Origin of the sequence: Phocaeicola sp. RTP21359st1_B8_RTP21360_211022, assembly GCF_040911965.1 — a bacterium.
Lineage (GTDB): Bacteria > Bacteroidota > Bacteroidia > Bacteroidales > Bacteroidaceae > Phocaeicola > Phocaeicola vulgatus.
This window is the reverse complement of record NZ_JBDFXP010000036.1, coordinates 1-54,554: the sequence shown is the minus strand read 5'-3', so window position 1 is coordinate 54,554 and position 54,554 is coordinate 1. Positions and strand designations below refer to the sequence as shown.

The following is a 54,554-nucleotide window of genomic DNA, read 5'->3' as shown; positions in this document are numbered from 1 at the left end:
GCAGCTTAAAAAAATGAGTCGATTTTTATAGTCAATGAAAAAAAAGAAGGCGCATCGTGTATTACGACACACCTTCAATACATTATTTTATGCAAGAAAAATGCCTGCAGCCACCACTTTATCCACCTTGTTCCATGGTACAAGCCTGCCCTGTCCGGTGGACAAAGCAGGCTTGTGCAATAAACACGGTAAGCTTGTGCAGCCTCGAAACTGCGACTTTCCTTGCTAAAGTATTCAGAATCTTGATACAAGTTCTGTCGGATCTTGCAGCAAGTTCCACGAAATCCTGTACCAAGTTTTGCCGTCACATCCAGCATCCTTCCCTTTCGGAGGAGAAGGCTAAACCGGTAGAGCCGGAAAGACTTAAACTAAAGATTGAAAGATATAGATCTTTGGAATGAAACGTCTTGTTCTTTTTATCAGACGTCTTCATCTTTTTTGTAAACGTCCTTGTCTTTTCCGAAAAGAATAAAGACTTTCGGAACGATACGGAACAGTGACCGGAAACGGGTTTCTACACATACGTTTCCAAATGAACCTCCATTTACATCCGACAGATTCTTCATTTCGGCAAGAAAGGGTGGACAAGTTTCATCAAATTTCTGATGCCTCTCTATTCTTCTATTTTCCAGCAGTTCCTCAGCCTGTTCACAACTTAAAATATAAAGCCTAACCCTAACGACAAATTGGAAAGGGCCAATTTATCTTTCCCTTCATTCTTCTCGTCAGTAATATTAGCCGATTTCAAACCTTTTTGATAAGCGACATTCAAAAACAAGCGTTTCCAATAAATGCTGCCCTGTACGGCAATTCCCCAATCAAAACGGTTAATATTACCTTTAGGATCGTCCGCATCATCATTCTTGCCAAAGGAGGGACAATCATCTTTGGTTATGGTATGTTTATTTTCTCCATATTTATCGGGGGATACTGTCAAATATTTATCCGACTCATATTTAAACTTACCAAACAACCCATAAGAGAAGTAAGGCCCCACTCCCAACTGAACCCTAAACGATTCTGACAAAGGTAAAGCATAAGCAAATAAAATAGGAACGTCCAAATATCCCAGATTATGTTTTTGAGTGACACTAGTGCCGCGAGATTCCGTCACATCATATTTCTTATAAGAATCCAAATCGAGCCGATGCGACTTTTTAGTGGTAAATTTATCGTACTCATAAGTGATACCTTTCATAGAAAGTCCAACAGCAGGCTGAATACTGAAGTTTCCAATCACAGGAACATCTATAAAATAATGGATACTGTAACCCATATAGCTTTTATTATTATAATCTTGATCTGCCATAAGATCATTATACTTCCCTGTAGCACTGGTCATATTTAACCCCACACGAATACCGGAAGTAGTTTGTGCTTGTGCCGTGAATGCACATACGGACATAGCCATGATAAAAAACAGTTTCTTCATAATGCAGTATTTTTATTAAAATTTGTAATCTTGTTTCACTCCTTTCATAGTGAACAATAAAGAAGGACGGACAGACCAAGTTTCATCAATAACATACCCAGCTCCTATTCCTGCATAGAAACCTGGATGCATTTTAGATTCCTCTACGTTAGACATGCTGCTCATATTGAGTTCAGCCTTCGCAGTCCACATTAAACCCTGTGCATACGATGTTAACGAAATCAGCATTAAAAGTGCTGCAATAATTGTCTTTTCCATACTTCGTAACAATTGACTCTATAAGTTTACATTTGCAAATGTATTGCAACTTTTATATTCAAAAAACCATCATTTGTCAAGATTTACACTAAACACACTAAAGCAGATACCAAGCAGCTAAAATTAACGACTATATATACAATAAATAAATTATGCCAATAAGACAAGCTTGAAAATTTGTAAATTAAGCTTCACATTCCAGCTCTATATGATATGAAATTGGAAGAGCCATCAAAAAAACAGTTCTACTTTTCACACCTCTCCAAGCTGGCAGTATAGAACCATTTAAAACATAAACAAACAGGCGTTCATTTCCGAAGAATAAACGCCTGTTTGTTTTATGTTTCACTATTCAGCCATATCAACAAATCTTTTTGGCAAGTAACCTATTTTCACTTCTGTTGACGAAGCCGGCTAACTTAAACACTTATTTTATTTCACGAATCAACATTCCCGGATAAAAATCGCCACCCGATACTTTTCGGAAAGTGGTAAAACCAAAGTCCGAACCATAAGCCTGTTCCTCGGAAGCCATATAACGATTATCCCAAATCAGATTTTCCTTAGGCTGAATCACTCCTACACGCTTATAAGTCATTTTGCCTTCTTTGCTCAATTCAGCTTCCAGCACTTCAAATTTAGACTTTTCAGTGACTCCCTCTTTCAAGCCAATATAAGCTTTCAGGGGAGAAACACTGATTAAGGGAGTATTCACTTTGAACTGGTCAAAATTCTTTTGCAGACTCGCTATATTTTCATCAATGGCACGTTGGCATGCCTTTCGCACCATTTGCTGGGGCTCATCCAAGTTAATACCCAAAAAGGAAGTGTTACTTCCATCACTATGCTGGCTGCCCACATACTTCAACTTGAACATCTTACGGTTATTATTGAAAGCATTCACCTTCTCCTTATTATCCTTATCAGTATAATATTGAGTATAGAATTTTGTTGCGGTCTCTTCATCCCAAACCAGTTGATAGAGATAAGTATCAATATTTACTTTAAACCCCTTATAGGATGCAACCATATCTCCCGTAGAATTACCTAAATCCATATAGGATGTCTCACCGGTGTAAATAGCCGCTGCCGCACCCAGTCCTTTGACAATTCCTCCCCACACACTTGAACCTTTTGAACGGTCAATATAGCGAATGTCATTCACAATAAGAAAAGTATTTCCAATCAAGTCCTCACCGGCATCTTCCAGCAGAGCGTTTCCGCGTTGAGTCTTGGATGCCAGAGCCTTGTCCAGTTCGGAAGCGTTATACAGCCCTCGTTCTTTCACCAGTTCCACATCACAGATCCCTGTCATGTAATCACGGTTAAACCAGCGTCCTACCATACGGCTGGCAATACCATTGTTTCTGATAAATTCATCTATCTCCTCATGGTTTTTATCCAATTTCTTTTCAGAAGTATAGATTACTTTTACACTTAAATCATGGTTATTGTATTTATCAGGAACAGGAATTTTGAGAAAAACATCCTTTATTTCATCACCAAATTCTCTTCCTTCGTGATTGATCATCATGCTATAAAGAGAACTGCGGCGATATTTTATTTCGCCGTCTCCCTGGGCTTGAATTTGAGCGGCGAATACCACCGCCAACAGCTGTATTATAATGAATCTTTTCATTTTTCAAACATTCAATAATTAATAATCCCAATGTTTATCCGGAATGACAGAGGTTATCTTAAACATATTTGTATCCGGGTCAAAACGTGCAATCACTCGAAGAGCCTCTACTTCGGTCAAGTTCTTCTTGTCTTCCGCTAACATATATTGTTTGGCCAAGACCATATCCTCTTCTTTCTCGAACAAGCAAGGCACCAGTACCTTGCCATCCGGATCAATAATCCCCCACTTTCCATCAGACATCACATAAGCCATCTCATTATCAAAGTTGGACGCATTGGCAAATCCCTGCTTCAGACGAATAGACTTTTGCACCCCATCATAAAGATAATACAGGTTATCCTTTTTCACCCATATCAATTTCGGATCGACTATAGGAGCTACACCTTGCCACTCTAAAGGAACGACAACCCGGTTCTGCAAATCAATAGCCCCCCATAATTTGTTCAGGCATACGGATGCATACCCCTGATGAAAATTGCCTATACGGTCATACTTATCGGATACGATTTGTCCTTTCATATCCACATAAAACCAAGAAGCATTTTTTTGTACTCCCAAACGTCCATTGTTCACGCTGGTAAGCGAATTGGTATATTCAATAGGAATAACAACTGCCCCTGTAGAATCAATAGCGCCAAAAGCCGATCCCTTTTGTACCACCCGGTATCCTTCATTACTCAGGAAAGCCTTTGACAGGCCACCAATCACCTTGTTCCCCTTTTTATCTATGAAATACAACTCATCATCCAATGAAACCGGAGCTAAATTATGGCTGAAAGCTCCAAACTTTCCCTTTTCTGAAGAAGATATTCTGACCATCACTTCAGCATCCAAATCATAATAAGCTTTAGCTATTTGCTTCTTTTCCACTTTAGCAAGCCTAAGCATATTGTCTGAAGGAGGAAGAATAGCCTGATTGGCAGTTAAAGGAATAATAGTATTTCCATGGACATCTACCAACCCTTGGGATTTCTTATTAATGAAATAAAAATAATCGACCCTTGATGAAGGCAACTGGGACTCAGCAGCATGAGGTTTGGGAAGCAGCAAGCTCTGTATTTCCTGCTTGGTAGCCGGAAATGCAGACTGGTCTGCCTTGGTATAAAAGGCAGCCTCATCAAGCAAAGCTCCGGTTTTCTTATCTCGCAAAACAGGGAAGTTGCCCACATCTTCATACTTGGCAGGAATTATTTCCCGCCCATTTTCATTGATTAACCCGAATTTACCTTTAGACACCATGTTGTTCTTTTTATCGTATTTGCCACCGATATTAACCCAACAGATTCCTTGGTTATTGAAACTGCCAATAAAATTATAAGTAGGCTTCACTATGATATTGCCAGCTGAATCAATGAACCCGAACTTCTTGCCTTTCAAGACATATATCAGTTTCTTATTCAAATCTCCCATTGCTTCATAATCGGTTTTCAGGATTTCCTTACCTGTCTTATCAATCAACCCCCATTTTTCACCTGTATTGCTACTAGCTTTATTGCCTATGAGCCCACCCGTGGTTAGCATTACTCCTTTTTTAGTATTTCCACCTTCAGCGACGGGGCAAACCCCGTTATAAAATTCACCGATATATGTATATTTCCGTTTTGTAATGATTTCACCATCTTCATTAATCAGACTGTATTTTCCATCTTTTCCTATTTTAGCGATACCGTCTTTAAAGGGAGTAGCTTCATCATATTTATATTTTATCACTACCGTCCCGTCTTCCGTCATAAAGCCATAACGCCCCTTTTCATTCTGCACGGTCTTCAACCTCTGAGCTTGCACAGAGCCACTGACCAGCACCAGCAGACATAGAATTAGGATAACTTTTTTATTTCTCATATTCTCTTTATTTAAAATCATTTGAACTTGAATTAATGGAGCCAAGTAATATTAGTAGTAACCGGTTGCTGCCCATTACCAAATGCTACACCTATAGCTCTGGCAGCTTCTATCCTCTGCTTTTTCAGCCCCACTTCATCCTTATATTTCTCACGATTCTCAAAATTCCAATCACTGGTCACCTTTTGCTTTATTTCATTATACAAAACTTTAGCTTCACCTTCACAACTGCTTCCCGGTTCAATGAAAACCAACCAGTCAAAAGCCTTTGAAGCACCTTCCGCATCGGGTGACTTCGCCCATTCGGATCTGGCGTATTGCATAATCAATTGACAATTATAATTCACATATTGAGTATAATAAGTGTCTATCAGTTTACTAGCTTCCTCATAGCCGACACAACATTCAGGAATAGAGGTAACATAATACAATGCAGCATCATACTCATGCATAGAAGCACTTTTTTGCGCTTTTACCAATATTTGCCTGTAATTACTATTATACCAAGAGATAATTTTTTCTTTCCCTTCGCGTATAAATTCTTGTATTTTCACGTTATTGCCATTTATTGCACGGAAAGCATTGATATATGCCCGGTTAATATTAGTACCTACTCCTTTTGCATCCACAGTGAGAGTAGAAAATACTTTCTGCCCTACTGCATCGCCTATATACAAAGTCAATTGAACAGTAAGCGCTGTACTGACAGGAGGACCGGACAATGTTTCCTTATATAAAGTATTGGTCTTAGCTGTGATAAAGAATGGTGTAAAATTGGAATTGGCAACACTCCCCTGACCGGCCACTGCCGCAGCTAAACGATTTCCTAAAATCTCTTGTACCTGGGATGGAAGTTCCTCTTTCTGGGCAGCTTTAGCTATGGTAAGGCTTATCTCACAATCCTGTGCTGCCACAGACATGGCACAACATGCGCACCAAGCGGCAAATATCATATTCCTTATTTTCATATCTTTTCTATTTTTCTCCGATAACCAATTCAGCTTTACCTAACCCTTTCGTCATTACTTTGCAGGTAAGATTGGCTTTCTGATTGAGATATTTGCGCAAATCATTTGCAAAGCTTCTTGTATCTCTAGCCATTCCATTTTCACGATAAAGCGGAATGCGTACCTGCTCAAAAAGCATCATATTCTCAGTTGCATCAGTTAAACTAAAACGATGAGCCACCGTATGCTGCGCCACCCAATCTTCTATGATTTCCTGTAGTTCAGCCCCCCCAAATTCACTTTCCAAATTAACGCCGCTCCCATTATCAAACACACGGACTTCTAATGCCACTTCACGGCCATTAGCCATCAAATCATCAAAATGTTTCTGTAATTGACTTACGAAAGCATCCATCTTGTCTACTACCGCTTCTTCCAACAATACTGCCACTTCAGCAGCCATAGAAGGTTCTCCCGTACCTTGCGTCGCTGCGACCTGCTTATTAGTGTAGGCATCCAAGCCTCGCAAAGTATAAGTAACAGAACGTTTGGGACCCATTGTATTAATATTCCAAACTACTTCAATCAGAATATCAGCTTTAGCTCTATTCATTAACCGATCCAAAGGAGACTCTGCCAGTGAAGCTCCCGAAGTAGAACTGGTAGTCATCTCATGTTCCGCCGAACTCTGCTCTATGGAACGAATAGAAGATGCCATATCCTTCAACGGAAAATCTTTTTCAGCCATCAATTCACCTATTTTCGTTATGACATTCACCAAGTTCAAATCATTATCCAATGCCTTTTTATAATCCGGAATTTCAGTAATAGTGCCTTGATTGTTATATTTTTGTGTATAACCATTATGGGTACACCACACATTAGCGGGAACAACCATAATGGTGGGTTTTTTAGCCTGCCCATACACTCCGGTGTGTATAAGTGCTACAAGAAATAAAATAGCATATAATTTTTTCATGTTTTTCTGTCTTTATGGTTTTAAAATTTTATCTTCTATCAGTTTCTGCTGTAATTGAGAACGAAGCACACGCACCGTAGTGGAATAAGAAATTTGGGTTTTATTAGAAGCCTTCGTGTTAGAATTTGTTTTCTTATCTTCCATACTTACATACTTCAGATATTCCCCTCCGTCTCTAAAAAAGTCGTTAAAATAAGATGCATACCGTTCCTGTGCATTCACTTCTGTTATCAAAGGGCGCACACTACATTCACGACTACCGGCAACAACACCTTTGAACAAGACATCTCTTACTGCATTTTTCTTTGCCTGCTCTATAGCATCTGTACGATTTTTCCCTCTGCCCCAGGCGCGAAGTGTTTCCGACCCATCCAGTTCTACTCCCAAACATTCACTCTCAAAGGAATGATAGGAAGAAACACTTTTTTTGCTGCTGCATCCGGCAAGGATAAGTAAAAGCAGACATCCCAATTTCCACGTATAAAACAGATGTTTCATAATTTTTTCTTCTTTAAAATTCATAGTCTAATTTCAATGATACAAGTTACCTTTATTCAGATTAATCACATCACGAGCCTGCCGGGCAAAAGCAGACAATAATCCGTCAGCCAGTATCAGAAAAGTAACAATCAACCTCTTATACATAAGCTAAAATCCATTATTTAGTCCTTTAATAACTCCGGCTGATACCAGCTCTTGATAGAGGGCGTCTTTCGCAACGGAAACCACTGCTGAAATTCGATACTGCTTTCCCATCTTCACCACTGAAAGATTCTCTCCTACCATATTGGCAAAATTCATGTAAGAACCTCCTTTTTGGAAAAAGACATCAAAATAATCCTGATGTTGCTGTTCTACCACCATACTTCCTGCCAAAGGTTTCTGCCGGGTGCGTGAAGTCTGGCTGGAAAATCCTTTAAAAAGCACCCCATGAACTGCACACTTCTTGATCACATCGACATCCAATTTACTTTTCTTCTGGATTACTGTCACTTTTACCAAATAAATACCTTGTGCACCTACTCCTTCTCCCTCTATCTCATATTTTAAAGGGTCATCACCTGCGTGCGCTCCAATACAGATGAATACAAAAAGAACCGTCATAATGATTCTACCGACAAATTTCACATTCATTACTCTCATAATTCTATTCTTTAATTATATATTATTGTTCACACCCTTCTTTACCGGCAAACTGCAAATATTCATCCTTCACTTTCCGATAATACTCTCCCATCAATTCGCCCGTATTCTTCTGAATCTTTTCTTCAAGATCTTCTAACACATATTTCAAAAAACCACAATGATTACTACCTCCTGCTATAGCAGTAGCTGTAGACCCACCAAGGGCATCTACCTCATCCATAGAAACTCCCAGATTAATTCCGGATGAAGGCTTATTTTGATTTCTGCTTTCATCTTTAAAAGAATTAGAGTTTGTAGATTCCAAATCATTATGCACACTTGCAATGTAACCAATCGTATTCAACGTTCTTTTCTTCTTGTCCTTTTTGGCTTGCTTCAGCGCTAACGCTACTTCTCCATTATCCGGATCCAATTCTGCCGCTATCTTCAGATGCTCCATTCCTTTAGAATAAATGCCATCAGTCACTTGCCCTTTTCCCATATAATAGTGGGCCATGGCATAGTCCGGAATCAAATCTGTCAATAAATTAAACATACCCCAAGCACCTGCCACTCCCTTTTTTTCTTCTTTCAAAAAGGATTCTGTCACATCCTCTGCAAAGCCATCAGAGAGTTGTCCCTTCGTATCTATCCAACCGAGTACGGAATTCAGCCAAACAGGTGCTTTGCCATCCACAAAACTACCTATATAATCAATCCTTCCCGGTAGTAATAAAGCACCTTGACTATTATATAGCCCCATTGCAAGACTTTTGGCAATCCAGACCTTTGCCGATACATCATAATATACCCATTGATAAACACAAGGCAATATAGTACGCCCATATATATCCAAAGCCCCCCATTTATCCTGCTTGCAAGCAAGAACAAATCCATCTTCTGCTATTATAAGTTCCTCATATTCTGTAGGAATTACAGTTTGTCCTCCCACTACAAGGCCCATTTTACCATTATCTTCCCTTATTCTGAGAGAATCGGTTATAACTTCTGCTCCAGGATTATTAATTTTTTCATTGACCTCTCTGCTACATTCAGCGATTTTATCAAGCAAATCATCAAAATCACCGTTCCCTTTCGCATTTTTCACTTCTTCTTGTTTCTGGCGATATACCTTATTGGATATAGGAACGCTTATCATTGCTTCTTCTAGAATATATTTACATGGGACAACGATTTCTCCCCTTAAATTAATAGCCCCGAACTTACCATCTTGCTTGATTGTAGCCAACATGTTATCTCTAAAATTATCAGCGTAATCAAATTGAGGTTCAATGACAAATTCTCCTTTTTTATTTATAAAGCCAAACTTGCCATTCTTCTTTACCGCAGACAGTCCTAAATTAAATCCATGAATATCATCTGCATTTTCAAACTGCGGTTTAATTATAAAACGATTGTGTATGTCTATAAAACCTACTTTTCCTCCTAAAACTACTCCTGCCAACTTTTCTGTAAATCTCTTGGTCACCCCTTCATATTGTGGAGAAATCAACCAATTTATCTCATAATCCTGATTTACTAAAGCCGCATCCCATCCACCAAACATAGAATTACCCCTATATTTTGAATTTTCCCACCATCCTTTATTTTCGGTCTGCTCATATCCCCATTTCTTTGTTACAGCATTTTGGCGCGCCTTCTGTGCATAAAAACTAAAAGGTATAGCACAGCATAATAAAAACAATATTACTTTTTTTACTTCATTCATATACATGTCTTTTTTTAACCTTATGCGGCTTCAAAGAAAAACAATTAACGTCATTTTACAAATTCACAAAACCAAGAGAAAGTATCAAACAGCCTAACAAGCATACTATTCTATCTAAATTAACGACTATATAGCCTCATTTCCATATACCGCAAAGGGAAAATTAAGCACTAAAAACAAAAAAAGCAGCAATCTCACGACTCCTGCTTTTCCACTGTGACTTAAAATCACTTTCTATAAACTTGTATTTTCAACGTCATCAATAGATTCACTACAACAAATAAAACCTATCCTGCAATTCTTTTCTGAACTTCTTGGAAACCTGAAGTTCCGTAATATTCTCAAACGGGGGAAACATGACGCAGCGGTTCTCCTTAATCATCATCAGATAATTGATATTAATGATATACGACTGATGGATCTGGACGAAGCAGGAGTCATATCCCTTGATATGATCGGCCGTAGTATTTTTCTTCAGCAGCAAAGGCAGCTGGTTGTTCAGCACCACTTCCCACAGTTTCCGGTCGGAGTTATAACGGAAAAAACCGATGTCAATGGAGCGCAGAATGCGCAAGTCATTGATGGGTGTGGATATCATAAAAGTATGCTCGCCGGCCGAATACACACGCGGAGGGATAACCAAAGATGCGGCTGCCGACTCTTCCGCCTTTTTCATGAAGCGGTCAATGATCCCTTCCAGCTCCTTCTTATCTATAGGCTTCAGCAAGTAGTCGAAAGCTGCCCCACGAATAGCATAAATCATGTACTTATCATAAGCTGTATAGAACACAATCTGCATATTCCAAGTGATTGCCCCCCTTAGCTGTTCCAGCAGTTCCATGCCCTTCATGTCCGGCAATTCCACGTCCAGAAACAGCAAGTCCGGATGAACCTTTTCCAGCAGTTTCCGGCCATTCGCACCGTTACGTGCCATCCCGTCTATAGACAGCCTGTTATATTTCTTCAGCTCCAGACAAAGATTGTCCGCAGAGAACTCATCATCATCAATTATTACGACCCTGTATAGTTTATCCATAGTAAACAATCCTGCTTTAGTTATTAACGGAACAAAAGTATTAAAACATGTTTTAACGCACAAACCCGACACTCCGGTTATGGAACTATAGCGACCGTTTCGGACACTATCCTAGCAAAAATAATAACTAAACCATCTTTTTCAAATTATAATCATAGCCTTGGGGCAGGAAGACAGCAAACTCGCAACCGGTTTCTCCGTCTTCCAGCTGCACATTGGTTATGGATATGTCGATATGCTTTTTATTGTTGGCGTTCAACAACTGTATGGTTTGAAGAATCACTTTTATACCGGTGCCTGTACCATGGTTGGCACTGTTTATCCGGTAACCTCCCCCATTGTCACGCACCTTGACGCAGATTCCCTCCCCGGTCTTCTTGATATCAATCCACAGTCTTTTCATCCCCTCTTTGTCCTTCAGGGCATGCTTGATAGCATTTTCTATCGGAATCTGTATCATCATGGAAGGAAGTATTTCTTGGTCAAGATGGATGGCAGCATCTATGGATGTGGACAGTATAAAGCTATCTCCCAATGCTTCACGTTCCAGGTTGATAAACGTATTGACAAAGTCCAGTTCCTCGGCCATGGTAACGCACAGCTGTTCGGTCAGTTCCAGGTTGCGCCGCATCAGCTTTACCAACCCACGCATATTTCCGGCCTGCTCATCGGTGTAGTTTCCCATCTCACGGTTCAGAATGTTAAAAATGAAATGGGGGAAACCCGGTTACGGATATTCTCCATACGCAAAGTGGCAATCATATTCTGACTTTTCATTTGCAGCAGGAAACGCTGTCTCTTGTTGTACATGTAAACAAAAACAACGAGCCCCAAAATACAGATGCAGGCAAACATCCACAGGTAAAGCGTCTGATTCAGCGCCAGTACTTCATTCTCTTTTTGCTGGATAAAAATTTTCTGCTTCATCAGCGTGGTGTCCTGACTGTATTTCAGATCAATTTCAGCTGTACGCATTTTAATACGCTCATTACGTGTAGAATCATCAATACGCTGATTTTCCATTTGATAATAATAGGCTTGTTTGAAATCCCCCACCTCTTCAAAATAATGTTGCAGGTAACGGTTACGGATATGCTGCATATTCGGTTCCACATAATCAGGCTGTATAGCCTCAGACATACGTTTACGTGCTAAAGACAAGTTATTCTGCTTCAAGGCAAGTTCAATCAATTGGGTATCCAAATAATAGAGAGCCGTCTGATTTTCGATAGAACGAAAAAAATCACTGCAAAGGTTTAAATAGTATGCGGCAGAATCAACCTGATTCATCAATAGAAAAGTTTCTCCCAAATTCATTTCAGTCAGATGTTCCTCAAAAATCATATCCGGATAAGAACGAGCTAACAATAATGATTTTCTGAAAAATTCCAAAGCATTAGGATAATCAGCACGAAAATAATAAGAATTACCACGATTATTCAAATAAATATGTTTCTCAAATGGAAGCATCTTATCATATTGCCGGGCAGCCAGTTCATAGTAATGATCACAAGACGTAAAATCACGAAGTTCCATATAAACCTGTGCCAATCCGTAATAAACAGGAAAACGTTTTTCTTCAGGAATCTTCAATGAATCACAGTAAGACAAAGCTTTACGATACCACATCGCGCCTTTATCATAATGACCGGTACGGACAAAAGCATCAGCCAAATTAATAGAAATATCATGAAGCATATCTCTGTTACTACCCTTCAAACGATAATCAAATGCTTTTTGAAAACATACCACTGAAGAATCTGTCAACCCTTGACGAGCACATACATTACCCCGCATATTGTAAATCTCAGCATACAAATCATTAATTAACGATGACGGTTCAGCTCCATCGCAAAATACTTCCGCTCTATCCATGCTAAGTTTAGCCGAATCCATCTCGGATTTAAACATATATGCTTTTGCCAAAAGAACAAGATAATGGTAATACGCCACACTATCTGTGGCAACCGACATTTGCCTGGCAGTCCGGGTACATACATAACTAGGATTTTTTGACAATGAATCAATTATAAAATCATAATACTGCATATAGATATCCATTTGGGTCTTTTTATAAGTTCCGGAACTTGTACAAGATACTCCCCATATACAAAATAATACACTATACCATAAAAATTTAAATATCAAATGTATGTTCTCCATCTTATCCTCCTTCATAGCTTATTGACAAACATAAGCAAAAATAAACACAACCATATACTTTTATTAAAATTTATTTGACCCAAACAGCCTTTTAGATAAAATTTACACAAAGATGAAGATTCACTTTGTCATGTCATGAAACATCCCTACCTTTGAAAAAAGAATTTATAAACGAAGAAACATGGAAACACTATCTAATTCTATCCTGACTGTACAAATAGCCGAGCATGGCGCCGAGCTTCAAAGTATCAAAAAGGATGGCAAAGAATATCTTTGGCAGGGCGACGCTAAATTTTGGGGACGGCGTTCACCTGTCCTTTTCCCTATAGTAGGACGTGTGTGGAACAATAAATACCGTCATGCCGGAAACACTTATGAAATAGGACAACACGGTTTTGCACGTGATATGGACTTCAAACTAACCTATAAAGAAGACAAAGGAGCTGTATATTGGTTGGAAAGCACTCCTGATACATTGGGCAAGTTTCCTTTTCCCTTCCGCCTGCTGGTGGGATATTTATTGGAGGAAAATAAAATCACCGTAAAATGGCGTGTAGAAAATCTGGGAGCTATGGATATGTATTTCCAGATTGGAGCACACCCAGCTTTCTATTTCCCCGAGTTCGATGCTGCTACAAAGGATCGTGGCTTCTTTGTTTTTGACCGAAAGTCTGACTTAGAATATATCATGCCAACCGAAAAGGGGTGCGTATCACCAGAACGTCATGTACTAAAATTAAACAAAGAAGGGCTGATGCCAATTGATATTCATACTTTTGATTGTGACACTTATATTTTTGACAATAAACAACTGAAAAAAATAACCTTACTGGATAAAAAGAAAAAGCCCCATATCAGCTTGGAATTTAATTCTCCATTGGTAGCTTTGTGGTCTCCTACCAAGACACATCCCGATTGCCCATTTGTTTGCATTGAACCATGGTATGGACGTTGCGATTCTGTAGGGTATTCGGGCGAATTAAAGGACCGTGAATGGATACAGAAATTGGAACCAAAAGAAACGTTTGATGTAGAATATAAAATCATTATAGAGTAATAAAGAATAACGGGGTATGCACGATGAGTCACACCCCGTCTTTTTTGCTTACCGACTTCCCAAATACAAAAATATCATACCAATAAGTACCAGTGCCAAATCCACAGCCTTGCTTTTAAGATTCTTCTCACGGAATACCATTGCACCAAATAGAAAAGAAACAAGCACACTGCCACGCCTTACCATAGATACTATGGAAATCATTGCACCGTCCAAGCTTAAGGCATAGAAATAAACAAAATCAGCTGCCGACAGAAAAATAGATATCAGAATAATACACCAATGCCAATGAAACGGAGTGGTAGATTTGCGCTTCGGCCACCATAACAACATCAAAACACCTCCCATCATAAACAATTGATAGATATTATACCATGACTGTACAATCATTCTATCCAGTCCGATACCTCCTTGATCGACAGGCGCCATGAGATACTTGTCATAAAGCCCGCTGACCGCTCCCAACACAGCTGCCATTACCACATAATAAATCCATTTATTATGTTTGAAATCTATTCCCTCTTTCTTTCCGCTGCGGCTCAGCATAAAAAAAGAGAAGACAGCCATCAGCACACCAATCCATTGGTAAAAATTCAATCGCTCACCAAAGACCACTAAAGCTCCCACCAACACCATCACCGGACGAGTAGCGTTTATAGGTCCCACAATTGTGATAGGCAGATTCTTCATCCCAAAATATCCCAATATCCACGACGAAAGGACAATAACAGATTTCAACACCACATAGCGATGCACCTCCCACCCTGCAACAGGCACATAAAAAATAGAATCCTCCAATATTCCCGGCCTCCACACTGACAATACAATAAAAGGAAGAAATATCAAACTAGAGAACAACGTATTCAGAAATAATACCGGAATAACCGCATTGTCCTTCAACGACTGTTTCTTAAATACATCATAGAATCCCAGCAATGCAGCCGAGAGAAATGCCAAAAGTAACCACATCATATCTTTTACCTTATTTAAAACAGAAGGCAAAGTTACAACAAAAAATAAACAAAGAAGTGTAGATTTTGATATAAATGGCACGGAAATAAAAGAAAAGGGGGATAGAGAAATACATCTCCACCACCCCTTCTTTTATTTATGAATATTCTCTCAGACTTTCGCCCGATGCTTATACTCGATTAAATTCCCAGTGATTTTCTTACGGCTTCCACCTTTTCCTCAGCAGCTGCATTAGCAGCATCGAAACATTTGTGGCAACCCATTTCACCTTTTACTTCCACATAAAATTTGATTTTAGGTTCTGTTCCTGACGGGCGAACTGAAATCTTAGTTCCATCTTCCGTAAAATATTGCAATACGTTACTAGCCTCCGGCATATCTATTTCTGTTATATTCCCGTTACCATCTGTCACCTTCAAAGTTTTAAAGTCCTTGACAAGAACAACCTTAGAACCGCCTATTTCTCTCGGAGGATTAGAACGGAAGTTTTCCATCATTGCCTTAATCTCTTCTGCCCCGCTCTTTCCTGGTTTCACAACATTCACAGTAGTTTCTTTTGAGAAACCATACTCCACATAAATATCAAGCAAAACTTCGAACAAGGTCTTGCCCTGGTCTTTTGCCCAAGCACAAATCTCCGCCAACAATGTACAAGCAGAAACAGCATCTTTATCACGGACAAAGTCTTCGGCCAGGAATCCGTAGCTTTCTTCACCACCTCCGATGTATTGCTGTTTGCCTTCACGCAAACGGATTTCACGTGCAATCCACTTGAATCCGGTATAGCAATCCAACATTTCGATGTGATTCTTGTCTGCGACAGATTTAATCAGTTCCGTAGTAACGATAGTCTTCACAATGAAATCATCATCCTTCATCTTACCCATCGCAATACGGTTCTTTATTATATAATACAAGAACAGCAAACAGGTTTGGTTACCATTGATCAGCACCCATTCTCCTTTGTCATTTTTACAAGCCATACCTACGCGGTCAGCATCCGGATCGCTAGCCATTACAATGTCAGCGTCTATTTTCTTAGCCAAATCAATAGCCATAGACAAAGCCTCGGCATTTTCCGGATTCGGAGAGACAACAGTCGGAAAATCGCCACTCTTCACCATTTGTTCAGGCACGGTATGTACATTTTCAAATCCCCATTGCTTCAATGCACGCGGAATCAACATCATACCTGTACCATGAATCGGAGTATACACAATTTTCAAATCCTTCTGACGCTTGATCACTTCAGGATCAATAGAAATTGTTTTCACTTTATTCAAATAGACGCTGTCTACCTCTTCGCCCACAATCTGAATCAGATCCTTGTTACCTTCAAACTTGATGTCAGTAGCCGATGAAATCTTGTTCACCTCATCAATGATACCCTTATCGTGCGGAGCCAATACTTGTGCACCATCATCCCAATAAGCCTTGTAACCATTGTATTCTCTCGGATTATGAGAGGCAGTAATATTGATACCGCTCTGGCAACCGAAATGACGGATAGCAAATGACATTTCAGGAGTAGGACGCATATCTTCAAACAAATATACTTTAATACCGTTCGCAGAAAAGATATTGGCAGAAATTTCCGCAAACAAACGGCTGTTGTTACGGCAATCATGACCTACCACAACAGATATCTGATCGAGATCTTTAAAATTTTTATTTAGATAATTGGACAAACCTTGAGTAGCAGCACCTACCGTATAAATATTCATACGGTTACTGCCCACGCCCATAATACCACGCAAACCACCTGTCCCAAACTCCAAATCTTTATAAAATGCTTCAATCAAATCAGTCTTATCGGGATTCGCCAACATTTTCTTAATTTCAGCCTGTGTTTCGGCATCATAAGCAGGTGTTAACCATTTCTCTGCTTTCTCTGTCACTTGCTTTATCAATTCTTCATTTTCCATAATTTTTTGTTATTTATAAGGTTTATAATTACATCCGATTTTTACGTCTTGACAAATGTAAAAGAATTAAATTAAAAATCCTAGAAATTTGAAAGAAGAAAATTAGAGATATAAAGGATTATCCCCCTAAAATAATCTGTCATAAAAAAGCAGAAGACCATACAAGGTAAAAAAACACTACTATATAACAGTCAGAAAAGTTCCCAGGCATCCTGAATACAATCTAAAAAACTATCTTATTATGCACAGGAGCAGGATCATAACCTGCCCCTCCACTAATTAATCAGACTTTCAGAACATACAAAAATATATCCTATTTCATCTTATAGCGTTCACCGGTGGCCTTTACCAGTTCTTCCAAAAATTCTTTGGGATACCCCGGACGTACCAAAGGAGCGCAATGACCGGTTTCAGGACGAAGTATGGTTCCATCTTTTGCCATCTTTTTCACAGCACCGTCATTATACTTCACAATCAAAAATTCGCCCAATTTCTTCCAGCTGTCTATTGCCGATTCGGCTGTCATGCAACTATAGTTAGTCAAGAACTCTTTTGCCTTTACAGGATCTTTTTCATATAAGCTCATGGCAGAAGATTCAATGCCAGCCTGTGCATTCGCATAAGTATCTTCCAAATTATTTTGAACGGCACGCATATCATCAATCATCAGGCTATAACGTGGACGAATCATATCGGCCACCCAATTATAAATCCAAAATGCAGAGTCCCATGAAAAAGTTACACAGTCGGCTTCTTTACCGCTATAACAGTCAGGAATACGATCCGAACAACAATATACAGGAGCAAACACTGTCATATTAGCATCATCTGTTCCAAACCATAATACTCCCCCTATTGCATCGGGCAGGTTAGCACGCATCTGTGCCACAAAAGTGAAAGCCGTTTGCTGAGTCGAAATGGGACGTTCATTGAAATATTCCTGATCTCCTACTTTAAAACTCAAGGGAGACAGACGATAAGGAGTTTTAAACGGACCGGCACCGGGATCATTAGTTATATCCAGTGGAGTACCCTCATAGTGATCGCGCATAGCCGCTTGTACATCACGTACTGAAAGTTTACGGGAAGGCTTGATATAAAGAGGCATCGGTTCTTTGCTGTCCCCCTGAATATAAGGAAGATAGGTATCTCCCACCGACTTGTTGAACATATTATAGAAACTCCATACACGCGCTTCACAGAACCGTACACCACCAAAATCTAAAGGATTATATGCCGCCGAGAAACTGAAATCTTTATTCATACCGTCAAAATAACCTTTTTCACGAGCGAAAGAAATCACATCCGGAGAGTAAAGACAATTATCCTTGTCATTCATATTGAACTGATGAATCCGGCTCTGATTAGCATGTGCGGCAATACAATCATCCGGTATACGGACTGCTACCCATACAGCACCTTTCACACCGGGACCCTTACCGATCATCTCCAAAATCCAGACTTCATTGGGATCAGCGATACTGAATGATTCGCCACTGCTATAATAACCATATTCTTTTACTAAATCCGTCATTACCTGTATGGCTTCTTTAGCTGTACGAGAACGCTGGAGAGCTACATAAATCAAACTTCCATAATCCATAATACCGGTAGAATCAACCAATTCCTCCCGTCCACCAAAAGTAGTTTCACCTATGGTTACCTGAAATTCATTCATATTACCTATCACATTATAGGTTTGACGCGCTTCTTTTATTTGCCCTAAATATTTGCCCGAATCCCAATCATAGATATCACGCATGGTTCCTTTTTCATGCATACCGGCAGGATAGTGATACAACTCGCCAAACATTCCGTATGAATCAGCGGAATAAGAAACGATAACAGAACCATCAACCGAGGCTCCCTTACCTACAATCAGGTTAGTGCATGCCAAACTCTCTGTTATTGCCGCCAATAGAAAGGCAGCACCTAAAATCAGTTTATTCTTCATTAATATATAACTTTTTAATTGTGTATAATACTTATTTTACCATCAAAATTCATATTCCTCTTTTGTTTCGTTTCCACAATAATCTGTCACCACCAATTCCAATTTATGGGCGACTCCTTTTTTTAACCGTTCAGGATGCTTCATCCACAATTTCGCATTTTTGGAACTGAAACCGAATAAGGCAAATTCGCCGTCTATCTTCACCTTATAATCCTTAATACCCGTTTCCGCATCTCCTATTTTGAACTGAACCTTACCTGTCTTCCATTGTGCCTTATTTAATGGGGTCACTCGTGGAGACAAAGTATCTATAGCTACGGTATAGGTTCCCAGTTCACGGATGGAAGTCTTCATCCAACCATTTTCATAAATTCCTCCTGCTGAACCTTTCCTTTTTCCCCACTTACGGGCCACATAATATTTCGACGTATCCTCTACAGGAAGATGGCGTACCCCGATCATCAGCGTGCACCCAGCCTGCAAAGCTACTGGCTCATCGTGCAACTGGTACTCGTAAGATATTGCGGCTGTATCTTTAACCACATGACAGTTCAGTGCCACATCCTCATACAACATTCCTCGGGGGATAACCAGTTCCATACCCGGTTCCTGAACCACATTACCTTTATTCCATGCCAAATAATGTTTTACCTGCGGATGATATTCCTCTATCGGCTGCCTACGGCCACGCACAATGAAACGATAAGTCGACTTATTCCCGTATAAATCAGCTAATTCATAACGAAAATGATAATCACGTTCTTCATCAATCGTAACCACCCCTCCTTCATCATTGGCTTGCAACATGCGCAAACTATTTCCGGGAAGAATCTGTGAGCGCATCACCCAATTATGCCTCTTTACATTCTCCTCATAGTCTGTCCAGGCATTAATCATCCGGTTCTCTTCGGGCAAAACGCCATCCACCGTACTGCGAAAAACTTCTGTCGTATCCACATAGAGTACCACGGAACGCACACCATAATTATTATGTGTGCCATCCATATAGTCGTATGCCTTAATGCCAGCGGCTATTTTCCCCCAAGCAGAAACCGGTTGTCCCAAAGAAGCAACAGATATGGATTTTTTTCTTTGTGAGCCTTCCACAACTCCAGCGCCCCGCTGCGGATAAAGCATAATCATTGACGCACGTGGCGGAGTAGTGTCTTTAATTTTATCGGTATAGAACTGTAAGGGATCTATCAATTCACCAGTATCCGTACGGCGTATCTCCATATGCAGATGCGGTCCGAAAGAATACCCTTCATTACCGCTTAAAGCAATGATTTCTCCAGCTTTGAAACTGACCTGATGAGGCTCGAATTTCAAATCCACAGCAAAAGTTTCATGCCGATATTGATATTCCTCCACCACTTTTGCCACTGCAGAAGCAAATTTCAACACATGTCCATATACTGAAGTATATCCATTGGGATGCGTAATAAAAATAGCCTGCCCATATCCTCCGGGAGTAACCAGTACACGGCTCACATATCCGTCGGCAATGCAATGAATAGGTTTTCCCACCTCTCCCTGGGTTTTAAAATCCACTCCTCCATGAAAGTGGTTAGAACGCAGTTCACCGAAATTACCGCTCAGAATAAGCGGAAAATCAAAAGGAGGACGGAATACAGGAGCAGCCGGTTCTTCCTGTGCCCGTACAGCAAGAACACTGCCCAAAGCTGCTATGATTATATAATTTCGTAAAGTCATTTTCTTTATTTTATGGAGAACTCATCACAAAAATTTTGAATCTCTCCGCAAACTTACAAATAAAAAACAGAATATCCCTTAAAACAATGTTGCTAAACATACATTTATTACGAAAAAAACATATCCGGACAAAACCTACTTTTCTGACATTTTGTTATCTTTGAGGCAGTCAAACCCCCTTAAATGTGACAATTATGATAGTAGGAATTCCTAAAGAAATCAAAAACAACGAGAATCGTGTATCATTAACCCCTGCAGGAGCACACGAGTTGGTACAGAGAGGTCACACGGTGTATATACAACACACCGCAGGTATAAACAGCGGATTTTCCGATGAAGAGTATGAGAAAGTCGGAGCGCGTATCCTTCCTACTATAGAAGATGTGTACGCCATTGCCGAGATGATTATAAAAGTCAAGGAACCCATCGAATGTGAATATAACCTGGTACGTAAGGGCCAACTGGTATTTACATACTTCCATTTTGCCTGTGACAAAGAATTAACGGAGGCAATGATGCGTAGTGGTTCAGTATGCCTAGCTTACGAAACTGTAACAGACAAACAAGGAGGACTGCCTCTGCTGATTCCCATGAGTGAAGTGGCGGGACGAATGTCCACTCAGGAAGGAGCACGTTTTTTGGAGAAGCCTCAAGGAGGACGTGGCATCTTGCTAGGTGGAGTTCCCGGTGTCAAGCCAGCCAAAGTGCTGGTATTAGGCGGCGGCATTGTAGGAACCAATGCAGCTTTAATGGCTGCAGGATTAGGGGCTGATGTCACAATCTGTGATATTTCATTACCCCGCCTGCGTCAGTTGAGTGAGTTCATGCCTAAAAATGTAAAAACATTATTCTCGTCCAGCCACAATATAGAAAAAGAACTGCCAACAACTGATTTGATAATCGGTGCAGTTCTTATCCCCGGTGCAAAGGCTCCCCACCTCATAACACGCCCTATGCTGAAACTGATGAAAAAGGGTACTGTACTGGTAGATGTGGCCATTGACCAAGGAGGATGTTTTGAAACCTCCCATCCCACAACTCATGCCGAACCCATTTACGAAGTAGACGGTATCATCCATTACTGTGTGGCAAATATTCCGGGAGCCGTGCCGTGTACTTCAACCTTGGCATTAACCAATGCTACACTGCCATACGCTATCAGATTGGCAGATCTTGGTTGGGAAAAAGCTTGCGAAAACGATCCGGGACTAAAAAACGGCTTGAATATTGTAAACGGAAAGATTGTGTTTCCGGCCGTAGCAGAAGCCTTTGGCTGGAAAATTTAATAAAGTATGGATCCTAATGGAAAAAGGAAGGCCTATCATGAAAGGTCTTCCTTTTTTACGGAATAACATTTATAAGGATTATCATCTCATGATTTTTCAAGCACTTCCTCTACGGATTCTTCCCGCTGTTTCTTCCCAATCCGACTTACAATCCAAATGCTGACTTCGTAAAGCAAATACATAGGCACAGACACCATCATCAATGTAAAGACATCTGACGTAGGAGTGATAACAGCTCCAACTATCAGAATAATAACAATAGCATGACGACGATACCGCTTCATAAAATCAGCCGTAAGAAATCCCAGTTTGGCAAAAAGCCAACAAAGGACAGGAATCTCGAAAACAATCCCCATCATCAGGCTCATCATCATCAATGTATCCATATACGAAGACAAAGTAATCGTGTTCTCCACTTCCATACTGACCTGATAGGTAGCAAGAAAACGGAAAGTAAGAGGGAAAATCAAAAAATAATTCAAAAGAACTCCCATCATAAAAAGAAAATAGCCCCACCCTACAATCCGGGTAGAATATTTCTTTTCATTCTCGTATAAAGCCGGCGAAACAAAACGGAACAACTGATAAATAACATAAGGAGATGCCAGCAAAAAACCCGTATAAAAAGACACGCTCATATGAGTAATGAATTGAGCCGCCAATTGGGTATTGATCATTTTCACATAAAACACTTCCGGACATAATGAAGGCATAGCCATGAAATCAGCTATCCGGCAAAAAAAACGATAAATAATGAAATCAGCATTCTTAGGCGCTAGAACAATAGCAAAAAGCTCATCCTTAAACAAGAATGCTACCAACATTAGAAATACCACAGCCACTGCAATACGGAACAAGACATGGCGCAGTTCTTCCAGATGATCCCAAAAAGTCAGTATCTTCTGCTGTTGTTCCATCATTTGTCACTCTTTCGTTTCCCCTTTCTTATCTTTTCCATCTATATCATCCTCCACCCCGTTCATCCCTTCCTTAAAACTCTTAACCCCTTTGCCCAACCCCTTCATCAGTTCGGGTATCTTCTTCCCACCAAAGAATAAAAGAACAATCAATGCAATGAATAATATTTCCTGCATTCCTAATCCTAAAAATAATAATGTGCCTGTCATTTTATCTATTAACTATTAAATGATTTATCAAAAACCAAAGTCATCCATTTACCGGGATCTCCATCCATGACAGCTACCAGAACATAGCCAGCGCCACCATTTTCAGGCTGTTTCACAATTTGCAGCATAACATCAAATGTTTACAACTTATCTTTTTGCAATAGCTTTCAACAAAGCATAGCCACCAAAAATCTGGAGCAACATGCCCGGAATTCCAATCCGGAAATCCTGTGCCGCCAAATAGAAATCACCGACAAGAGCCCATTCTATCAAGGTACCCACCACCTGATATGCCATAACAGTCCCCAGCAATGCAGGAATCGTAATCTTACGGAAACGATCTGCCATATATCCCGCCACCAACGCCAACAATACCGACTTTACCAATATAGCCGGAAGTATGGTCACAGAAGGCATTCCAAACAAGAAACTATTGACAAGCGGAGAAAGAACAGCCGTCAACATCCCCACTTTGAATCCATATTTATAAGCACCTATTAATGTGAAGAAATAAATGGGTAACATAGCAGGTCCACCCAAATGCACCAAATGACAAAGTTGCGGCAATACCACATTACCTACAATAAACACGAATGCAAATAAATAAGTATTTGCGTTTGTGTAATTTAACGAATAGAGTTTTGTTGTTGATTCCATGAATACTAACCTTTCATTTAATTTCTGCAAATATAATCATTTCATAAAGCAAGCTCAATCTTTTTTTTCCCTTTTCTTGTTTATATTATCAAATATTCTTCTATCTTCGCAATAGATTGATAAAATTACAACTATGAAATATTATAAATTCATCTATTTTTTAGCCTTCGTCCTTGGAATGTCAACATGGGCACAGGCACAAAGCACTCCTTGTACCGGAAATGCATATAGCACAAACGCAGACTTCTTCCGTGCCTCAGCATCAGCTCAGAGCGGTGATGCCACTGCCTCCAAAAAGAAGGCGGTCATTGCAGCCCGTACCGCAATAACCAGCCAGATCAAAGCAAAGGCGGAAATGGCTGCCAAGTCTCAAAAAAAATTCGGTAATGCAGAGTGGGAACAGTTCTCAGATCTGATCCATATGGCTACCCAGCAAGAGGCTGCTAACTTAAAAGTAATCTGTGAAAACAGCCGGCAGAGCGGTGGTAAATATAAAACAGACGTTGTGGTAGAATTGCCTAAAGCAGGAGTTCTGTCCACAATCATCAACCAAATAAAAAGTGATGATAAATTAAAAGGACTTTTTGAAGAAAGCCAGTTTAAGCAAGCGTTTTAAAGCCACTTGAATCCATCAGAGGAGTCAATGCAGTTTAAAAGGAAAACCTATTACATCAACCTAATCTTGACAGATTTATGGAAAAGTTGTACGATTACCTTCCCCAGCAATTGGTTACTTTCATTCTGGTGACCTTGTTCTCTTTACTCATCGGTTTATCCCAACGGAGAATCAGCCTGAAACGAGAGGGGGAAACTACGCTTTTCGGCACAGACCGGACTTTTACTTTTATCGGCATTTTGGGATATCTCCTCTATATACTTGATCCTAAGGAAATGCATTTATTTATGGGAGGCGGAATAATTTTAGGTATGTTACTGGGCATCAATTATTATGTCAAGCAATCCCAGTTCCACGTGTTTGGAGTGACAACAATCATCATCGCCCTTATCACCTATTGTATGGCTCCTATCATAAGTACACAACCTTCCTGGTTTTACGTGATGATGGTAGTCACCGTGCTTCTTTTCACAGAAATGAAACACACCTTCACAGAACTTGTACAACGGATGCAGAATGATGAAATGATCACACTGGCAAAATTTCTGGCTATCAGCGGTATCATTTTGCCCATGCTACCCAAGGAACCTCTCATACCGGGTATCAATCTCACTCCATACACCATTTGGCTGGCTACTGTAGTCGTATCGGGTATCTCCTATTTGTCCTACCTGCTGAAGCAATATGTTTTCCGCGAATCAGGCACTTTGGTTTCGGGCATTATCGGTGGTCTGTATAGCAGCACCGCTACCATTTCCATCCTTGCCCGCAAATGCAAACGGATACAAGCGCATGAAATACCGGAATATGTATCTGCCATGATGCTTGCTGTCAGCATGATGTTCTTACGTTTCATGATTTTGATCCTTATATTCAGCACTTCCATCTTTCTGAATATTTACCCCTATCTGCTCATCATGTCTGCAACCGCCGCCGGCATCGGCATATTCATCCATAAAAAGCATACTATAAAAGGCGAGCGCGAAGTTATTGAAGAAACGGAAACGGAAAGTAATCCACTGGAATTCAAAGTCGCTCTGATCTTTGCTTTATTATTTGTAGTATTTACATTTCTGACTCACTATACATTGGTTTATGCAGGAACAGGAGGTTTGAGTATTCTCTCCATTGCAACAGGATTAAGTGATATCACTCCTTTCATACTAAACCTGTTACAAGGCGGAAACATTCCGGCAACCATTGTAGGGGCCTGTATCATGCAAGCTATCATCAGCAACATCGTAGTGAATATGTTCTATGCCATATTTTTTTCCTCCCGCAGAAAAGAAATGCTGCCTTATGTATGGAAAGGATTCCTCACTGTCATTGGAGTAAACGCTGTACTATTACTCATCTATTACTTCTAAATTATATTCTCATAAAAAAACATGCGGATAACAGGATTTTTCAGACAATCCATATCATCCGCATACTTTTTAATATTCTAATAAATCCCTATCAGAAAAGTAGAATATAAGCCAATGAACTAAGACTGATCACCGCCCAAAGAGCAACACCTTGAATCAGAGGTTTCATACCTACTTGCTTCAATACATCCATAGACAAGGAAGCTCCAATAAAGAACATGGTAATAATCAATCCTTTACGTGCCAGTCCGGAAACAGCCTGCCCGAATTGAGGCACACCATCCAGCACATAAGTATTCAGAATGATAGCCACAACAAAATAAAGGATAAACCAAGGAATGCTTACTTTCTTACCGCTTCCCTTGAAAATAAAAGAAGTAGCGAATGCCAAAGGAATAATCCAAAGTGCACGGGTCAGTTTGATTGTTGTCGCCACTTTCAACGCCTCTTCACCGTATGCCGCACCTGCTCCCACCACAGAACTCGTATCATGAATAGCAATAGCTGCCCAAGTACCAAACTGTTGTTGATCTAACCCAAACATATGGCCTAACACCGGAAAAATAAACAAAGCGATGGCATTCAATACAAAGATAGTAGCCAAAGCCACAGACATCTCACTATCTTTAGCTTTCAATACAGGACCCACAGCAGCAATAGCGCTTCCCCCACAAATTGCAGTACCCGAACTGATAAGATAAGCCGTATCACGATCTACCTTCAAAAGTTTATGCCCTATAAACATACCTATAATCATTGTACCGATTACAGAAATGATCGTGAATTCCATTCCTTCCTTACCGGAAGCCAGAGAAGCCTGAAGATTCATACCGAACCCCAATCCCACTACAGAATATTGCAACAAATATTTAGAAACCTTTTTATTGAACTTAGGATAGGCCTGTCCGCAAACTAATGCAAATATCAACCCCAGAAATAAAGATACGGGGGGAGTGACCCACTGGGAAAATGAAGCCAATACCGGAATATAGTCCATCAACAAAAAGACCGTTAACGTGGAAAGCAAACCTACATAAATAGTTTTGCTGTTTTGCTGTAAAGCTGTTACTGAAATCATATATTTTACTTTTTAACATTATTTCTCCATTTCGGGATGCAAAGGTAATATATGTTTCAAAAACAATCTAATCGTTTTTAATTATAAGTTATAACTTTTCCTTATAATGATTGGCAAATTGCATGAACAGAGCCGGGAGCCCTGTATCCTGCCCTTGCAATTGGACAAAATCAAATTCACGAAACATCACCAGGTCTTTTATATCCAATACTTTAAACTTCCCTGAATACAGTTCTTTATTAATAGACCGGATAGACAAAATCCCCATGCACTCACTATTTTCCAGAAATAATTTAATGCTCTCTGTACTTCCCAGGTGCATACGGATAGTAAGGTCCGATAACTTTATGTTGTGTTTATGCAAAGCGGTAATCAATACATCCAATGTTCCCGAACCTCTTTCACGAAGTACAAGAGGAACTTCTTTCAATTCATCCAAAGTTATCTCATCATAATCCATCCACTTACTATGAGTATGGACGATAGCCACCAGCTCATCTTGCAGAAAAGGAGTATATTTCAAATTAGGTTGCCGGGTATTTCCCTCTACCAGTGCCAAATCTATACGATGTTCCTGCAATGCCTTTTCCACCTCAGAGGAGTTCCCGCTGAAAAGTGATAAAGACACTTGCGGAAACTTCTCGATGAAGCGGGCCAGCAAAGGGGGAAGCACATATTGGGCAATTGTAGTACTGGCTCCCAAGCGCAACTCACCGGTATGCTCATTACGTAATAAGTTCATCTCGTACTCCAAGCGTCCGTAATCTTCCAAAATTTTCTCACAATGCTCCAACAACAACCTGCCTGCATCAGTCAGCAAGATCTTGTTCCCCATTCGCTCAAAAAGGCGTGTCTGGTACATCGTCTCCAATTCCTGAATATGCTTGGTTATAGCCGGCTGACTAATAAACAGCTCTTGCGAAGCCTTTGTAAAGCTGAGGTTTTTCGCAACACTACTGAATACTCTTAACCTGAAATCAGACATGTTTTTTAATGATTATAGTTCGTCTGCTTTAATTCCTAACGACTGTAAAACAGCGAATCCAAACATCTCCCACTGATAAGCGACTTCACTGGTTGGAGGATTCATACCGAATACCGTCATTTTTTCTTTTCCGTCCACCTTATTTAATATAGCAGGAACTTTATCTCCATATTCTTCTTCGGCAGGGACAATAATCACCCGTTTCACCTCTTTTGCATCAACCACCACTCTCAAAGACTCCAGAAACAACTCTTCGCGACTAGCCATATCCGATGGTTCGAAAGAATAAAGTGCAAACTCTCCCAACTGGCTTTTGAAAGCCACGTTATTTAATTCCTTTTCCAAATCCGACGGCTGAAAAGCATCCATTTTCTTACTTTCCTCGTCATAAATAAATAATACCTGAACTGCATTCTCCCCCAAGGGTATTCCACTATCCAGTGACAGACATTCCAACAACACCGGTAAATCCGCTTTCGGCAACTTACGGCCCACCACGTCACCAAAATGTTTGGATAAATCACCCGCCACCCTGTCTACATAGGCTACATCCACCAGAATTACAGTATCTGCAAACTTTATTTCATTTGTCATCTCGTTTTCATTTTATGATTTCGATGCTAAGATAGCAATTATCATCTGCTTGCAAAAAGAGTTATCTGCCTTTTTGTGTACAATTCGGACTTTTTTTCATTTAAAAGCCGGAAAGCCTGCCATTTTGTCTTCTTATTTTACTTCATTAGCTTTCTTTTTCTTTTTGGCAAACTATTTGACGATTATCAAATGAAATCGCAAAAGCCACTGAACAAAGCAGTGACAGTTACGTTTTCAATAGGTATTTGAATAATATTTAGAAAGGAGATACAATATGAATTTTAACAACTTCACAATTAAATCACAGGAGGCAGTGCAACAAGCGGTGAACATAACTCAAGCCCGCGGACAGCAAGCTATCGAGCCTGTGCATCTGTTGGCCGGAGTACTGAAAGTAGGTGAAAACGTCACCAACTTCATTTTCCAGAAATTGGGAATGAACGCCCAGCAGATCGCATTGGTCATCGACAAGCAAATTGACTCGCTGCCTAAGGTTTCGGGAGGAGAACCTTACCTTAGCCGTGAAAGCAACGAGATATTACAAAGAGCCGTACAGTATTCCAAAGAGATGGGTGACGAATTCGTTTCACTGGAAGCTATTATCCTAGCCTTGTTGAATGTAAAGAGTACTGTCGCTACCATATTGAAAGACGCGGGAATGACAGACAAAGAGCTGCGCTCCGCCATAGCAGAACTACGTAAAGGTGAAAAAGTAACTTCACAATCCAGTGAAGACACTTATCAATCCTTAAGCAAATATGCCATTAATTTGAATGAGGCTGCCCGCAGCGGAAAACTTGATCCGGTTATCGGGCGTGATGAAGAAATACGTAGGGTATTACAAATATTAAGCCGCCGTACCAAGAATAATCCGATTTTAATCGGTGAGCCGGGTACCGGTAAGACCGCCATTGTTGAAGGCTTGGCACACCGTATCATCCGAGGTGATGTACCCGACAACTTGAAGAACAAACAAATCTTCTCATTGGATATGGGCGCACTGGTTGCCGGAGCCAAATACAAAGGTGAATTTGAAGAACGTCTGAAATCTGTTGTCAATGAAGTAATCAAAGCCGAAGGCAGCATCATCCTGTTTATCGATGAAATCCATACCTTGGTCGGAGCCGGTAAAGGTGAAGGTGCCATGGATGCCGCCAATATATTAAAACCCGCCTTGGCCCGTGGTGAGCTCCGCAGCATCGGAGCCACTACTTTGGACGAATATCAGAAGTACTTCGAAAAGGACAAGGCATTGGAACGCCGGTTCCAAACCGTTATGGTAGCCGAACCGGACACGCTGAGCACCATCTCCATTCTCCGTGGATTGAAAGAACGTTACGAAAACCATCACAAGGTACGTATCAAAGATGAAGCCATCATTGCCGCTGTAGAATTGAGTAACCGTTACATTACCGAACGTTTCCTTCCGGACAAGGCTATTGACCTGATGGATGAAGCTGCTGCCAAATTGCGTATGGAACGTGATTCCGTGCCTGAAGAACTGGATGAAATCTCACGTCACCTGAAACAACTGGAAATTGAACGTGAGGCCATCAAACGTGAAAAAGACGAGCCGAAATTACAACAACTGAATAAAGAGATTGCCGAACTGAAAGAACAGGAAACCTCTTACAAAGCCAAATGGCAGAGTGAAAAGGAACTGGTCAACAAGATTCAGCAAAACAAGCAGGAAATAGAACAATTGAAATTTGAAGCCGAGAAAGCGGAACGTGAGGGAGATTACGGTAAAGTAGCCGAAATCCGTTATGGAAAATTACAGGCTTTAGAGAACGAGATCAAGGATATTCAAGAAGACCTGAAACACAAGCAGGGTGACAGTGCCATGATAAAGGAAGAAGTTACCGCTGAGGACATTGCCGATGTTGTTTCACGGTGGACAGGGATACCGGTCAACAAGATGCTGCAAAGCGAACGTGACAAATTGCTTCATCTGGAGCAAGAATTACATTTGCGTGTGGTAGGTCAGGATGAAGCCATAGCAGCCGTATCCGATGCCGTACGCCGTAGCCGTGCCGGATTACAGGACCCGAAACGTCCGATAGGTTCATTCATCTTCCTGGGTACTACCGGTGTAGGTAAGACAGAACTTGCCAAAGCATTGGCCGACTACCTGTTTGATGACGAGAGTCTGATGACGCGTATCGACATGAGCGAATATCAGGAGAAACACTCTGTATCCCGTCTGATCGGAGCGCCTCCCGGATACGTAGGTTACGATGAAGGCGGTCAGTTGACAGAAGCCGTCCGACGCAAACCATACTCTGTGGTATTGTTTGATGAAATAGAAAAAGCACATCCCGATGTGTTCAATATTCTGCTGCAAGTTTTGGATGACGGACGTCTGACTGACAACAAGGGACGTACGGTAAACTTCAAGAATACAATTATCATCATGACTTCCAATCTGGGCAGCGCATACATTCAAAGCCAGTTCGAAAAGATTAATGACGAGAATCGCGAAGTGGTGATTGAAGAGACGAAGAAAGAGGTAATGTCCATGTTGAAAAAAACGATACGGCCGGAGTTTCTGAACCGTATAGATGAAACAATCATGTTCTTGCCTTTGAACAGAGAAGAGATAGAACAGATTGTGATGTTACAAATCAACGGTATCAAGAATATGCTGGCCGGCAACGGCATTACTTTGGAAATGACCGATGAGGCCGTCCGTTTCATTGCCAGCACAGGCTATGATCCCGAATTCGGTGCCCGTCCCGTGAAACGTGCCATCCAACGCTATTTGCTGAATGATTTGTCCAAAAAGCTATTGTCACAGGAAGTGGACCGAAGCAAACCGATTATCGTAGAAACAGCGGGTGACGGATTAAAATTCCGCAACTAGAATGTTACAAACAACCAGTAAAGATAAGGTCTTATCTTTACTAAGCAAAAGGGGTGTTCATCATGCACCCCTTTTTTCGTTAACTATAGCCCTCTATCTGCAATATTTTGAATATTTCCTTAACCAATATGTTTCCAATAGCTAAAAAACGGCAATAAGCTCATAAAACAGTTTAATCAGCCATCTCTACTTCCTTTTTTCATTTTTGTATAAGAAAAAGAAAACTGAAATACGGCAAGATTCAGAACAGCCTGTGTAGACTGGTATATTTTTACAATATTGAAAAACATAAGAAACTTATTCATCCGAAAAGAGTTCATTGAACTGGATAATCGTAAAAAAAGATAACCTACTGTTTTATTATCAAACATATACTGAAACTTCATACCTGTATGATATGTATCACTTGTAAGATATATAATCTTTCACCTGTAACATTACTAATCTTACAGCCCACACATTAGTAACGTGTCGCCCCACACGTTACTAACTTTCCGGCATGCAGGTTACTAACCTCTCAAACGTCCTGTTCTTTTCTGAAAAGAACAAGGTCTTTAAAAAAAAGAACAAGACGTTTTCATTGAAAGAACAAGAGCTTTTTAAAATTTGACCTGTTGTTTTTTTCCATAACGGTATCTACATGCCGAAACGCCTTATTTTTCCTTCAGATCTTTCAGCCCCTCCGCAAACACCCTGCCCGTCGGCATTCCGGCTGAAGGATTGAGGTTATGGAATCCTTCAGCCAAGTGGAAATGTTTCAGCCGGTTTTATTTTCGGAGGAGTGGTTGTTCTGAAGGATATTTTCCGGCTGAAACATTTCGTGAGGTATATCCTTCAGCCGGAATGCCGACGGGCAGGGTGTTTGCGGAGGGGCTGAAGCTTATGAAGGATTTTTCAGGATATTCTCTACAGGGCATTATAAACGACCGTATCCCACTGAAAAAGGTAATATATGTTCATAGACAAAGTATGTGTACTTCATCGGCAAAGTAAGTGGTGTTATTTCGCCAATGAAGTACACATACTTTTTTTACCAATAATGCCGGTAAACAAAAAGCCCGTCAAGCAGTTTACAATCTACTTGACAGGCCTTTCCCTTTCGCTTTATTTCAATTATTCAGCAACAGCTTCTTCCACTTTGTCAGCAGAATCTGCCGGAGCTTCTACAAATTCAGTAATACCATTGTTTACCAAAATATTGTACCATGAAATCAGTTTCTTGATATCTCCGTTATGGACACGGTCACGATCATAATTTGGCAAAACTTCTGCAAAATAAGCATGCAACTCATCGGCTGATGCTTTTTTATAATTGATAGAAGCAACCGCTCCATTCTCTTTCTTCTTTACCGCTTCCAGCACTTCGCTCAAAGGCACTTCTTCTGCATCTGTGTACATAGCAATATCCGCCAATGAGATAACTTTGTCATGAGCATAAGCAGGAACTCTTTTCTTAGCCGCGTCAACTGTTTCTACAATCAACATGTTCTTTCCTTGAGAAATCAATTTATATAATCCCGGTTTGCCCGCGATTGATAAAATGGTCTTTAACATACTATTCTATTTTATATTTATGGTTTGAGGAAGCAAAAGTACAATTCACCAATGAAACTCCCAAATTTATAGTATGAATTTTTCGGTTTTTAATTGTTCTACTATTCTGTTCAACTGGGGTATGAGCAATTGCACCCCGTCATTCACCACCGTGAAATCGGCCCGCCGACGCTTTTCTTCATCATCCATCTGGGCAGCAATACGTGCCCGGACTTGTTCCTCGCTGGCTCCGTCACGATACATGGCACGCTGTATACGCAGTTCTACAGGTGCATAGACCATTATTACCGCATCTACCGTATCCTGAAAACCGGCCTCATACAAAATAGCCGATTCCATACCCACTATCTCACACTTTTCCTGACGTTCCACCCATACGGTAAAATCTTTCCGTACCCGGGGATGGATAATGGAATTGATTTGGAGCACATGCGCCGGATTGGAAAACAGATAGGAAGCCAGCAACGGCTTGTTTAACAGACCATCCTTATAAACCTCCTCACCTAACAAAGCAATCAGTTCCCCACGAATTCCGGCATCGAAAACAGTAAGGCGTTTCGCTTCATTATCCGCATTATACACTGGGATATGCATATTCTCCAGCAAATGGGAAATGTATGATTTTCCACTGCCGATGCCACCGGTAACCGCTATCTTAATCATTGAATTTAATTCGTTGTTCTATCAAATAATCCACCTCCTTGGGATTCAAACGGACGTGGTTCACATATCGGGGGATGGATTTGAGATTGACCGGACACTTCTCCCCCTTATTGTTCAACAAAGACTCATAAGTCACCCCGATAAAGAAATCCTCGGAAGTGATGGACTTGAAATGACTCAGACCTACCTGAAAAGTCACCTGAACCTTGGAGGGAAAAGTGCGAAGTACTTTATCGGGCGGAAAATTGATGCCACGTATAGGCACCTCCACACTTTTTTCAGCGTAAATATCTACCAATAAAGTCACATCATCAAAAGAGGGAATGAATTTCGCTCCACGTACATCGGCCAGATTCACCCTGCGACGAACGGTGTCTGCCACATCTTCAAAGTTCAATGCCTGTGTATAAGCAGCCGTGATGGTATCCAAAATCTCTTGAGGAGCATAAACCATCACTGAATCCGGCGAGTAAATGATATCCGAGATATAATACTGACGGTCCAAAGCCACCTTGCCTTGCAATTTCACGGGCACCTTCTTTGCCTTCCCTTTTGTATAAATAAACTCCACAGTATCCGGCCGTATGGTCAGCAATTTGGTTGTCTGATTCAACTGGACCGAAATCTTTTTCATTAAAGCTGAAACCGGAATCCGGACACGACTTCCTTTATCCTCATAGTCCTTAAAGTCCACAACAATGGGATAGAATGTCTGTCCCAGCATATAGTTAGCCAATACAGTTCCCCTGTCTTTCACGCCAATACGCAGTTCGTCAGGAAGTTCGGAGGTCAGCACCACATCACTAGGTACATTCTTCAACCGTAACGGAACGGAGAATTCCGTTTCATAATCATCATTTAACACCTGAAGCAACCAAAAGCAGAAAGATACAAATACAAAAAACAAGAAAATCAGGAACTCCCTGCTATTACGGCTAAGCAGGAAGCTTCTGATTCTCTCTAAAGTCTTTAAATAGTAAATACGTATGTTCCTTTTGTCGAACATGTTGTTATGTCATTTACTTTGCCTGTTGTTGGTTGGATGCAGCATTAGCGAAGATAGAATTTCTATCAATTTTAATCTTAACGCCTGACGCTATTTCCAAAACAACCGTATTATCTTCTATTTCTTTTATCTTTCCGTATATACCACCTGCAGTGATCACTTCCTGACCCACTTCCAGGTTCTTGCGGAAATTAGCAATTTCTTTCTGTTTTTTATTCTGAGGACGAATCATGAAGAAGTACATAATAGCGAAAATGGCTACCATCATAATAAGGAAAGAGTAATCTCCTCCACCCCCTGCCTGCAGAAATACAAATAATAAGTTCATACTTTCTATGTTTTTTAGTTTATAATACCGTTATTCTTCAATAACAAACAAAGATATTAATTTTTTGTTAGCTTATTCTCTTTTTTTAATGAATTAACGATTCCATCCAAAGTACCGTTAATAAAGCCACCGCTTTTCGGAGTGCTGTACAGTTTGGCTATTTCCACGTACTCATTCAGTGAAACGCTGACCGGGATATTGGGAAAACTCAGGATTTCAGCCAAAGCGATCTGCATAATGACCACATCCATGAAAGCCACACGGTCTAAATCCCAGTTCTTTGTATTTTCGCTAATCAGATGACGATAATAATCGGCATTCAAGATAGTACGACGGAACAAACGGCGCGCGAAGTCTTGATCCTCCTCATCTTTAAATTCCGGCAACAATTCCTGTTTTGCACCATTCTTCTCATCGAAACGCTTGATGGTCTTCAACACAAAGGTATCCACGATTTCCTTATCATCATTCCAATACAAACTTTGGTCCTCCAAAACCTGATCCAGTTCGATATTATTGAAAATAATATTTTTATATAGCTTGCGCCACAATTCACGGTCTTCCTCATACGAAGAAGTCTCACTGGCCATATATTCCTTATATATATCGCTTTCTAAGATTTTATCACATAAAGTCTTTACGAAATCAGCTTCATTCTCCCAAGTTTTCTTCTGATTGTTCGAAAACTCCAGCAGCTGTTTGTTTACCTCCAGCTGTGCAATAAAGCGGTTTTCCACAAATTTGGTGTTGGGAAACAATTCTTCCTTAGTAGGGACCAGTTTGTTTTTCGCAGCATTCAGTCGTTTGTTAGCCTGTTTAGTTACCTCTACCATTAAAAGCAGCAGATAGTTGTATAAGTCATACGCTTTAGAAAGGCTGAAAAATAACTCTTTTTCCGCTGTATCCAAGTTTTTGCCTCCGTTCTGATAATAAGCATAGACTATCTGAACTATCTTAAGACGAATAAGAACTCTATTTATCATAATTCACATAAAATTATTAAGGAGTTGCAAAAGTAGGTATTTTCATTGATTTTACATAACATAATTACATTTTTTAATGTAAAATTTACATAGAGCTATCTAAATCGCTTTTTTCATCGAAGTTTATCCGCAAATTCTTTGCCCATTTAAAAAAAATGTCCAATTTTGAAGCCGATTTATAAAGATACTTAAGTTATGGAAGATTATAAAAAGAAAAGTGTAGTGGATGGTGACAAAGAAATTGTTTTTTCAAAAGCAATTAAAGCCGGCAAACGTATTTATTATTTAGATGTGAAGAAAAACCGAAAAGATGAAATGTTTTTGGCTATTACCGAAAGCAAGAAGATTGTTTCGGGAGAAGGTGATGACTCGCAAGTAAGCTTCGAAAAACATAAGATTTTTCTATATAAAGAAGATTTTGAGAAGTTCATGAACGGTTTACAACAGGCTATACAGTTTATTGCCGAAGAGCAAGGTCCTATTGAACCTCATCACACTGAAAATGAAGAACAGGAAACGACCGAAGACGCTCACAAGCCGCTTAGTCCGAATGAAATTAAAATAGATATCGATTTCTGATTCCAACCGATAAAGAAAGCACAATGATAAAAAAATTGTGCTTTCTTTTTGTCAAGTCGGAAATAAGCAGTAATTTTGCACCGCTTTTTCAAGCTCATCGTGTGATATACCACATCGTGTGATGGCGAATTAAGCAATAAGATCAACTTAATTTAGAGTAACACAAAAAATTAAAAAACAATGAAATCAATTGAAATTAAAGGTACTGTCAGAACAGACGTAGGAAAGAAAGCAACTCACGAATTGCGTAAGAACAATGGTGTTCCTTGTGTATTGTATGGAGTGCAGAAAGACGAAAACGGCTTGCCCGTAGCTACTCACTTCTCCGTGCCCACCGAAGGACTCCGTAACTTGGTATACACACCGCACATCTATGTTGTAGACTTGAACATTGACGGTAAAATAGTAAACGCTATTTTGAAAGATATCCAGTTCCATCCTGTAACGGATGCAATCCTTCACGTTGACTTCTATCAGATTGATGAAGCTAAACCCATCGTTATGGAAGTTCCTGTTCAGCTGGAAGGTTTGGCAGAAGGTGTACGTGCCGGTGGTAAATTGGCATTACAATTGCGTAAACTGAAAGTGAAAGCTTTATACAATGTAATTCCTGAACGTCTGGTTGTTGATGTAACTTCTTTGGGTCTGGGCAAGACTGTCAAAGTGGGCGAATTAAGCTATGAAGGTTTGGAATTGATTAACGCTAAAGAAGCCGTTGTTTGTGCAGTTAAATTGACTCGTGCCGCTCGTGGTGCTGCTGCAACTGCCGGCAAATAATCAGTAACCTTTTAATCCTTATCAATGAAATATTTGATTACAGGACTGGGTAATATAGGTGAAGAATACCGAAATACCCGTCACAACATAGGATTCACAGTATTGGACGCCCTTGCAAAGGCGTCCAATCTTGTTTTTACCGACGGACGTTATGGGGCTACTGCCACCCTCTCGCTCAAAGGACGCCAGCTTATCCTGCTGAAACCGTCTACTTACATGAACCTGAGTGGAAATGCAGTGCGCTACTGGATGCAGAAAGAAAACATTCCGTTGGAAAATGTGTTGATAGTGGTGGACGACCTCGCCCTTCCTTTCGGTACACTACGCCTGAAAGGAAAAGGCAGCGATGCCGGACACAATGGTTTGAAACATATAGCTGCTACGCTGGGTACACAGGATTATGCCCGTCTGCGCTTTGGTATCGGCAACGATTTTCCCCGTGGCGGACAAATAGATTTTGTATTAGGTCACTTCACTGATGAAGATTTGAAGACCATGGACGAACGTGTAGCAACGGCTTGCGACATAATTAAGAGTTTTTGTCTGGCAGGCATCAGTATAACAATGAACCAATACAATAAAAAGTAATGGCTGAAGCAAGAATTGATAAATGGCTGTGGGCCTCACGTATATTCAAGACCCGTACTATCGCTGCCGAAGCATGCAAGAAAGGACGGGTTTCCATCAACGGTACTCAGGTGAAGCCGTCGAGAATGATAAAGCCGGGAGAAGTGATACAGGTAAAGAAACCGCCTGTCACGTACTCATTTAAAGTTTTACAGGCAATAGAGAAACGTATAGGTGCCAAATTGGTTCCTGAAATTCTGGAGAATGTAACGACTCCGGAGCAATATGAATTACTGGAAATGAGCAGAATCAGCGGTTTTGTTGATCGCGCCCGCGGAACAGGGCGTCCCACCAAGAAGGACCGTCGCAGCATGGAAGAATTCATTACTCCTGAATATTTCGGTGATGATGACTTCGACTTTGAATTTGATTTCGAAGAACAAGAATAGATAGTGATTAATGGTTAGTGATTGTAGGTGTACGCATCTGCTATTAATCACTAGCCATTAACTACTATCTATCTGTTAATCATTTCACTACTACAGATTTTTCTTTATAGCTTCAATCATTTCTTGGTATTCCGCATCAGTCAGATAAACTTTTCCCGGATTCATCTGAAATACACCTCCATAATCAGGTCCGTCCACATACTTGGGAGCCAGATGAAAATGCAGGTGAGAAAGTTTGTCACTATATGCTCCGTAATTTATTTTTTCAGGGTGGAAAGCCTTGTCCATAGCACGGGTCACACGGGCTACATCTGCCATAAATGCATTACGTTCTTCATCACTCAGTTCAAACAAGTCGTTTACATGATCTTTATAAGCAACAAGGCAACGTCCGCGATAGGTTTGTTCCTTAAACAGGAATACGCGTGAAACACTCAGTGGCGCTATTTCAATCATTAAATTGTGCAATGTCTCATTGTTCTGACAATACAGACAATCTTTAGGATCACTTTTCATGGTTTTCTTATGTATTAAAATTAATTATTCTTCCTCTTTTTCTTTCTTACCCAACAAACGGTACACATCATCCCGTTCGCCTACCACCCATACCACATCTCCTTCCGTAAAAGGTACATTGATATCAGGGATCATCAGCGTACTATCTTCTTTTTCGACGCCTACCACCAGACATTTGTACTCATCCCGGATACCACTTTCTTTGATATTTTTACCCAAGAAAAATGAGTTACGATCTATAATGAACTGTTTCAGATTCATTTCACGCCTTTCCAAATCTTCCTCTTCAGCGGCGGCTGATACTCTTTCTGCCTGACGGGCAAACTCGCCCAACTGCTCATCCGTACCGATTACCTGTATGGTGTCACCGGGAAACAGACGTACATTCGCCCCCGGAATATTAATACGATGCATTCCACGAATGATAGATGCCACATGTACTCCGTATTTATGCCCCAAATTCAGCTCTCTTAATGTATATCCCGCCCATAAGGAATCCGCAGGTATCTCAAAATCCGAAAGATGTAAGTCGCGGGACAACAAATGTCCTTCATACTCAGGACGCTTCTGACCTGTGAACTCAGCATGCACATCTCTGAAACGCAAATTCTGAATAAAAGTACGCTCCATGAATATAGATTGCTTCTTCAGCCATCGCGAGAACATCATCATACCTACCAAAACAACGGCTATACCGATCAGCAAAGTCGTGGAAGTCTGAAAAAGTTTCTCTATAACAAACATCACAAACATGACAGCTATCACTATACGGAGTAAAATGGTAGAAATTAAGGGAGCCCGGTTGAAACGGCTATCCTGCCATAACGCCTGGAACTCTACAGAGTGGTTTTTTTTCATGATAATGGCACGCAAGAAAGGTGCGATGCAGACGATAGTAAAAACAGTTCCTGCCAGATTGGCCCAAAAGACAGGCAGACTAGCCCGGAACAATGGAATAATAAAATGGAATGAAAGTGTAATCATAGCTATACACAATACAGAATAAACAGCTACGATCCTAGCTATGGCAACCAACAATTTCTTCCAATTGTTTTCATGATTCACCGTTTGTGATCCCGATGAATAACGCTCAAGCATTTTTTTCCATTTGCCGGGCAGACGTTTCTCTACTATATGATAAGCAGGTATCGCCAAACGTATCATATACGGGGTCAGAAATGTGGTAATGACCGAAACAGCCACCACAATAGGATATAAGAAATCACTGGTTACTTTCAGACTTACCCCCAACGAAGCGATAATAAATGCAAATTCACCAATCTGGGTCAGACTGAAGCCACATTGCATGGCAACTTTCAACGGCTGTCCCGACAAAATCACACCACCTGTACCAAAAATAACCTGTCCAAGCAGAATGGCCAATGTAATAATCACAATGGGCCATATATATTCTACAATCATGGCAGGGTCTACCATCATTCCCACAGATACAAAGAAAATGGCTCCAAACAAATCCTTTACAGGGGCCACAAGCTTCTCTATATTTTCGGCCTCTACCGTTTCTGCCAAAATAGACCCCATTATAAAAGCTCCAAACGCAGCCGAAAATCCAACCTTGGCCGCCACAACTACCATACCGAAGCACAATGCCAGCGAAACAATCAGCAATGTTTCATTTGCCATCCACTTGCGGGAACGCTTCAAAAATGTAGGAATGATATAAATACCTACCACAAACCACAATATAAGGAAGAATAATAATTTGGCAATGCTATATACCATTTCACTGCCCTCGAAATTCTGACTCACTGCCATTGTACTCAACATAACCATCAAAACAATAGCCAATATATCTTCCAATATCAAAATACTAAGAACCAAACCGGCAAACCGTTGCTGCCTCAATCCCAAATCATCAAAAGCCTTATAGATAATAGTCGTGGAAGACATGGCCAACATACCTCCCAAATACAGACAGTCCATGCGTTGCCACCCGAAAGACCACCCTACAAAAATCCCAACCAATATCATACAAAATATAATGGTACACGCCGCAATGACCGCCGTCCCCCCTACCTTCACCAGTTTCTTGAAACTAAATTCCAACCCTAGAGCGAACAACAAGAATATCACACCAATCTCCGACCATGTATGGATATTGGCCACATCAATGACCGACGGAGTAAGAGGAACATGGGGACTTGCCAAAAAGCCGGCTACGATATAGCCGAGAACAAGAGGTTGCTTTAACCGTTTAAAGACGAGCGTCATGACACCGGCGCAGATCAGAATCAAAGCCAAATCACTTATCAATGGAGCCAATTCAGACATAGCTAATAAATTTTTGATTGCAAAATTAAGAATTATCTATTTATCATATTCTTCATCCTATTATTAATTTTGCATTAAAAGCTGTTTTTATGAAAAGGAACTAACCGTAAATGTATATCAGCCATATAAAGAAAACGCGAATATTCAGATTTCTTGAATATCCGCGTTTTCTTTGTTATCAGCGTTCTCTTTTCCGGCTTTCGATTTATTTTCTGAACGGGGCCTTTACTACTACAGCTTTCAGCTTGCGTCCGCGCACATCAATAAATATTTCAGTACCTAATGCTGTGTAAGCGGTCTGAACATATCCCATACCGATACCAATCTTACGCATTGGAGACATGGTTCCACTAGTTACTTCACCTATTTTCTCTCCATCAGCATTTACCAGTTCATAACCATGACGGGGAATACCACGGTCTACCATTTCAAAAGCAATCAGCTTGCGTTTCAATCCTTCGGCTTTCTGCTTTTCAAGTAAAGCACGTGAAGTGAAATTCTTTCCTTCAACAAATTTGGTAATCCAGCCCAATCCTGCTTCCAACGGAGAAGTGGTATCACTCAAATCATTACCATACAGGCAAAAGCCCATTTCCAAACGTAATGTATCACGAGCCCCTAGCCCGATAGGTTTAATCCCTTCAGGAGCACCTGCTTCAAAAATTGCTTTCCAGATAGCCTGACCAGCTTCGGGATAAAAATAAAGCTCGAAACCACCTGCACCGGTATAACCGGTATTCGAAATAATCACATCTTTCTGACCGGCGAACTCACCTGTGGTAAAAGCATAATAAGGAATTTCAGACAAGTTGACCGGAGTCAGTTTTTGCAAAACTTCCATAGCCTTCGGTCCCTGAATAGCAAGCTGTGCCATACGGTCGGATGCATTTTCCAATTCCGCACCCACTGTGTTATGGCTGACACACCAGTTCCAGTCTTTCTCAATATTGGCCGCATTTACCACCAACAAGTATTTTTCGGATTCATAGTGATATACCAACAGGTCATCAACAATACCTCCCTCCTCATTAGGGAAACAAGTATATTGCGCTTTACCGACGGGCAAAGTTGCCACATTGTTTGAAGTCACTTGCTGCAAAAACTCCAACGCATTAGGACCTTTTACCCAAAATTCACCCATATGGGATACATCAAAAACACCTACGGCATTACATACAGTAAGATGTTCATCAATAATTCCCGAATATTCAATAGGCATATTATAACCTGCAAATTCGTGCATTTTCGCCCCCAAGGCAATGTGTGTTTCGGTAAACGGAGTTGTTTTCATGTTATTACTTTACTATTTTAAGGTTAATAAATTACTTATCTTGCCACCAATTCAGCGATTTTCACCACCACTTTCATGGCTTTCTCAATAGACTGGATTGGCACGAACTCATATCTGCCATGAAAATTCAAGCCGCCGGCAAAAATATTGGGACAAGGCAATCCCTTGAATGAAAGTTGTGCACCATCCGTTCCACCGCGGATAGCCTTCACCTTAGGTGTCACGCCCGCCTCTTCCATAGCCTTGAAAGCGATATCAATGATATGCATCACCGGCTCAATTTTCTCACGCATATTGTAATACTGGTCTTTCAATTCCAATGTAACGGTGCCTTCTCCATATTTCTTATTGATGATTTCCGCCCACTTTTTCATATTTTCCTTGCATGCCTCAAACTTGGCACGGTCATGATCACGGATTATATAAGAGATGGTAGTCTGCTCTACTTCACCCGTCATGCCAATCAAATGATAGAATCCCTGATAACCATCAGTACATTCGGGCACTTCGTCCGTAGGCAGTAAAGACACAAACTCATTAGCTACACGCAAGGAGTTGATCATTTTATCCTTTGCATATCCCGGATGTACGTTACGTCCTTTAATAATCACTTTCGCAGAAGCGGCATTAAAGTTTTCAAACTCCAACTCCCCTACTTCACCACCATCCATCGTATATGCCCACTCGCATCCGAATCTCTCCACATCAAATTTATGTGCACCCAAGCCTATTTCTTCATCAGGATTAAATCCCACACGAATTTTTCCATGCTTGATTTCAGGATGTTCTTTCAAATATACCATAGCCGAGATGATTTCAGCAATACCCGCCTTGTCATCAGCTCCCAACAATGTTTTGCCGTTGGTTACAATAAGATCCTCCCCTTTATGATCCAACAGTTCGGAAAATTGCTTGGGAGAAAGTATAATGTTGTCTTCTTCGCATAATACAATATCCGTTCCGTCATAACCATAGACAATGCGTGGGGTGACTCCCGCACCCGTCATATCGGGACTGGTATCCATGTGTGCAATAAATCCGATGGTAGGAACCGGTTTATCCGTATTGGCCGGCCATGTGGCAAACAGATAACCATTCTCATCCAAAGAAATTTCCTGAAAGCCCAATTGTTCCAATTCAGATCTTAAATATTGTGCAAACACCATCTGCTTCGGTGTACTGGGGGTAGCCCCGCTATTCTCATCAGACTGAGTGTCGAAGCTTACATATTTTAAAAATCGTTCTATTACCGTCATTTTTCTTTTTGTTTTAATATTCATACTTGCCTGTAAAAATAGAAAAAGAGCCGTGAATTGCCAAACAAATCACGGCTCTTTTTCATTAATATTTTATTATTTTGTTATTAGAAGCAACTGGAACCATCAAAACAATGGGTACATACCTTACATTTTGGTAATCCTATCGCTTCTACCAAAGTTTCCAAAGTATTGAATTTCAAGGAGCTCAAACCGAAGCGGTCGGCAATCATTTGCACCATCTTCTTATACTCCGGCGAATCTGTCGTTGCATATTTTTCCAGATTCTTATTTTCATCGCCTTCAATCTCCTTAATCATCCGGCGGGTTATCAATTCCAAATCACTTTTTGAAGAAGTGAAACCAATGAAAGGGCATCCATAAATCAATGGCGGACAAGCAATGCGCATATGAACCTCTTTGGCACCATAATCAAATAAAATTTTCACATTATCACGAAGTTGGGTTCCACGCACTATAGAATCGTCACAGAACAACACGCGCTTACCTTCCAGCATTGCACGATTAGGTATCAGCTTCATTTTTGCTACCAGTGAACGCATTTCCTGATTGGCAGGAGTAAAACTACGAGGCCAGGTGGGTGTGTACTTGGCAATAGCACGATGATAAGGAATTCCTTTGCCTTCAGCATACCCCAATGCCATGCCTACTCCCGAATCAGGAATACCGCAGGCACAATCAACTTCCGAATCGTCCTTCTGCCCCATTTTATAACCACTCATAAAACGTACTTCCTCTACATTTTTCCCTTCATAGCATGAAACAGGAAATCCATAATATACCCACAAAAAAGAACAAATCTGCATTCCTTCGTTCGGCTTGCGCATTTGTTCCATTCCGTCGGCACGCAAGCGAATAATTTCGCCCGGTCCTACATATTTCTCTATTTCATAATCCAGATTCGGCAAACTGCTTGATTCACTTGTCGCAGCATACGCACCCTCTTTTTTACCTATCACAATCGGAGTACGCCCCCATTTGTCACGTGCTGCTATAATACCATCTTCCGTCAATATCAGCATGGAGCATGATCCTTTGATTTTATTAAAGACATTCTCTATACCATCTACAAAATTTTTCCCTTGCACAATAAGCAATGCGATCAGCTCCGTCTGATTCGTCTTGCCAAGACTCATTTCAGAAAAGTGCATATTAGCTGCCAGCAAGTCGCGTTCCAATTCCGTAATGTTATTGATTTTAGCTACTGTGACGATGGCGAACTTGCCCAGATGCGAGTTTATCACGATAGGCTGCGGGTCCGTATCACTGATAATGCCGATACCCGAACTACCTTTGAACTTTGGAAGTTCAGATTCAAACTTCGTGCGGAAATAAGAACTCTCCAAATTGTGGATAGAACGCATAAATCCCTCTCCTTGGGCATACGTAGCCAAACCACCTCTTTTTGTTCCTAAATGTGAATTATAGTCCGTCCCGTAAAATAAGTCGGTGACGCATTCAGCCTTTGAGACTGTTCCAAAAAAACCACCCATTCCTTTTTGCGTATTTTTCGTTTAGGGTGCAAAATTACGAAAAAAGTTTGGCTCTGAATGAATAATCATTGCTATTTTTGCATTAAAATGTAGCATTTATGAAATCACTATTACTCATCTTCTTGGGAGGAGGTACAGGAAGTGTACTTCGCTACCTGCTTACCATAAGCATTTATCGCCAGGGAACAACGAATTTTCCGTGGGGTACTTTCGCAGTCAATATTTTGGGTTGCATACTGATCGGGGTATTCTATACCCTCACCTCACGCATTCATATCAACAATGATATAAGACTGATGCTCACTATCGGATTTTGCGGTGGCTTCACTACTTTTTCCACTTTCAGCAACGAAAGTCTGCAATTACTGAAATCAGGACTCTACCCCTCTTTTTTCACCTACATCATCGGTAGTGTGGTATTGGGTATCCTCGGAGTAATGCTAGGGATATGGATGAGCGAATAAAGCAAAAAAATATCCCTCCGGCTCTATACCACATAGAACAGGAGGGATTGAAATTGCACCTCAGTTATTAAACCTTATTTTAATCTCAAGACACTTCGTCCGGCTGTAATGGCTGCACTGTTTGCAGGAGTTGACTTACGGGTACAATAATCAAATTCCGCAGTTTTCTCTCCGTTAAATGATTTCCATTTTAATTTCAGCTTCACTGTTTTTCCTTCAGTGTCAGGCAAGGAATCCAAATTAAATGCCACCAGTCCGTCGGCAGGTTCACCATATACATCACCAAAAGCATTATGACGGAATTCTACCTCATAAGGATTTTCAGCATCTTTACTCATCAACAAATTGACAATATGAGCTTGACTGCGATTCCCCCACATGGTTCTGAAACGCAAAGTCAAATAACCGTCCTCGGCAATTGTTACCCAATCGTTAATCATATCTACAGGGTCAGTACCATATACTTCATCATTCTTATCTCCTAAATCACCGGCAATCGGTTTTGTCAAGATACTGTCTATCCAGTTGATATGTACAGCCTTGTCATACTCTCCGCTTGACTCATTCACCGGATCGAAATTTACAAGGGCCCTTACTTCCTTCTCACCATAGGGAGAATTTTTCATATTGACAGGTAACAGTGTCGTACTGTCATCCAACTGCATAAAAAATGAATTGTCGGCCACCGGTTTCACAGTAACCAGTGCATTGGGCAACGCATATCTATAATAATCATTATCATCATCATCCAAACAGGATTGAAAGATCATCACAGAAGCAAGTACCGCTACAGACGCAAGCAATTTATTAAAACCAAAAAACTTTTTCATTGTGCTTTTCTTTACTTAGTTAATTATTCTAGTTTATAAGTCCTTTCTATTGAAAGAAATGCAGGCCATACCATAATGCTGCACGAAGTTTTGTTAAGAAAACATAATCATCTGACAGTTATGTTACAAACCTTCTTCCATTTATATTTCTTATATTCACACAAGCGAGCCATAGGCGAACAAAGGGATAATTTTACCGAAATTTAGCTCATCTCAAATTACTAATCCTATGATTTTTTTATCTTAATTTTGTTACTGTTTTTTGAAAAAAGAAAAGATTTAGAATAAAGAGTTTTATGAAAGCTACTATCACAAGTCTCATTTTTTTACTACTGTCATTAACCGTCTCATCGCAGACTTATAAATACATTGGCATAGAAGAAGGACTAAGCAATCAGAAAATATACAAAATTCAGAAAGATGCTCGTGGATATATGTGGTTCCTTACCCATGTGGGGATAGACCAATATAACGGAAAAGAAATAAAACATTATAAATTAAGAGAAGGTAACAGGGAACTAGACCCGTTATTGAATATAAACTGGACTTTTTTAGATAAAACAGGTACACTACTGGTCACAGGAAAACAAGGCAGAATTTTTCGTTATGATTCAGGCCACGACCGTTTTGTACAGATATACAGTATGTACAATTACTGGAATAAGGACTACCATGCTTTCGTGAGATATAGTTACATAGACCAGGAGGATAACGTATGGCTGTGCGGCAAATCGGCTATCCACCTTTTTAACATAGAATCCGGACAAAAGCAACGAATCTCTAACCGACTGGGAAATATCACCTGCATAGAACAGATAAACAGTGAACATTTCTTTATAGGTACAGACAAAAGAATCTATCTGGCAAAACTGGAAAACGGGAATTTAAAAGAGCTCTCCTGCGGCAAACTGGGAATGATGGATATGCACGTACATGAATTATATCTACACCGTACAGCCAACAAACTATTTATAGGCACTTTTGAAAAGGGAGTCTATATATATGACTTGAACAGCCAGAAAATTGTACGTCCCGAAGTAGAACTGACAGATGTGAATATTACACGGATCAGTCCTTTGAACACAAAGGAGTTATTAGTAGCCACTGAAGGAGCAGGAGTACACAAGTTAAACATAGACACCTATGAAACAGATCCTTATATCATTGCAAACTATGGTAGTTACAACGAAATGGACGGAAACATTATCAATGATGTATATGTAGACAACGAGCAGCGTATCTGGCTGTCCAACTATCCTACGGGAATTACCGTCCGCAATAACCAATATACCAACTACAACTGGATAAAGCACTCTATTGGCAACCGGCAGTCACTAGTAAACAACCAAGTAAACTCCATTATAGAAGACAGTGACGGGGATCTGTGGTTTGGAACAAGCAACGGCATCAGCTTATACGATTCAAAGCAAAAGCAATGGCGTTCTTTCCTAAGCTCTTTCAATCACGGACTAAAAAATCAGAACCGCATTTTTATTACTTTATGCGAAGTCTCTCCGGGTATTATATGGGCGGGAGGATATGCATCGGGCATTTTCCAGATTACCAAGAAAAACGGAAACATAGAATACCTCACCCCTGCCCAATCCTTCCATCTGAATGTACGTGCCGACAAATACATACGCGACATTAAAAAGGACAGATACGGGTGTATATGGTCCGGAGGATATTATAATCTGAAATGCTTTAATCTGAAGACACGCCAAGGACGTCTTTATCCCGGACTAGGTTCTGTTACTGCCATTGAAGAAAAGGACAGTACATCTATGTGGATAGGTACCTCCACCAATCTTTTTCTACTGGACCGGAATTCGGGCAAATACCATGAAATACCTCTGCCCGGTGGAGCGACCTACATTTATACGTTACACCAAGAAGACAATGGTTTACTCTACATTGGCACCAGTGGTTCCGGACTATTTACTTATGATCCGGTAAAAGAATCAATCAGCGCCCATTACCATACAGGAAACAGCCCGTTAGTATCAAACAGCATTTATGTTATTCTACCCACAAAAGACGGGAATATCTTGATGAGTACCGAAAATGGTATCAGTATTTTCTCGCCTACCAACCGCCAGTTCCGCAACTGGACTCGCGGACAAGGGTTGATGTCCACCTGTTTCAATGCCGGCTCCGGCGTACTACGTGCCAATGGGAACACCGTATTCGGAAGTACAGACGGTGCACTGGAATTCCCCCCAAACATAGAGATGCCCAAAACAGGAGATTCACATATGATATTCAGCGATTTCCGTATTTTCTACCAAACTGTATATCCCAATGATCCAAACTCTCCTCTGACTAAAGATATCGACCAAATAGAGAAATTGAATCTGAAATATATGCAAAATACATTTTCCATCCGAGTATCCTCTATCAATTACGATTATCCGTCGGACATACTATATACCTGGCAGTTGGAAGGATTCTACGATGGCTGGACTACTCCCAGTGACGAAGGAACTATCCGATTTACTAATGTTGCTCCCGGCACCTATACACTGCGTGTACGTTCCGTTTCCAAAGAGGATAATAAACACGTGTTGCAGGAGCGGATATTGAAAATAACTGTAGCACATCCCGTGTGGCTCAGTTTTTGGGCTATTTGTATTTATGTCCTGACTATCATTTTAGCAACATACGTCATTTTCCGCCTTCATTCCATGCGCAGAGAAAAAAAGGCCTCGGATGAAAGAACTCGGTTCTTTATCAATACAGCGCATGATATCCGTACTCCGCTGACACTGATAAAGGCACCTTTGGAAGAAATTCAACAAAAAGAAAATTTAAGTGAAGAAAGTCAGGCCAATATGCTTACAGCCATGAAGAACGTGGACACTTTGATACGCCTCACCACCAATCTGATAAACTTCAGCAAAGCCAATGTGTACTCCTCCTCCCTTCGTATATCGGAACACGAACTTAATACCTATATGGAAGGAATATACCATGCCTTTTATAGTTATGCAGAAGCCAAACAGATCAAACTCGACTACAAAAGCAACTTTGAATATCAAAATGTATGGTTCGACAAAGAAAAGATGGACTCGATCACAAAAAATCTGATTTCAAATGCCATCAAATATACTCCCGCCCACGGTGAGGTACACATTATCACCCGCCATGACAAGGACAACTGGAGTCTGGAGATTACGGACACGGGCATCGGGATTCCTGCCAAAGAACAGAAAAAGTTATTTAAGTTACACTTCAGGGGCAGCAATGCCATCAATGCAAAAATTACAGGCAGTGGAATCGGACTGATGTTAGTGTGGAAACTGGTACGTATTCATAAAGGAAAGATCAGCATAGAAAGCGTAGAGAATAAAGGCACCCGCGTAAAGGTTATCTTCCCCCAAAAACAATTCCGAAGTCAACAGGTTCCGACAGAAACGGTACAACAAGAAAACGTGGTACCAGTATCCCCTAGTGCAGTCTCTCCCCACACTTATAAAGATCAGTATCGGCAGCATGTTCAAAATGCACAGCGCATCCTGGTTGTGGAAGACCATGACGATCTACGCGAATATCTGTCTCATACTTTATCCGAAGCTTATCAAGTGGAAACATGTACCAATGGAAAAGAAGCCTTAAAAATCATCCCCGAATTTAAGCCTGATTTAGTATTATCGGACATTATGATGCCCGAAATGCGGGGGGACGAATTGTGTTCTGCTATCAAGAATAATATACTGACGTCTCATATCCCTGTAATTCTGCTAACAGCATTAAATGACGAAAAGAATATCGTTGAAGGGTTGGAAACAGGTGCGGACAAATACCTGATAAAACCTTTTAACATAGGAATACTAAAAGCATCCATAGCCAATATACTGACTAACCGTGCACTACTTCGTAGCAAATATGCAGAAATGGAACTACACAATGACAGCATTTCCATAAATTATAGCAACACATTGGATCAACAGTTCCTGGAAGCAGTAAAAGAAACAATAACTGAAAATCTAGACAATTCAGGTTTCAACGTGGAGTCACTCTGTGCTTCACAAAATATGAGCCGTTCCAGTTTCTACAATAAACTAAAAGCATTGACAGACCAAGCTCCGGCAGACTATATCCGCCTGATCCGGCTGAAACGGGCAGCGCAATTACTATCCGAAGGACAGTATAATATATCCGAAATATCAGATATGACCGGGTTTAATGATGTAAAATATTTCCGCGAGGTATTCAAAAAATACTATAAAATAAGTCCTAGCGGATATAGCAAGGGAGAAATGAAGGAAGAACCGACTAAAACATAAGATTCCTAAAGAAACTTATTTTGAACAAAATTTATCATTAACGCATTAACAGATAAAAGAGAAAATGAGTACTTTCGGGGCATTCATCCGTAGAATAAACTGACTTATGATAGGAAAAATTAAAATGATGGCAATCATCACGTTTTACGTAGCTGTATTACTTGTTATTGCAGTGTATTTGCAAGACGGAAGCGGAACATTCTCCCATTTTTTCGAAAATGCAAATCTATACATACGTAATTTGCGTAATGTACATGCTCCGGCTTTCCATCAAACTTATGACAATTATCTGCAACTTTTTCCACTCATACTTCTATTCGGACTGAAATTGGGAGGAATAAGAGGTAATTTCGGATGGAAACGACTGTTCACTTTCATAGTCTTGTCAGTCGTACTGACGCAGCTGGTAGTAAATGGATTAAAACTCACCACCGGGGTGCTTCGCCCGGATGCCACAAATTATTTCTCTTTTCCTTCCGGACATACGGCAGCAGCGTTTATGGCAGCTACCCTATTGTATAAGGAATATGGATTCAAAGGATATTGGGTAGGATTAGTAGCATACGCAGCAGCTATAGTTACAGGGTTTACCCGCATTCTGAATAACCGTCACTGGCTGTTTGATGTCATCATTGGTGCGGCCTTGGGAATATTGCTTACAAATTTGGCTTTCCGTCTGGTACAACTCATATTCAAAGACCGGGGACTTATACAACATAAATAAATACTATAAACTTAATAACACAACAAACTTGGCACTTATGAAAAAACAAATGATCTTATTGGGAATGTTAATGGCATTTTGTATGGCAGAGGCCAAAGTAACACTGCCTGCATTATTCACAGACAATATGGTATTACAACAAAAATCGAATGTCATTTTTCATGGCCATTCATCTACAAAAAAAGAAGTGATAATAAAAACGGGATGGAATAAGCATCCCTATACGACATCACCTGACAAAGAAGGAAATTGGAAAATAGAAGTTCCTACCCCATCTGCCGGAGGTCCTTATGAAATTATCATTTCGGACGGGGAGGAGCACATACTGCAAAATATTCTGATTGGCGAAATATGGTTGTATACAGGAGAATGTGAAACAGAAACTCCCATAGATATACCCTCCCAACCTTATATCCGTCTGTTTCAGACAAAAAAAGAAATCTCTTTAGTTCCCAAGAAAGATTTGCATGCTACACAAGAAGGTTGGAAAGAATGTACATCTGAAACCATAACCGGACTCCCTGCAATCGGATATTTTTTTGCCAGTCAGTTACAAAAAAACCTGAAAGTACCCATAGGTATAATAAGTTGTACCTGGAAAGATACTCCTGCAGAAGCATGGGCCAGTTATGATGCGTTAGAAAACCTGCCAAGTTACAACAAAGAAACTGAAATGCTTGAATCCTTGGGGTTCAATCCTGAAAAAATAGAAGCAGAATATGCCCGTCAAAGAGAAGAGTGGTATCAAGCTCTTTACGAACACGATATGGGATGGTGCGATGACCACCAAGTATGGGCGGAACCTGATTATTCGGATGAGAACTGGAAAACAATGGAACTTCCGGGATACTGGGAAGATAAGGGAATGAAAGACTTCGATGGAGTAGTGTGGTTCAGAAAAACGATAGATATTCCACGTAACTGGGCTAGAAAAAATGTCACAATAAATTTAGGGAACATTGCCGATGAAAGCATCGTATATTATAACGGGACTGAAATAGGACGAAACACGAAAGCCGATGCGTCCCGCTATTACACAATTCCCTATAAGCTGGTAAAACGCGGAAAAGCTGTACTGACCATACGTGTGACCAATTACAAAAGCAAAGGAGGAATATATGGCCGTCCAGAAGACATGAAGCTGAGTGTAAAAGGCAAAGATCCTATCTCATTGGCAGGAGAATGGAAATACCTATCCGGTCTCTCATTAAGTGGAATCCCCCCTGTACCCATTTCACCAGAAAGTAACCCTAAGTATCCCACAGGATTATTCAATGCAATGATACATCCGCTTACCTCTTTCCCTCTTCAAGGTGTTATATGGTATCAAGGAAAGAGTAATTTGGAAAGCAGCGATGAATATGCAGACTTATTCATGTCATTGATAGCCGACTGGCGCGATAAATGGCAAAAACTACAAATGCCTTTCTACTTTGTGCAACTGCCCAATCATGAGAAAAAAGAAGAAGCACAAGATGATTCAGACTGGGCGGCCATGCGTGAAGCACAAGCACAGGCTTTACACTTGAATCATACAGGCATGGTGGTAACCACCGATATTGGGAAAGAAAAAAGCGATACCTTCCAAAGTACTCTGGAAACAGGTCTTCGCCTATCACAGTTAGCTTTAAAGCAAACTTACGGAAAAAGAAAAATGCCTCAATATCCGGTTTATAAAGGCTACAGCATCGAAGGAAATACCCTTCGCATCCATTTTGAAAACTTAGGAAAAGGATTCTTGCATCCCGACCCAGTACGCGGATTTATAATCGCAGGTACAGATCGGATTTTTTATCCGGCAACAGTAACTGTAAAAAAGAAAGAAATAATTGTACAATCACCCGATGTACCTCATCCTGTAGCCGTAAGATACAATTGGGCCAACCATACTGATGGTACCTTATTCGGAGCATCAGGCCTGCCTGTAGCTCCATTCCGAACAGATAATTGGTAATTATTGCAAGCTATATGAATAGCCACTTAGATAATTCCTGTATATTTGCACTATTTTAAAATAAACAAAGAAAAACAATGGGAATGGTAATAGGTATAGACGTAGGCGGAAGCACCACCAAGATAATAGGTGTGGATAAAGAAGGCATAAAACATCCTATGATTGTAAAAGCCGAAGATCCTATCACTTCGTTATTCGGTGCTTTCGGCAAATACATATATGATAATGGAATCAGCTTAAACGACATTGATAAAGTCATGTTGACAGGAGTGGGAAGTGCTTACGTAAACCAACCCTTATATGGACTCTCTACTGATCATACGGATGAGTTTCTAGCAAACGGTCTTGGAGCTCACTATGACTCCCAATTGCAAGACCTTATTGTAGTAAGCATGGGTACCGGCACCTCTTTTGTAAAAGTGGAAGGAGGTAAAAACATATCTCACATAGGTGGTATAGGTATTGGCGGAGGAACCATTCAAGGACTATCTCGCCTGTTGTTAAAAACACAGAATATTCATCAAGTGGTAAAGATGGCAGAAAAAGGTGTAATAGAAAATATTGATCTGCAAATCAAGGATATTTGCAATACCCCTCTACCTGGACTGCCTCTGGATGCCACCGCTTCCACATTTGGCAAAGCAAGTTCAAACGCCTCTATGGAAGATGTAGCAGCGGGAATCATTCATATGGTATTACAATCAATAGGACAATCTGTCATATTAGCAGCACTGAATAGCCACATTAAAGATTTTGTCCTAATAGGTAATTTGACCAAAATGCCACAATGCAAAGAAATATTCCCAGTTATGGAAGAAATGTACCAATGCCATTTTTGGATACCTGAATATGCAGAGTATCGCACGGCATTGGGAGCAGCACTAGCTTATACACATAAATAAGAAAGAGAACTGTACTGTTCCTAACTCCTTTGTATTATTATGCTTAGCATAGCAGCAAGATTTTTCAGCTCAATGAAAAAGAAAAAGTGCATCTCCCGCTGATCTTCTAAAGTGGGAGATACAATAAATATCATAAAATTAGCCAACTAATTTATACTTAAAGTAGGGATATTCAATAAATATTCCTAAAACATGAGTACCCGGCGAGGGTTTCCGGAACCGCTTCCGCCGGAGAAAGGACATGGCGGAGCCTTCCGGACAGTTCCGTGGGA

The 54,554-nt window shown here is 40.5% G+C and carries 45 protein-coding genes and 1 pseudogene; 14 read left to right on the top strand and 32 right to left on the bottom strand.

Annotated features, from left to right (window positions below):
- Positions 1-655: 655 nt before the first annotated feature.
- From AB5062_RS16860 to AB5062_RS16810, 11 genes and pseudogenes are all read right to left on the bottom strand, one after another.
- Complete coding sequence (locus AB5062_RS16860; protein ID WP_005852075.1) at positions 656-1,432, bottom strand: porin family protein; 777 nt, start codon at positions 1,430-1,432, stop codon at positions 656-658.
- A gap of 15 nt (positions 1,433-1,447) precedes the next feature.
- On the bottom strand, positions 1,448-1,690 hold the full coding sequence (locus tag AB5062_RS16855) for a hypothetical protein (RefSeq protein WP_008670044.1): 243 nt from the start codon (positions 1,688-1,690) through the stop codon (positions 1,448-1,450).
- 427 nt (positions 1,691-2,117) lie between these two features.
- Positions 2,118-3,329: a hypothetical protein gene (locus AB5062_RS16850; protein ID WP_005852081.1), complete on the bottom strand. Its 1,212-nt coding sequence runs from the start codon at positions 3,327-3,329 to the stop codon at positions 2,118-2,120.
- An 18-nt stretch (positions 3,330-3,347) separates the two neighbouring features.
- The gene (locus AB5062_RS16845) at positions 3,348-5,195 is read right to left on the bottom strand and encodes a WG repeat-containing protein (protein WP_032952624.1); all 1,848 of its coding nucleotides are present in this window, start codon (positions 5,193-5,195) and stop codon (positions 3,348-3,350) included.
- 11 nt (positions 5,196-5,206) lie between these two features.
- Positions 5,207-6,142 (bottom strand): hypothetical protein, encoded by a 936-nt coding sequence (locus AB5062_RS16840; RefSeq protein WP_032952625.1) that lies wholly within the window; start codon positions 6,140-6,142, stop codon positions 5,207-5,209.
- A 7-nt stretch (positions 6,143-6,149) separates the two neighbouring features.
- A complete protein-coding gene (locus tag AB5062_RS16835) occupies positions 6,150-7,100 on the bottom strand; it encodes a DUF6175 family protein (RefSeq protein WP_032952627.1) in 951 nt (316 codons plus the stop codon).
- Between the two features lie 12 nt (positions 7,101-7,112).
- Positions 7,113-7,598, bottom strand: coding sequence for a hypothetical protein (locus tag AB5062_RS16830; protein ID WP_005852087.1), 486 nt, complete (start codon positions 7,596-7,598; stop codon positions 7,113-7,115).
- A gap of 150 nt (positions 7,599-7,748) precedes the next feature.
- On the bottom strand, positions 7,749-8,243 hold the full coding sequence (locus AB5062_RS16825; RefSeq protein WP_005841569.1) for a hypothetical protein: 495 nt from the start codon (positions 8,241-8,243) through the stop codon (positions 7,749-7,751).
- Between the two features lie 22 nt (positions 8,244-8,265).
- Positions 8,266-9,960: a WG repeat-containing protein gene (locus AB5062_RS16820; protein WP_008670056.1), complete on the bottom strand. Its 1,695-nt coding sequence runs from the start codon at positions 9,958-9,960 to the stop codon at positions 8,266-8,268.
- A 265-nt stretch (positions 9,961-10,225) separates the two neighbouring features.
- On the bottom strand, positions 10,226-10,990 hold the full coding sequence (locus tag AB5062_RS16815) for a LytTR family DNA-binding domain-containing protein (RefSeq protein WP_005841573.1): 765 nt from the start codon (positions 10,988-10,990) through the stop codon (positions 10,226-10,228).
- Positions 10,991-11,117: 127 nt separating this feature from the next.
- Positions 11,118-13,168: pseudogene (locus tag AB5062_RS16810) on the bottom strand (histidine kinase).
- 166 nt (positions 13,169-13,334) lie between these two features.
- Here AB5062_RS16810 and AB5062_RS16805 point away from each other — a divergent pair.
- Complete coding sequence (locus AB5062_RS16805) at positions 13,335-14,210, top strand: aldose 1-epimerase family protein (protein WP_005841577.1); 876 nt, start codon at positions 13,335-13,337, stop codon at positions 14,208-14,210.
- A 48-nt stretch (positions 14,211-14,258) separates the two neighbouring features.
- On the opposite strand, the gene AB5062_RS16800 is transcribed toward AB5062_RS16805, so the two are convergent.
- The 4 genes from AB5062_RS16800 to AB5062_RS16785 form a co-directional block, all read right to left on the bottom strand.
- A complete protein-coding gene (locus AB5062_RS16800; protein ID WP_005841579.1) occupies positions 14,259-15,179 on the bottom strand; it encodes a DMT family transporter in 921 nt (306 codons plus the stop codon).
- Between the two features lie 182 nt (positions 15,180-15,361).
- On the bottom strand, positions 15,362-17,107 hold the full coding sequence (locus AB5062_RS16795) for a phospho-sugar mutase (RefSeq protein WP_005841583.1): 1,746 nt from the start codon (positions 17,105-17,107) through the stop codon (positions 15,362-15,364).
- 313 nt (positions 17,108-17,420) lie between these two features.
- Positions 17,421-19,061 (bottom strand): C69 family dipeptidase, encoded by a 1,641-nt coding sequence (locus tag AB5062_RS16790; RefSeq protein ID WP_005841585.1) that lies wholly within the window; start codon positions 19,059-19,061, stop codon positions 17,421-17,423.
- Between the two features lie 42 nt (positions 19,062-19,103).
- Complete coding sequence (locus AB5062_RS16785; protein ID WP_005841587.1) at positions 19,104-20,774, bottom strand: M23 family metallopeptidase; 1,671 nt, start codon at positions 20,772-20,774, stop codon at positions 19,104-19,106.
- Between the two features lie 194 nt (positions 20,775-20,968).
- Between AB5062_RS16785 and ald the strand changes: the two genes are divergently transcribed.
- Positions 20,969-22,060: an alanine dehydrogenase gene (ald, locus tag AB5062_RS16780; RefSeq protein WP_005841589.1), complete on the top strand. Its 1,092-nt coding sequence runs from the start codon at positions 20,969-20,971 to the stop codon at positions 22,058-22,060.
- An 86-nt stretch (positions 22,061-22,146) separates the two neighbouring features.
- Here the strand turns inward: ald and tatC are convergent, their stop codons facing one another.
- The 3 genes from tatC to AB5062_RS16765 all read right to left on the bottom strand — a co-directional run bounded on the left by tatC (position 22,147) and on the right by AB5062_RS16765 (position 23,844).
- Positions 22,147-22,977, bottom strand: a complete 831-nt coding sequence (gene tatC / locus AB5062_RS16775) for a twin-arginine translocase subunit TatC (protein ID WP_005852112.1) — start codon at positions 22,975-22,977, stop codon at positions 22,147-22,149.
- A gap of 6 nt (positions 22,978-22,983) precedes the next feature.
- Positions 22,984-23,187 carry a twin-arginine translocase TatA/TatE family subunit gene (locus AB5062_RS16770; RefSeq protein ID WP_005841594.1) on the bottom strand — a complete coding sequence of 68 codons (204 nt, stop codon included), beginning with the start codon at positions 23,185-23,187 and terminating at the stop codon, positions 22,984-22,986.
- Positions 23,188-23,334: 147 nt separating this feature from the next.
- Positions 23,335-23,844 (bottom strand): hypothetical protein, encoded by a 510-nt coding sequence (locus tag AB5062_RS16765; RefSeq protein ID WP_005841596.1) that lies wholly within the window; start codon positions 23,842-23,844, stop codon positions 23,335-23,337.
- 133 nt (positions 23,845-23,977) lie between these two features.
- On the opposite strand from AB5062_RS16765, the gene AB5062_RS16760 reads away from it, so the two are divergent.
- Both AB5062_RS16760 and AB5062_RS16755 read left to right on the top strand, forming a co-directional pair.
- Positions 23,978-24,460 carry a hypothetical protein gene (locus AB5062_RS16760; protein WP_005841598.1) on the top strand — a complete coding sequence of 161 codons (483 nt, stop codon included), beginning with the start codon at positions 23,978-23,980 and terminating at the stop codon, positions 24,458-24,460.
- A 77-nt stretch (positions 24,461-24,537) separates the two neighbouring features.
- Complete coding sequence (locus AB5062_RS16755; protein WP_005841600.1) at positions 24,538-25,827, top strand: DUF4010 domain-containing protein; 1,290 nt, start codon at positions 24,538-24,540, stop codon at positions 25,825-25,827.
- 91 nt (positions 25,828-25,918) lie between these two features.
- Here the strand turns inward: AB5062_RS16755 and AB5062_RS16750 are convergent, their stop codons facing one another.
- From AB5062_RS16750 to AB5062_RS16740, 3 genes are all read right to left on the bottom strand, one after another.
- Positions 25,919-26,905: a YeiH family protein gene (locus AB5062_RS16750; RefSeq protein ID WP_005841601.1), complete on the bottom strand. Its 987-nt coding sequence runs from the start codon at positions 26,903-26,905 to the stop codon at positions 25,919-25,921.
- An 88-nt stretch (positions 26,906-26,993) separates the two neighbouring features.
- Positions 26,994-27,890, bottom strand: coding sequence for a LysR substrate-binding domain-containing protein (locus tag AB5062_RS16745; RefSeq protein ID WP_005841603.1), 897 nt, complete (start codon positions 27,888-27,890; stop codon positions 26,994-26,996).
- Positions 27,891-27,902: 12 nt separating this feature from the next.
- Entirely contained in the window at positions 27,903-28,484 is a 582-nt protein-coding gene (locus AB5062_RS16740) for a DUF6621 family protein (RefSeq protein WP_005841605.1), read from the bottom strand.
- A 274-nt stretch (positions 28,485-28,758) separates the two neighbouring features.
- Between AB5062_RS16740 and clpB the strand changes: the two genes are divergently transcribed.
- Positions 28,759-31,347 (top strand): ATP-dependent chaperone ClpB, encoded by a 2,589-nt coding sequence (gene clpB, locus AB5062_RS16735; protein WP_012055909.1) that lies wholly within the window; start codon positions 28,759-28,761, stop codon positions 31,345-31,347.
- Positions 31,348-32,460: 1,113 nt separating this feature from the next.
- Here clpB and AB5062_RS16730 read toward each other — a convergent pair.
- The 5 genes from AB5062_RS16730 to nusB form a co-directional block, all read right to left on the bottom strand.
- The gene (locus AB5062_RS16730) at positions 32,461-32,901 is read right to left on the bottom strand and encodes a DUF5606 domain-containing protein (RefSeq protein ID WP_012055911.1); all 441 of its coding nucleotides are present in this window, start codon (positions 32,899-32,901) and stop codon (positions 32,461-32,463) included.
- 66 nt (positions 32,902-32,967) lie between these two features.
- Positions 32,968-33,564 carry a dephospho-CoA kinase gene (gene coaE / locus AB5062_RS16725; protein ID WP_012055912.1) on the bottom strand — a complete coding sequence of 199 codons (597 nt, stop codon included), beginning with the start codon at positions 33,562-33,564 and terminating at the stop codon, positions 32,968-32,970.
- The gene (locus AB5062_RS16720) at positions 33,557-34,570 is read right to left on the bottom strand and encodes a CdaR family protein (RefSeq protein ID WP_005852250.1); all 1,014 of its coding nucleotides are present in this window, start codon (positions 34,568-34,570) and stop codon (positions 33,557-33,559) included. The genes coaE and AB5062_RS16720 overlap by 8 nt, the downstream gene beginning before the upstream one ends.
- Before the next feature lie 13 nt (positions 34,571-34,583).
- Positions 34,584-34,898, bottom strand: a complete 315-nt coding sequence (gene yajC / locus AB5062_RS16715) for a preprotein translocase subunit YajC (protein ID WP_005841619.1) — start codon at positions 34,896-34,898, stop codon at positions 34,584-34,586.
- Positions 34,899-34,954: 56 nt separating this feature from the next.
- Entirely contained in the window at positions 34,955-35,881 is a 927-nt protein-coding gene (nusB, locus tag AB5062_RS16710) for a transcription antitermination factor NusB (RefSeq protein ID WP_005841621.1), read from the bottom strand.
- 195 nt (positions 35,882-36,076) lie between these two features.
- Between nusB and AB5062_RS16705 the strand changes: the two genes are divergently transcribed.
- The 4 genes from AB5062_RS16705 (at position 36,077) to AB5062_RS16690 (ending at position 38,253) form a co-directional block, all read left to right on the top strand.
- The gene (locus AB5062_RS16705; protein WP_005841624.1) at positions 36,077-36,460 is read left to right on the top strand and encodes a PUR family DNA/RNA-binding protein; all 384 of its coding nucleotides are present in this window, start codon (positions 36,077-36,079) and stop codon (positions 36,458-36,460) included.
- A gap of 180 nt (positions 36,461-36,640) precedes the next feature.
- Positions 36,641-37,237: a 50S ribosomal protein L25/general stress protein Ctc gene (locus AB5062_RS16700; protein WP_005841626.1), complete on the top strand. Its 597-nt coding sequence runs from the start codon at positions 36,641-36,643 to the stop codon at positions 37,235-37,237.
- A gap of 24 nt (positions 37,238-37,261) precedes the next feature.
- Positions 37,262-37,825, top strand: a complete 564-nt coding sequence (pth, locus tag AB5062_RS16695; protein ID WP_005841628.1) for an aminoacyl-tRNA hydrolase — start codon at positions 37,262-37,264, stop codon at positions 37,823-37,825.
- Positions 37,825-38,253: an RNA-binding S4 domain-containing protein gene (locus AB5062_RS16690; RefSeq protein ID WP_005841630.1), complete on the top strand. Its 429-nt coding sequence runs from the start codon at positions 37,825-37,827 to the stop codon at positions 38,251-38,253. The genes pth and AB5062_RS16690 overlap by 1 nt, the downstream gene beginning before the upstream one ends.
- A gap of 90 nt (positions 38,254-38,343) precedes the next feature.
- Here AB5062_RS16690 and AB5062_RS16685 read toward each other — a convergent pair whose 3' ends face one another.
- The 5 genes from AB5062_RS16685 to AB5062_RS16665 form a co-directional block, all read right to left on the bottom strand.
- Positions 38,344-38,769: an HIT family protein gene (locus AB5062_RS16685; protein ID WP_005852253.1), complete on the bottom strand. Its 426-nt coding sequence runs from the start codon at positions 38,767-38,769 to the stop codon at positions 38,344-38,346.
- 24 nt (positions 38,770-38,793) lie between these two features.
- Positions 38,794-41,061: a cation:proton antiporter gene (locus AB5062_RS16680; protein WP_368326922.1), complete on the bottom strand. Its 2,268-nt coding sequence runs from the start codon at positions 41,059-41,061 to the stop codon at positions 38,794-38,796.
- A gap of 205 nt (positions 41,062-41,266) precedes the next feature.
- Complete coding sequence (gene gcvT / locus AB5062_RS16675) at positions 41,267-42,352, bottom strand: glycine cleavage system aminomethyltransferase GcvT (RefSeq protein WP_005841683.1); 1,086 nt, start codon at positions 42,350-42,352, stop codon at positions 41,267-41,269.
- A 35-nt stretch (positions 42,353-42,387) separates the two neighbouring features.
- Complete coding sequence (gene pepT / locus AB5062_RS16670) at positions 42,388-43,608, bottom strand: peptidase T (RefSeq protein ID WP_368326921.1); 1,221 nt, start codon at positions 43,606-43,608, stop codon at positions 42,388-42,390.
- A 107-nt stretch (positions 43,609-43,715) separates the two neighbouring features.
- Positions 43,716-45,122: an amidophosphoribosyltransferase gene (locus tag AB5062_RS16665; RefSeq protein ID WP_005841679.1), complete on the bottom strand. Its 1,407-nt coding sequence runs from the start codon at positions 45,120-45,122 to the stop codon at positions 43,716-43,718.
- 98 nt (positions 45,123-45,220) lie between these two features.
- On the opposite strand from AB5062_RS16665, the gene crcB reads away from it, so the two are divergent.
- A complete protein-coding gene (gene crcB / locus AB5062_RS16660) occupies positions 45,221-45,586 on the top strand; it encodes a fluoride efflux transporter CrcB (protein ID WP_032952631.1) in 366 nt (121 codons plus the stop codon).
- 74 nt (positions 45,587-45,660) lie between these two features.
- Here crcB and AB5062_RS16655 read toward each other — a convergent pair whose 3' ends face one another.
- The gene (locus AB5062_RS16655; protein WP_032952632.1) at positions 45,661-46,416 is read right to left on the bottom strand and encodes a NigD-like protein; all 756 of its coding nucleotides are present in this window, start codon (positions 46,414-46,416) and stop codon (positions 45,661-45,663) included.
- Between the two features lie 296 nt (positions 46,417-46,712).
- Here AB5062_RS16655 and AB5062_RS16650 point away from each other — a divergent pair, with 296 nt between their 5' ends.
- From AB5062_RS16650 to coaW, 4 genes are all read left to right on the top strand, one after another.
- On the top strand, positions 46,713-50,702 hold the full coding sequence (locus AB5062_RS16650) for a response regulator (RefSeq protein ID WP_032952633.1): 3,990 nt from the start codon (positions 46,713-46,715) through the stop codon (positions 50,700-50,702).
- 106 nt (positions 50,703-50,808) lie between these two features.
- Positions 50,809-51,426 (top strand): phosphatase PAP2 family protein, encoded by a 618-nt coding sequence (locus AB5062_RS16645; protein ID WP_032952634.1) that lies wholly within the window; start codon positions 50,809-50,811, stop codon positions 51,424-51,426.
- Between the two features lie 37 nt (positions 51,427-51,463).
- A complete protein-coding gene (locus AB5062_RS16640) occupies positions 51,464-53,380 on the top strand; it encodes a sialate O-acetylesterase (protein WP_032952635.1) in 1,917 nt (638 codons plus the stop codon).
- 77 nt (positions 53,381-53,457) lie between these two features.
- Positions 53,458-54,282 (top strand): type II pantothenate kinase, encoded by an 825-nt coding sequence (gene coaW / locus AB5062_RS16635; RefSeq protein WP_005852264.1) that lies wholly within the window; start codon positions 53,458-53,460, stop codon positions 54,280-54,282.
- Positions 54,283-54,554 lie beyond the last annotated feature (272 nt).

Bases quoted from the DNA above. Each gene is read 5' to 3' on its own strand.
- AB5062_RS16755 (WP_005841600.1), top strand. From the start codon at position 24,538: ATGGAAAAGTTGTACGATTACCTTCCCCAGCAATTGGTTACTTTCATT.
- AB5062_RS16655 (WP_032952632.1), bottom strand. From the start codon at position 46,416: ATGAAAAAGTTTTTTGGTTTTAATAAATTGCTTGCGTCTGTAGCGGTA.
- AB5062_RS16795 (WP_005841583.1), bottom strand. From the start codon at position 17,107: ATGGAAAATGAAGAATTGATAAAGCAAGTGACAGAGAAAGCAGAGAAA.
- AB5062_RS16820 (WP_008670056.1), bottom strand. From the start codon at position 9,960: ATGTATATGAATGAAGTAAAAAAAGTAATATTGTTTTTATTATGCTGT.
- gcvT (WP_005841683.1), bottom strand. From the start codon at position 42,352: ATGAAAACAACTCCGTTTACCGAAACACACATTGCCTTGGGGGCGAAA.
- AB5062_RS16740 (WP_005841605.1), bottom strand. From the start codon at position 28,484: ATGACAAATGAAATAAAGTTTGCAGATACTGTAATTCTGGTGGATGTA.
- yajC (WP_005841619.1), bottom strand. From the start codon at position 34,898: ATGAACTTATTATTTGTATTTCTGCAGGCAGGGGGTGGAGGAGATTAC.
- AB5062_RS16845 (WP_032952624.1), bottom strand. From the start codon at position 5,195: ATGATTTTAAATAAAGAGAATATGAGAAATAAAAAAGTTATCCTAATT.
- AB5062_RS16760 (WP_005841598.1), top strand. From the start codon at position 23,978: ATGAAATATTATAAATTCATCTATTTTTTAGCCTTCGTCCTTGGAATG.
- AB5062_RS16765 (WP_005841596.1), bottom strand. From the start codon at position 23,844: ATGGAATCAACAACAAAACTCTATTCGTTAAATTACACAAACGCAAAT.
- pth (WP_005841628.1), top strand. From the start codon at position 37,262: ATGAAATATTTGATTACAGGACTGGGTAATATAGGTGAAGAATACCGA.
- AB5062_RS16720 (WP_005852250.1), bottom strand. From the start codon at position 34,570: ATGTTCGACAAAAGGAACATACGTATTTACTATTTAAAGACTTTAGAG.
- nusB (WP_005841621.1), bottom strand. From the start codon at position 35,881: ATGATAAATAGAGTTCTTATTCGTCTTAAGATAGTTCAGATAGTCTAT.
- coaW (WP_005852264.1), top strand. From the start codon at position 53,458: ATGGGAATGGTAATAGGTATAGACGTAGGCGGAAGCACCACCAAGATA.
- AB5062_RS16640 (WP_032952635.1), top strand. From the start codon at position 51,464: ATGAAAAAACAAATGATCTTATTGGGAATGTTAATGGCATTTTGTATG.
- AB5062_RS16815 (WP_005841573.1), bottom strand. From the start codon at position 10,990: ATGGATAAACTATACAGGGTCGTAATAATTGATGATGATGAGTTCTCT.
- ald (WP_005841589.1), top strand. From the start codon at position 20,969: ATGATAGTAGGAATTCCTAAAGAAATCAAAAACAACGAGAATCGTGTA.
- AB5062_RS16855 (WP_008670044.1), bottom strand. From the start codon at position 1,690: ATGGAAAAGACAATTATTGCAGCACTTTTAATGCTGATTTCGTTAACA.
- AB5062_RS16690 (WP_005841630.1), top strand. From the start codon at position 37,825: ATGGCTGAAGCAAGAATTGATAAATGGCTGTGGGCCTCACGTATATTC.
- coaE (WP_012055912.1), bottom strand. From the start codon at position 33,564: ATGATTAAGATAGCGGTTACCGGTGGCATCGGCAGTGGAAAATCATAC.
- AB5062_RS16860 (WP_005852075.1), bottom strand. From the start codon at position 1,432: ATGAAGAAACTGTTTTTTATCATGGCTATGTCCGTATGTGCATTCACG.
- AB5062_RS16645 (WP_032952634.1), top strand. From the start codon at position 50,809: ATGATAGGAAAAATTAAAATGATGGCAATCATCACGTTTTACGTAGCT.
- AB5062_RS16840 (WP_032952625.1), bottom strand. From the start codon at position 6,142: ATGAAAATAAGGAATATGATATTTGCCGCTTGGTGCGCATGTTGTGCC.
- AB5062_RS16705 (WP_005841624.1), top strand. From the start codon at position 36,077: ATGGAAGATTATAAAAAGAAAAGTGTAGTGGATGGTGACAAAGAAATT.
- AB5062_RS16730 (WP_012055911.1), bottom strand. From the start codon at position 32,901: ATGTTAAAGACCATTTTATCAATCGCGGGCAAACCGGGATTATATAAA.
- AB5062_RS16835 (WP_032952627.1), bottom strand. From the start codon at position 7,100: ATGAAAAAATTATATGCTATTTTATTTCTTGTAGCACTTATACACACC.
- AB5062_RS16785 (WP_005841587.1), bottom strand. From the start codon at position 20,774: ATGACTTTACGAAATTATATAATCATAGCAGCTTTGGGCAGTGTTCTT.
- AB5062_RS16850 (WP_005852081.1), bottom strand. From the start codon at position 3,329: ATGAAAAGATTCATTATAATACAGCTGTTGGCGGTGGTATTCGCCGCT.
- AB5062_RS16825 (WP_005841569.1), bottom strand. From the start codon at position 8,243: ATGAGAGTAATGAATGTGAAATTTGTCGGTAGAATCATTATGACGGTT.
- AB5062_RS16650 (WP_032952633.1), top strand. From the start codon at position 46,713: ATGAAAGCTACTATCACAAGTCTCATTTTTTTACTACTGTCATTAACC.
- tatC (WP_005852112.1), bottom strand. From the start codon at position 22,977: ATGGAACAACAGCAGAAGATACTGACTTTTTGGGATCATCTGGAAGAA.
- AB5062_RS16680 (WP_368326922.1), bottom strand. From the start codon at position 41,061: ATGTCTGAATTGGCTCCATTGATAAGTGATTTGGCTTTGATTCTGATC.
- AB5062_RS16700 (WP_005841626.1), top strand. From the start codon at position 36,641: ATGAAATCAATTGAAATTAAAGGTACTGTCAGAACAGACGTAGGAAAG.
- AB5062_RS16745 (WP_005841603.1), bottom strand. From the start codon at position 27,890: ATGTCTGATTTCAGGTTAAGAGTATTCAGTAGTGTTGCGAAAAACCTC.
- AB5062_RS16790 (WP_005841585.1), bottom strand. From the start codon at position 19,061: ATGAAGAATAAACTGATTTTAGGTGCTGCCTTTCTATTGGCGGCAATA.
- AB5062_RS16805 (WP_005841577.1), top strand. From the start codon at position 13,335: ATGGAAACACTATCTAATTCTATCCTGACTGTACAAATAGCCGAGCAT.
- AB5062_RS16800 (WP_005841579.1), bottom strand. From the start codon at position 15,179: ATGTGGTTACTTTTGGCATTTCTCTCGGCTGCATTGCTGGGATTCTAT.
- AB5062_RS16685 (WP_005852253.1), bottom strand. From the start codon at position 38,769: ATGAAAAGTGATCCTAAAGATTGTCTGTATTGTCAGAACAATGAGACA.
- pepT (WP_368326921.1), bottom strand. From the start codon at position 43,608: ATGACGGTAATAGAACGATTTTTAAAATATGTAAGCTTCGACACTCAG.
- AB5062_RS16770 (WP_005841594.1), bottom strand. From the start codon at position 23,187: ATGACAGGCACATTATTATTTTTAGGATTAGGAATGCAGGAAATATTA.
- AB5062_RS16750 (WP_005841601.1), bottom strand. From the start codon at position 26,905: ATGATTTCAGTAACAGCTTTACAGCAAAACAGCAAAACTATTTATGTA.
- clpB (WP_012055909.1), top strand. From the start codon at position 28,759: ATGAATTTTAACAACTTCACAATTAAATCACAGGAGGCAGTGCAACAA.
- AB5062_RS16665 (WP_005841679.1), bottom strand. From the start codon at position 45,122: ATGGGTGGTTTTTTTGGAACAGTCTCAAAGGCTGAATGCGTCACCGAC.
- crcB (WP_032952631.1), top strand. From the start codon at position 45,221: ATGAAATCACTATTACTCATCTTCTTGGGAGGAGGTACAGGAAGTGTA.
- AB5062_RS16830 (WP_005852087.1), bottom strand. From the start codon at position 7,598: ATGAAACATCTGTTTTATACGTGGAAATTGGGATGTCTGCTTTTACTT.